Origin of the sequence: Amycolatopsis coloradensis (assembly GCF_001953865.1) — a bacterium.
GTDB lineage: Bacteria > Actinomycetota > Actinomycetes > Mycobacteriales > Pseudonocardiaceae > Amycolatopsis > Amycolatopsis coloradensis.
In genome coordinates this window covers 1-55,035 of record NZ_MQUQ01000008.1, presented here as the reverse complement: position 1 = coordinate 55,035, position 55,035 = coordinate 1, and the positions used below count along the sequence as shown (strand labels likewise).

57 protein-coding genes and 2 pseudogenes (1 of these 59 only partly in view) are annotated in these 55,035 nt (G+C 67.9%); 35 read left to right on the top strand and 24 right to left on the bottom strand.

Features of this window, described 5'->3' with window-relative positions; genetic code table 11:
* Positions 1-587 carry the 3' portion of a helix-turn-helix transcriptional regulator gene (locus BS329_RS16220; protein WP_076161595.1) on the top strand. The gene continues 145 nt to the left of window position 1, outside the view, so only the last 587 of its 732 coding nucleotides appear in the window; its start codon lies beyond the left edge, outside the window; its stop codon occupies positions 585-587.
* 4 nt (positions 588-591) lie between these two features.
* Here BS329_RS16220 and BS329_RS16215 read toward each other — a convergent pair whose 3' ends face one another.
* The 3 genes from BS329_RS16215 to BS329_RS16205 form a co-directional block, all read right to left on the bottom strand.
* Complete coding sequence (locus BS329_RS16215) at positions 592-1,044, bottom strand: carboxymuconolactone decarboxylase family protein (RefSeq protein WP_076161593.1); 453 nt, start codon at positions 1,042-1,044, stop codon at positions 592-594.
* Between the two features lie 73 nt (positions 1,045-1,117).
* On the bottom strand, positions 1,118-1,441 hold the full coding sequence (locus tag BS329_RS16210; RefSeq protein WP_244197192.1) for a Rossmann-fold NAD(P)-binding domain-containing protein: 324 nt from the start codon (positions 1,439-1,441) through the stop codon (positions 1,118-1,120).
* A gap of 136 nt (positions 1,442-1,577) precedes the next feature.
* A complete protein-coding gene (locus BS329_RS16205; protein WP_076161591.1) occupies positions 1,578-2,954 on the bottom strand; it encodes a cytochrome P450 in 1,377 nt (458 codons plus the stop codon).
* 90 nt (positions 2,955-3,044) lie between these two features.
* On the opposite strand from BS329_RS16205, the gene BS329_RS16200 reads away from it, so the two are divergent.
* Positions 3,045-3,641 (top strand): TetR/AcrR family transcriptional regulator, encoded by a 597-nt coding sequence (locus tag BS329_RS16200; protein ID WP_076161589.1) that lies wholly within the window; start codon positions 3,045-3,047, stop codon positions 3,639-3,641.
* Here the strand turns inward: BS329_RS16200 and BS329_RS16195 are convergent.
* Together BS329_RS16195 and BS329_RS16190 are read right to left on the bottom strand one after the other, a co-directional pair.
* Complete coding sequence (locus BS329_RS16195) at positions 3,559-4,353, bottom strand: glycosyltransferase family 2 protein (RefSeq protein WP_076161587.1); 795 nt, start codon at positions 4,351-4,353, stop codon at positions 3,559-3,561. The two genes, BS329_RS16200 and BS329_RS16195, sit on opposite strands and share 83 nt — an antisense overlap.
* Position 4,354: 1 nt before the next feature.
* A complete protein-coding gene (locus BS329_RS16190; RefSeq protein ID WP_076161585.1) occupies positions 4,355-4,984 on the bottom strand; it encodes a class I SAM-dependent DNA methyltransferase in 630 nt (209 codons plus the stop codon).
* 120 nt (positions 4,985-5,104) lie between these two features.
* On the opposite strand from BS329_RS16190, the gene BS329_RS16185 reads away from it, so the two are divergent.
* On the top strand, positions 5,105-5,449 hold the full coding sequence (locus tag BS329_RS16185) for an MmcQ/YjbR family DNA-binding protein (protein WP_076161583.1): 345 nt from the start codon (positions 5,105-5,107) through the stop codon (positions 5,447-5,449).
* 468 nt (positions 5,450-5,917) lie between these two features.
* On the opposite strand, the gene BS329_RS45520 is transcribed toward BS329_RS16185, so the two are convergent.
* The 3 genes and pseudogenes from BS329_RS45520 to BS329_RS44600 all read right to left on the bottom strand — a co-directional run.
* Entirely contained in the window at positions 5,918-6,067 is a 150-nt protein-coding gene (locus BS329_RS45520; protein WP_425266368.1) for a hypothetical protein, read from the bottom strand.
* Positions 6,068-6,502: 435 nt separating this feature from the next.
* Positions 6,503-8,122 (bottom strand): ribosomal protection-like ABC-F family protein, encoded by a 1,620-nt coding sequence (abc-f, locus tag BS329_RS16180; RefSeq protein ID WP_076161581.1) that lies wholly within the window; start codon positions 8,120-8,122, stop codon positions 6,503-6,505.
* Positions 8,123-8,341: 219 nt separating this feature from the next.
* Positions 8,342-8,654, bottom strand: a pseudogene (locus BS329_RS44600) (carbohydrate ABC transporter substrate-binding protein); the annotation flags it as partial.
* Positions 8,655-8,758: 104 nt separating this feature from the next.
* Between BS329_RS44600 and BS329_RS16170 the strand changes: the two are divergent.
* Both BS329_RS16170 and BS329_RS16165 read left to right on the top strand, forming a co-directional pair.
* Entirely contained in the window at positions 8,759-9,163 is a 405-nt protein-coding gene (locus tag BS329_RS16170; protein ID WP_076161579.1) for a hypothetical protein, read from the top strand.
* A 23-nt stretch (positions 9,164-9,186) separates the two neighbouring features.
* Positions 9,187-10,155, top strand: coding sequence for a VOC family protein (locus BS329_RS16165; protein ID WP_076161577.1), 969 nt, complete (start codon positions 9,187-9,189; stop codon positions 10,153-10,155).
* Here the strand turns inward: BS329_RS16165 and BS329_RS16160 are convergent.
* The gene (locus BS329_RS16160) at positions 10,133-10,684 is read right to left on the bottom strand and encodes a hypothetical protein (protein ID WP_076161575.1); all 552 of its coding nucleotides are present in this window, start codon (positions 10,682-10,684) and stop codon (positions 10,133-10,135) included. The two genes, BS329_RS16165 and BS329_RS16160, sit on opposite strands and share 23 nt — an antisense overlap.
* Positions 10,685-10,887: 203 nt before the next feature.
* Here BS329_RS16160 and BS329_RS16155 point away from each other — a divergent pair, with 203 nt between their 5' ends.
* A complete protein-coding gene (locus BS329_RS16155; RefSeq protein WP_244197176.1) occupies positions 10,888-12,243 on the top strand; it encodes an MFS transporter in 1,356 nt (451 codons plus the stop codon).
* Between the two features lie 265 nt (positions 12,244-12,508).
* On the opposite strand, the gene BS329_RS16150 is transcribed toward BS329_RS16155, so the two are convergent.
* From BS329_RS16150 to BS329_RS16125, 6 genes are read right to left on the bottom strand one after another with little or no spacing between them, the layout of a single operon-like run.
* A complete protein-coding gene (locus BS329_RS16150; RefSeq protein WP_076161571.1) occupies positions 12,509-13,282 on the bottom strand; it encodes an HpcH/HpaI aldolase family protein in 774 nt (257 codons plus the stop codon).
* The gene (gene hpaH, locus BS329_RS16145; RefSeq protein WP_076161569.1) at positions 13,267-14,052 is read right to left on the bottom strand and encodes a 2-oxo-hept-4-ene-1,7-dioate hydratase; all 786 of its coding nucleotides are present in this window, start codon (positions 14,050-14,052) and stop codon (positions 13,267-13,269) included. Before hpaH ends, BS329_RS16150 begins: the two co-directional genes overlap by 16 nt.
* 9 nt (positions 14,053-14,061) lie before the next feature.
* Positions 14,062-15,156 carry a 3,4-dihydroxyphenylacetate 2,3-dioxygenase gene (gene hpaD / locus BS329_RS16140; protein ID WP_076161567.1) on the bottom strand — a complete coding sequence of 365 codons (1,095 nt, stop codon included), beginning with the start codon at positions 15,154-15,156 and terminating at the stop codon, positions 14,062-14,064.
* A gap of 30 nt (positions 15,157-15,186) precedes the next feature.
* The gene (gene hpaE, locus BS329_RS16135) at positions 15,187-16,692 is read right to left on the bottom strand and encodes a 5-carboxymethyl-2-hydroxymuconate semialdehyde dehydrogenase (protein WP_076161565.1); all 1,506 of its coding nucleotides are present in this window, start codon (positions 16,690-16,692) and stop codon (positions 15,187-15,189) included.
* A 13-nt stretch (positions 16,693-16,705) separates the two neighbouring features.
* Positions 16,706-17,377, bottom strand: a complete 672-nt coding sequence (locus tag BS329_RS16130; protein WP_076161563.1) for a GntR family transcriptional regulator — start codon at positions 17,375-17,377, stop codon at positions 16,706-16,708.
* Positions 17,359-18,831 carry a fumarylacetoacetate hydrolase family protein gene (locus tag BS329_RS16125; protein ID WP_076161561.1) on the bottom strand — a complete coding sequence of 491 codons (1,473 nt, stop codon included), beginning with the start codon at positions 18,829-18,831 and terminating at the stop codon, positions 17,359-17,361. The genes BS329_RS16130 and BS329_RS16125 overlap by 19 nt, the downstream gene beginning before the upstream one ends.
* Before the next feature lie 93 nt (positions 18,832-18,924).
* Here BS329_RS16125 and BS329_RS16120 point away from each other — a divergent pair, with 93 nt between their 5' ends.
* The gene (locus BS329_RS16120) at positions 18,925-20,298 is read left to right on the top strand and encodes an MFS transporter (RefSeq protein ID WP_076161857.1); all 1,374 of its coding nucleotides are present in this window, start codon (positions 18,925-18,927) and stop codon (positions 20,296-20,298) included.
* 33 nt (positions 20,299-20,331) lie between these two features.
* Here BS329_RS16120 and BS329_RS16115 read toward each other — a convergent pair whose 3' ends face one another.
* Positions 20,332-21,021: an IclR family transcriptional regulator gene (locus BS329_RS16115; RefSeq protein ID WP_076161559.1), complete on the bottom strand. Its 690-nt coding sequence runs from the start codon at positions 21,019-21,021 to the stop codon at positions 20,332-20,334.
* A 63-nt stretch (positions 21,022-21,084) separates the two neighbouring features.
* Between BS329_RS16115 and BS329_RS16110 the strand changes: the two genes are divergently transcribed.
* The 4 genes and pseudogenes from BS329_RS16110 to BS329_RS16100 all read left to right on the top strand — a co-directional run bounded on the left by BS329_RS16110 (position 21,085) and on the right by BS329_RS16100 (position 23,770).
* On the top strand, positions 21,085-21,615 hold the full coding sequence (locus BS329_RS16110; protein WP_244197175.1) for a flavin reductase family protein: 531 nt from the start codon (positions 21,085-21,087) through the stop codon (positions 21,613-21,615).
* 29 nt (positions 21,616-21,644) lie between these two features.
* Positions 21,645-23,102 carry a 4-hydroxyphenylacetate 3-monooxygenase, oxygenase component gene (hpaB, locus tag BS329_RS16105; RefSeq protein ID WP_076161555.1) on the top strand — a complete coding sequence of 486 codons (1,458 nt, stop codon included), beginning with the start codon at positions 21,645-21,647 and terminating at the stop codon, positions 23,100-23,102.
* Positions 23,103-23,280: 178 nt separating this feature from the next.
* Positions 23,281-23,383: pseudogene (locus BS329_RS45515) on the top strand (peroxidase/catalase (catalase-peroxidase)); the annotation flags it as partial.
* A 195-nt stretch (positions 23,384-23,578) separates the two neighbouring features.
* On the top strand, positions 23,579-23,770 hold the full coding sequence (locus BS329_RS16100) for a hypothetical protein (protein WP_076161553.1): 192 nt from the start codon (positions 23,579-23,581) through the stop codon (positions 23,768-23,770).
* 74 nt (positions 23,771-23,844) lie between these two features.
* Here the strand turns inward: BS329_RS16100 and BS329_RS44595 are convergent, their stop codons facing one another.
* Together BS329_RS44595 and BS329_RS16090 are read right to left on the bottom strand one after the other, a co-directional pair.
* Entirely contained in the window at positions 23,845-23,988 is a 144-nt protein-coding gene (locus BS329_RS44595) for a hypothetical protein (RefSeq protein ID WP_244197174.1), read from the bottom strand.
* Positions 23,989-24,272: 284 nt separating this feature from the next.
* Positions 24,273-25,283, bottom strand: a complete 1,011-nt coding sequence (locus BS329_RS16090) for an SdiA-regulated/phytase-like domain-containing protein (RefSeq protein ID WP_076161549.1) — start codon at positions 25,281-25,283, stop codon at positions 24,273-24,275.
* A gap of 192 nt (positions 25,284-25,475) precedes the next feature.
* Between BS329_RS16090 and BS329_RS16085 the strand changes: the two genes are divergently transcribed.
* The 5 genes from BS329_RS16085 (at position 25,476) to BS329_RS44590 (ending at position 28,560) form a co-directional block, all read left to right on the top strand.
* Complete coding sequence (locus BS329_RS16085) at positions 25,476-26,876, top strand: fatty acid desaturase (RefSeq protein WP_076161855.1); 1,401 nt, start codon at positions 25,476-25,478, stop codon at positions 26,874-26,876.
* Complete coding sequence (locus BS329_RS16080; protein WP_076161547.1) at positions 26,873-27,046, top strand: ferredoxin; 174 nt, start codon at positions 26,873-26,875, stop codon at positions 27,044-27,046. Before BS329_RS16085 ends, BS329_RS16080 begins: the two co-directional genes overlap by 4 nt.
* A gap of 199 nt (positions 27,047-27,245) precedes the next feature.
* The gene (locus BS329_RS16070; protein ID WP_076161544.1) at positions 27,246-27,881 is read left to right on the top strand and encodes a TetR/AcrR family transcriptional regulator; all 636 of its coding nucleotides are present in this window, start codon (positions 27,246-27,248) and stop codon (positions 27,879-27,881) included.
* Positions 27,882-27,926: 45 nt separating this feature from the next.
* Complete coding sequence (locus BS329_RS42595; RefSeq protein ID WP_143253070.1) at positions 27,927-28,190, top strand: hypothetical protein; 264 nt, start codon at positions 27,927-27,929, stop codon at positions 28,188-28,190.
* Between the two features lie 124 nt (positions 28,191-28,314).
* Positions 28,315-28,560 (top strand): DUF1905 domain-containing protein, encoded by a 246-nt coding sequence (locus tag BS329_RS44590; RefSeq protein ID WP_341866335.1) that lies wholly within the window; start codon positions 28,315-28,317, stop codon positions 28,558-28,560.
* A gap of 157 nt (positions 28,561-28,717) precedes the next feature.
* Here BS329_RS44590 and BS329_RS16055 read toward each other — a convergent pair whose 3' ends face one another.
* Both BS329_RS16055 and BS329_RS16050 read right to left on the bottom strand, forming a co-directional pair.
* Positions 28,718-28,972 carry a hypothetical protein gene (locus BS329_RS16055; RefSeq protein ID WP_208619221.1) on the bottom strand — a complete coding sequence of 85 codons (255 nt, stop codon included), beginning with the start codon at positions 28,970-28,972 and terminating at the stop codon, positions 28,718-28,720.
* A gap of 5 nt (positions 28,973-28,977) precedes the next feature.
* Positions 28,978-31,020 (bottom strand): MMPL family transporter, encoded by a 2,043-nt coding sequence (locus tag BS329_RS16050; protein ID WP_076161538.1) that lies wholly within the window; start codon positions 31,018-31,020, stop codon positions 28,978-28,980.
* A 106-nt stretch (positions 31,021-31,126) separates the two neighbouring features.
* On the opposite strand from BS329_RS16050, the gene BS329_RS16045 reads away from it, so the two are divergent.
* The 5 genes from BS329_RS16045 (at position 31,127) to BS329_RS16025 (ending at position 36,503) form a co-directional block, all read left to right on the top strand.
* On the top strand, positions 31,127-31,600 hold the full coding sequence (locus BS329_RS16045; RefSeq protein ID WP_076161536.1) for a MarR family winged helix-turn-helix transcriptional regulator: 474 nt from the start codon (positions 31,127-31,129) through the stop codon (positions 31,598-31,600).
* Between the two features lie 11 nt (positions 31,601-31,611).
* Complete coding sequence (locus BS329_RS16040; RefSeq protein WP_076161534.1) at positions 31,612-33,078, top strand: SDR family oxidoreductase; 1,467 nt, start codon at positions 31,612-31,614, stop codon at positions 33,076-33,078.
* A 175-nt stretch (positions 33,079-33,253) separates the two neighbouring features.
* A complete protein-coding gene (locus tag BS329_RS16035; protein ID WP_076161532.1) occupies positions 33,254-33,931 on the top strand; it encodes a response regulator transcription factor in 678 nt (225 codons plus the stop codon).
* Positions 33,924-35,318, top strand: coding sequence for an ATP-binding protein (locus BS329_RS16030; protein WP_076161530.1), 1,395 nt, complete (start codon positions 33,924-33,926; stop codon positions 35,316-35,318). Before BS329_RS16035 ends, BS329_RS16030 begins: the two co-directional genes overlap by 8 nt.
* A 57-nt stretch (positions 35,319-35,375) precedes the next feature.
* A complete protein-coding gene (locus BS329_RS16025) occupies positions 35,376-36,503 on the top strand; it encodes an acyltransferase family protein (RefSeq protein WP_076161528.1) in 1,128 nt (375 codons plus the stop codon).
* Positions 36,504-36,508: 5 nt separating this feature from the next.
* On the opposite strand, the gene BS329_RS16020 is transcribed toward BS329_RS16025, so the two are convergent.
* Positions 36,509-37,957 (bottom strand): DHA2 family efflux MFS transporter permease subunit, encoded by a 1,449-nt coding sequence (locus BS329_RS16020; protein ID WP_076161526.1) that lies wholly within the window; start codon positions 37,955-37,957, stop codon positions 36,509-36,511.
* A 219-nt stretch (positions 37,958-38,176) separates the two neighbouring features.
* On the opposite strand from BS329_RS16020, the gene BS329_RS16015 reads away from it, so the two are divergent.
* Positions 38,177-39,028, top strand: coding sequence for a maleylpyruvate isomerase N-terminal domain-containing protein (locus BS329_RS16015; RefSeq protein WP_341866331.1), 852 nt, complete (start codon positions 38,177-38,179; stop codon positions 39,026-39,028).
* 36 nt (positions 39,029-39,064) lie between these two features.
* Here BS329_RS16015 and BS329_RS16010 read toward each other — a convergent pair whose 3' ends face one another.
* A complete protein-coding gene (locus BS329_RS16010; protein WP_076161524.1) occupies positions 39,065-39,460 on the bottom strand; it encodes a winged helix-turn-helix transcriptional regulator in 396 nt (131 codons plus the stop codon).
* A gap of 101 nt (positions 39,461-39,561) precedes the next feature.
* Here BS329_RS16010 and BS329_RS16005 point away from each other — a divergent pair, with 101 nt between their 5' ends.
* Positions 39,562-39,969 (top strand): RidA family protein, encoded by a 408-nt coding sequence (locus tag BS329_RS16005; RefSeq protein WP_076161522.1) that lies wholly within the window; start codon positions 39,562-39,564, stop codon positions 39,967-39,969.
* 3 nt (positions 39,970-39,972) lie between these two features.
* Here BS329_RS16005 and BS329_RS16000 read toward each other — a convergent pair whose 3' ends face one another.
* Entirely contained in the window at positions 39,973-40,452 is a 480-nt protein-coding gene (locus tag BS329_RS16000) for a cupin domain-containing protein (RefSeq protein ID WP_076161520.1), read from the bottom strand.
* A 139-nt stretch (positions 40,453-40,591) separates the two neighbouring features.
* The gene (locus BS329_RS15995) at positions 40,592-41,023 is read right to left on the bottom strand and encodes a VOC family protein (protein ID WP_076161518.1); all 432 of its coding nucleotides are present in this window, start codon (positions 41,021-41,023) and stop codon (positions 40,592-40,594) included.
* A 67-nt stretch (positions 41,024-41,090) separates the two neighbouring features.
* Here BS329_RS15995 and BS329_RS15990 point away from each other — a divergent pair, with 67 nt between their 5' ends.
* The 12 genes from BS329_RS15990 to BS329_RS15935 all read left to right on the top strand — a co-directional run bounded on the left by BS329_RS15990 (position 41,091) and on the right by BS329_RS15935 (position 54,962).
* Positions 41,091-41,747 (top strand): GntR family transcriptional regulator, encoded by a 657-nt coding sequence (locus BS329_RS15990; RefSeq protein WP_076161516.1) that lies wholly within the window; start codon positions 41,091-41,093, stop codon positions 41,745-41,747.
* 10 nt (positions 41,748-41,757) lie between these two features.
* Positions 41,758-42,279, top strand: a complete 522-nt coding sequence (locus BS329_RS15985; RefSeq protein WP_244197173.1) for a hypothetical protein — start codon at positions 41,758-41,760, stop codon at positions 42,277-42,279.
* Positions 42,280-42,469: 190 nt separating this feature from the next.
* Complete coding sequence (locus BS329_RS15980; RefSeq protein WP_076161514.1) at positions 42,470-43,783, top strand: ABC transporter substrate-binding protein; 1,314 nt, start codon at positions 42,470-42,472, stop codon at positions 43,781-43,783.
* Positions 43,783-44,736 carry a carbohydrate ABC transporter permease gene (locus BS329_RS15975; RefSeq protein WP_076161512.1) on the top strand — a complete coding sequence of 318 codons (954 nt, stop codon included), beginning with the start codon at positions 43,783-43,785 and terminating at the stop codon, positions 44,734-44,736. The genes BS329_RS15980 and BS329_RS15975 overlap by 1 nt, the downstream gene beginning before the upstream one ends.
* On the top strand, positions 44,729-45,568 hold the full coding sequence (locus tag BS329_RS15970) for a carbohydrate ABC transporter permease (RefSeq protein ID WP_076161510.1): 840 nt from the start codon (positions 44,729-44,731) through the stop codon (positions 45,566-45,568). The genes BS329_RS15975 and BS329_RS15970 overlap by 8 nt, the downstream gene beginning before the upstream one ends.
* Positions 45,569-45,594: 26 nt before the next feature.
* Positions 45,595-46,932 carry a GH1 family beta-glucosidase gene (locus BS329_RS15965; RefSeq protein WP_076161508.1) on the top strand — a complete coding sequence of 446 codons (1,338 nt, stop codon included), beginning with the start codon at positions 45,595-45,597 and terminating at the stop codon, positions 46,930-46,932.
* A 239-nt stretch (positions 46,933-47,171) separates the two neighbouring features.
* Positions 47,172-48,647: an amidohydrolase family protein gene (locus tag BS329_RS15960; RefSeq protein ID WP_076161506.1), complete on the top strand. Its 1,476-nt coding sequence runs from the start codon at positions 47,172-47,174 to the stop codon at positions 48,645-48,647.
* Positions 48,644-49,786, top strand: a complete 1,143-nt coding sequence (locus BS329_RS15955; protein ID WP_076161504.1) for a M20 family metallopeptidase — start codon at positions 48,644-48,646, stop codon at positions 49,784-49,786. The genes BS329_RS15960 and BS329_RS15955 overlap by 4 nt, the downstream gene beginning before the upstream one ends.
* Positions 49,787-49,817: 31 nt before the next feature.
* A complete protein-coding gene (locus BS329_RS15950; RefSeq protein WP_076161502.1) occupies positions 49,818-50,702 on the top strand; it encodes a GNAT family N-acetyltransferase in 885 nt (294 codons plus the stop codon).
* On the top strand, positions 50,699-51,805 hold the full coding sequence (menC, locus tag BS329_RS15945; protein ID WP_076161500.1) for an o-succinylbenzoate synthase: 1,107 nt from the start codon (positions 50,699-50,701) through the stop codon (positions 51,803-51,805). The genes BS329_RS15950 and menC overlap by 4 nt, the downstream gene beginning before the upstream one ends.
* Before the next feature lie 76 nt (positions 51,806-51,881).
* Positions 51,882-53,552, top strand: coding sequence for a PucR family transcriptional regulator (locus tag BS329_RS15940; protein ID WP_076161498.1), 1,671 nt, complete (start codon positions 51,882-51,884; stop codon positions 53,550-53,552).
* A 150-nt stretch (positions 53,553-53,702) separates the two neighbouring features.
* Positions 53,703-54,962, top strand: a complete 1,260-nt coding sequence (locus BS329_RS15935; RefSeq protein ID WP_076161496.1) for an MFS transporter — start codon at positions 53,703-53,705, stop codon at positions 54,960-54,962.
* Positions 54,963-55,035 lie beyond the last annotated feature (73 nt).

Sequence of the window (55,035 nt, the reverse complement as noted above, 5' to 3'; positions counted from 1 at the left end):
ACGAGGCGGCGGCCGCGGTGGGGATCTCCCGCAAACTCGCCGCCTTCCACCTCGACAAGCTCGTGGCGGCCGGGCTGCTCAGGTTCGGCTTCGCGGCGGGTCCGGTGGTGAAGGTAGGGCGTAAACCTAAGGTCTACGAACCCGTCGACGAAGCCATCCAGGTGCAGCTTCCGGCGCGGCGGCACGAGATCCTGGCCGGGATCCTCGCCGAGGCCGTGCTCGCCGAAGGGACCGGTGAAACGGCGCGGGACGCCGTGTCGCGGGTCGCGGGGGAGCGCGGCCTCGCGGTGGGGGCGGAGGAACGCGCCCGGACCCGGCCGGGCAGGCTCGGTGTGGAACGCGCGCTCACCATGGCCGAAGGAGTGCTTCGCCGCTACGGCTTCGAGCCGAGCCGCGACACCAGGACCTGCGTCCGGCTGCGCAACTGCCCGTTCCATCCGCTGGCCGCCGAGGCGCCGGAGCTGGTCTGCGGGATCAACCAGGCCTTCCTCGCCGGTTTCCTGACCGGCGTGCGCGCCGGGAACGTGGAAGCGATCCTCGCTCCCGGCACGGCCGGGTGTTGTGTGGAGCTACGGCAGGCCCGCTAGCCGATCAGGCCGCGCCGGCGATCTGCCGCGTGGCGACGTTGAGCCGGTTCCAGGTGTTGATGGCGGCGATGGAGAGCACCAAACTCGAGAGCTGCTTTTCGTCGTAGTGGCGAGCGGCCTCGTCCCAGACCTCGTCGTCGACAGGGTCGGCCCGGTCCGCGATCCGGGTCAGGGCCTCGGCCAGCGCGAGCGCCGCGCGTTCGGCGTCGGTGAAGTAGGCCGTGTCACGCCACGCCGCCACGGTGAAGATCCGCTCGTCGGACTCGCCGGCCTTGCGCAGTTCCTTGGTGTGCATCTCCAGGCAGCCGCTGCACCCGTTGATCTGGCTGGCGCGGACGTGCATGAGGTAGTGCGTGGTGTTGGGGACACCCGTGTCCCCGGTCGACTCCGCCAACGCGATCAAGGCCTTGAGGGTGGCCGGGTTCGCCAGGGCGGGGTTCGGGATCCGTGCTTCCATGATGTTCTCCTCCAGGGTTTCCGTCTTGCTTTCACCGCACTGACGGATGCCGGAGGGAAGATGTGACCGAGTGCTACCAAGGAACGACCTCGCCGTGGAGATCCAAGAACTGCAAGCCTTGCGCGCCGGTCTGTGCTTCGAGCACGTTGACGACGGCGGGCATGCTTTCTTCGGGGGAGAGCGGGGCGCCGGGGCCGCCGAGCGGCGTCTGGTTGTGGCCGGGGTGGATGAGGAGCTTGGTTTGCCCGTCGTCGGCGTACCGGGCGGAGTAGCTGCGCATCAGCTGGTTGAGCGCGGCCTTGCTGGCCTTGTAAGCCTCGAACCCCGGCCTCGTGTTCAGCGAGACGCTGCCCTGCCGGGAGGACAAGACCGCGACGGTGCCACCGGGTGCGACCAGGTCCCGGAGGGCTTCGAGGGCGCGCAGCGGGCCCAGCGCGCGGACAAGTCCACTGAGGACGGCATCCGTGGCTACTTCCGCGGCTTCGCGCGGTTCGTCACGCGCGACCCGGCAGGCTGCTCAAGCCTCGCGACGGCTAGACGGCCACCGTCGCGCGGTCGCGAAGCGAGACTTCGAGCGTGAAGCCCTCCGGTTTCAACGTCAGCAGTTCCTGCACCTTCAACCGGTACGACGAGTCGCCGCGCAGGTCGTATCGGCTCAGCAGCATGCCGAGGACCAGCGTCGCCTCGTGCAGGGCGAACTGCCGTCCGATGCAGGCCCGTTCGCCGGTGCCGAACGGCTTGTAGACGTGCGCCGGGCGGGCACGGTTGCGATCCGGGGCGAAGCGGTCGGGGTCGAACGCTTCGGGATCGTCGCCCCAGACGGGGTCACGGTGCAGCGCCGGGATGAGGACGAGGGCCCACTGTCCCTTCCGCATCGGGTACTTCCCGCCGACGACGGTGTCCACCTGTGCCTGGCGCGCGAACGCGGGCGCCGTCGGCCAGAGCCGCAGCGCCTCGTCGAGCACCCGCCGGACGTAGCGGAGCTTGGCGACCTCCTCGTAGGACGGATCCGGGTTCCCGTCCCAGACCTTGTCCACTTCGGACTGTGCACGGGCGAGGACGTCCGGATTCCTTGCCAGGTAGTACAAGGCGAACGACAGCGCGCCCGAGGTGGTCTCGTGCCCGGCCACGAGGAAGGTGATGATCTGGTTCCGGATGTTGACCTCGTCCAGCGCCTCGCCGGTGCTCGGCTGAGTGGTGTTGAGCATCAGGCCGAGCAGGTCGCCGGTGCTCGTGTCGCCCCGGCGCGCCTCGACGACCTCGTCGACGACGGAGTGAAGGAACGCGAGGTCGGCTTCGTTGCGCCGGTTCGCCTTCCGGTTGAGGAACGGGCCGATGACCGGCGGCTGGAGCACCATCCGCTGCGCGTGCCGCAGCGTCCGGACCATCGCGGCGACGAACGGATGCGGTTCGGCGCGCTCGAACGACGAGAAGCTGTAGCCGAAGCCCGTCCGTCCGATGGTCTCCAGCGTCAGCTTGGTCATGTCGTCCGCGACGTCGACCTCGCCACCCCGGTCCCACGCGTCCAGCAGCTCGCGGGTGATCGCCAGCATCGTCGGGTGGTAGGCCTGCATCGCGTTGCGGCTGAAGGCGGGCGCGAGGATCTCGTGCGCACGCCGCCAGTTCGGCTCTTCGTTGTGCGCGGTGAACAACCCGTCGCCGCCGAGCGGGCGCAGGTTCGCGATCGCGGGCGTGATGTGCTTGGCGAACCGCTTCTCGTCGGAAAGGTCGGCGACCATTTCGGCACCGTGGACGAAGACGATCTCGCGCCCGAACACCTTGCGCTCGAAGACGGGGCCCAATTCGGCGGCGTGCCGCATCGAGTCCTGGACGGGGGTCTTCGGCGAAACGCCGAGCACGTCGCCGATCAGCGGGATCCGGCGCGGGGGATGGGGGAGTGCGGTGGCCATCGAGCCCCTCCAGGTGAGCACTGTTGAACTGGCATCCAATAGCGAGCCTGGCGTGTTACTGAACCCGTGTCAAGTAAGTAGGATGCTCGAATGGCGCCGAGCACCTCAGGAAGGCCCCGCAGCAGGCTGAGCACCGCCGAGCGGCGGGAACAGTTACTGCGGATCGGTGCCCGCCTGTTCGCGGAGCGGCCGTACGACGACGTGTGGATCGAGCAGGTCGCGGACATCGCCGAGGTGTCGCGGGGGCTGCTCTACCACTACTTCCCGACGAAACGGGACTTCGTCACCGAGGTCATCAAGGCCGAGGGCGAACGGCTGCTCGACATGACGAGGACCGATCCCACGCTGCCGGTCGCGGAGCAGTTGATGGCGGGGCTCGACGCGTATCTCCGCTACGTCGAGGCCAACGAAGACGGCTACCGGGCACTGCACGCGGGCACGGCCATCGCTGTTGACGACGTCCGGGAGATCCTGGACCACAACTTCGCCGAACAGGGCCGCCGGATCCTGGCGGTGCTGTGCCCGGACGGCGAGCCGCCGGAGACCCTGCGAGTGACCGTCCGCGGCTGGCTCGCCTTCGTCGTCGCGGTCTGCCTCGACTGGCTCAAGTACCGCGGGCTGACCCGGGACCAGACCCGCGATCTGTGCGCGAAGGCGCTGCTCGACCTCGTCGACCTGCCAGCATGATCTCGGCACGTTCCTCGATCAGCCTCATCCGCGCGAGACGCTCGGCGTCGTCGTTGTGCGCGGCGGACGCGGTGACCTGTCCCGGCCATTTCCGGTAGAACATGCCGCACGTGGCGACGAAGTAGCCGTCGGAGGAGGCGTTCGCGGCGAGGATCAGTCCGGTGTCCTCGGACGCGGGCAGCGCCATCCAGCCGCCGAGGTCCAGCAGCAGTTCGCGGCGGATGCACAGCGTCCCGGCCACCACCGAGGACACGTAACCGTTGCGCTGCCAGTACCGGAGGATCGCGCCGCGTTCGATCGGCCCTTCCTCGGGGTCGCTGTCGACGCCGGCCGTGGTGCCGTCCGGGAAGAGGTCGAGGACCCGGCAGGTGGTCCAGCCGACGGAGGGATCCGCGAGTGCCGCGATATCCCGCGCGAGCGCGCCGGGCGCGAGGACGTCATCCGCGTCGAGCGCTTTGATCAGCTCGCCGGAAGCCCGGGTCAGTGCCATCATCCGCGCGACCCCGGGGCCGCCTCGGCGACCTGAACCGGGCAGCACACGCTCGTCGGCGGGGAGGACGCCGTCGAGTAGACCGGTCTCACCGTCCTCCTGCACCAGCCATTCCCAAGCCCAACCTGGCGGGAGTTCCTGCGTGGCGAGGGATTCGTACGCCTCGGCCAAGTACGGCAAACTCGGCGGATGGACGGGGGTGACCACACTGATGACCGGCATGTCAGCCCGGGCGGCGAGCGGTGATCAGGAGATGTTCTTCCGGCGGTGTCCCAGGCTCGTCCGCGGTGAAGATCTCGGAGTGCGTCCCGGTGACTTCGAGTCCGGCCGCTCGGACTCGCCCGACGAGGTCGTCCGGCGCGAAACTGGTCTCGTGGAAGGTGCGGCCGAAGAACTCCACCGGCAGGTCCTCGACGTCCCGCGGAACGGTGACCAGCGCGAGCAGACCGCCCGGCGCCAGCCAGCGCGCGATGTCGGCGAGTACGGCCTCGGTGTCCTCACGCGGCATCTGCAAGAACGGGAAGAACGCGCAGACCGCCTCCCAGGACTCCGGCGGCGAGGTCCACTCACGCACATCGACATGGACGAAGGTCGCGGCGGGGACCTGTTCACGCGCCAGGCCGATCATCACCGGTGACACGTCGAGCCCGGTCACCCGATGCCCCGCGGCAGCTAGTTCCTCGGCGACAGGCCTGCCGGTTCCGCTGCCGATGTCGAGCACCCTCGACGACGGCGGCAGCGTTTCCAGCAGGTGCCGCAGTGCCCTGTCGACCACCGGTGCCCGGCCGAAGACGTCCTCGTAGGCGGAACCGATGGCGTCGAACAACTCCGCAGCCGTGGCAGGTCGGTCCATTCGCAGCTCCCCAGGTCGAGTCGAGTCACCGAAAATCTACCGCCCCGGCCTTTCGTCTACTCAGGACAGGCTTTGCCGGACGGTTCGCTTACACTGTGGCCGCCGACTTTGGGGGTTCAGGTGAGTGTGCGGAGTGACGAGTTCCACCGGATGCTGGGGACGCTCGCGGACGTCGAGCGCTCCGACGCGAAGGAGTGGGAGTCGTACAGCGTCCGTGGCAAGCGGTTCGGGTACTACTGGCCGCGGACCCAGACCGTCGGCCTGAAGCAGACGCTGTCCGAGCAGGAGGCGCTCGTGGCCGAACGGCCCGACGTCTTCGAAGTGCAGTTCACCACCGGGGGCTTCGGCTGGGTGGTCGTTCACCTCGACGGCATCGAGTCCGACGAGCTGACCGAACTGGTCTACGAAGCGTGGCGGCTTTCCGCACCGGAGGAATTGGTCGCGCAGGTTCCGCCGCCCTGTTGAGCGTTACTGCGAACGTGTGTTGACGTGCGTCACTGGATGTCGGGGAACACGTGGCGGATATGTGCGTTGTAGAGAGTGTCGGTACGGATGGTGCCCCCGGGCCTCAACCTCCGCCTTCATGGAATACCGGTTCGGCCGGAGCCATGTCGTGCCACTCGCCGAGAGGCGGCCCACCGTACCGGCCATAAACTCCCGCTTCTGCTCGCAGGAACCCCCAGCCTTCGCTGAGCGGAAGCGGGACCTTTTCTTGGGGAGGATCTGCCGCAGGATTTCCAGGATCTGCTTGATCGCTCCCCGCCGATCACACCCTCCGCGGCCGCGGCCGCGAACGCCGGAATCTCGGTGCCATCCGCAGCACGCGTCGGATCAGTTCGACAGCATGAGTCACGTACGGCCGCGCTTCACCGTGGCTCAGCCCGGCGATGTCGGCGAACCATGCCACCGTCGTCGCATAGCCGTACAAGTCTTTCACGCCACGAAATTCGATCTCCGCCAGATATTGCCCCCGGCGGACGCCACCCGCATCAGCTGCAGGAACTGCTGCACGCTATGGGCAAGCTTCAGCTTGCCAGCGCGCCACAGCTCCTGCGGCAACTCGGGAAGGACCGTCTGGGACACACCCACAATACCGCAATACTGTCGAACAAGTGTTCGTAATTTTGTTACCTCGGAGCGGTGCCTAGTGTCGCGTGATCCTTCGGGTCTTACACGTGACTGGACGGCGATCATGCGTGATCAGACGGCGATCACTCGTGATTGGACGGCGATCACGCGCAACCGCCGTCACGGTCTGTGGAAAGAAGTCAAGGCCCCCTATCCGACCAGATCCCGGAACGCCGTGGAGCGAGTTGGTCGTGAGCGGCAATAAGACTTCTCTTGAGGGTGAAGGCAATGTGGCGGGTTCGGTCTGGTCGAGGGGAGCCTGCTCGGCTGTGCCGGGCTCCTTCGATCAAGATCCGAGACCGGCCTCCCCGGCGAAGTCATTCCCGCCGCCTAGCCCGCCACGCCGCATTAAGAACACGAGTCACCACTCACGACCCCGCACCGCCGGGCTCAAGACTCCACGAGAACCCCATCGGCCAACCGCACCCGCCGATCCACCTTGATCTCGGTCAGGAACCGCTCATCGTGGCTCACGACCACGAAAGCCCCCTGATACGCCGCGAGCGCGCTCTCCAACTGCCCGACGCTGACCAGGTCGAGATTGTTCGTCGGCTCGTCCAGCAGCAGCAATTGAGGCGCGGGTTCGGCGAACAGGACGCAGGCCAGGGTGGCCCGCAGTCGTTCGCCTCCGGAGAGAACGCCGACGGGGAGCTGGCTTCGCGCGCCGCGGAACAGGAACCGGGCGAGCAAGGTCATCCGTTGCGACTCGGGAAGGTTCGGGGCGAACGACGCGAAGTTCTCGGCGATGGTCCGGTCCAGGTCCAGCAGGTCCAGTCGCTGCGAGAGATACGCGATCCGGCCGTCGGCTCGTTTCAGCACGCCGCTGGAGGGTGACAGGTCTCCGTTGAGCACCCGCAGGAGCGTCGACTTGCCGGTGCCGTTGCCGCCGATCAGTGCGATCCGTTCGGGGCCTCGGATCGTCAGGTCGATCCCGTCGCTCGCGAAGACGTTCCGGTCGCCGTAGCGGACTTGGATGCGCTCGCCGTGGAACACCGTGCGCCCGGCGGGGACGTGGGTGCCCGGCAGGATCAGCGCGATCTTCTGGTCGTCGCGGAGGGTGCGTTCGGCGTCGTCGAGGCGGTTCTTCGCCTCGCTGACCCGCGCGGCGTGCGTCTCGTTCGCCTTGCCGGCGGATTCCTGGGCGTTGCGTTTCATGGTTCCGGCGAAGATCTTCGGCAGGCCGGCGCTGCCGAGGTTGCGGGCAGCGTTGCCCGCCCGCCGCGAGGCCCGCTCGCGCGCCTGCTGCATCTCCCGCTTCTCGCGTTTGACCTCCTGCTCGGCACTGCGGACGTTGCGCTCGGCGACCTCCTGCTCGGCCTTGACCGCCGCTTCGTACTGGGTGAAGTTCCCGCCGTGATACCGGAGATCGCCGCGGTCGAGTTCGGCGATCCGGTCCATCCGGTCGAGCAGCTCCCGGTCGTGACTCACCAGCAGCAGGCAGCCGGACCAGTCTTCCAGCACGCCGTAGAGCTTGCGGCGGGCGTCGAGGTCGAGGTTGTTGGTCGGTTCGTCCAGCAGCAGGATGTCGGGCCGCTTCACCAATTGCGCTGCCAGACCCAGGGAGATGATCTGCCCACCGCTCAACGTGCGCAGGCTCCGGTCCAGTGAGATGCCGTCGAGACCGAGCCTGTCGAGCTGGGCGCGCGTGCGTTCCTCGATGTCCCAGTCGGTGCCGATGGTGGTGAAGTGCTCGTCGCTCGCGTCGCCGGACTCGATGGCGCTCAGGGCGGCGAGCTGCGGCGCGATGCCCAGTACCTCGGCCACGTCCAGGTCGGCGGTGAGCGGCAGCGACTGCGGCAGATAGCCGAGGACTCCCTGGGTGGAGACGGTCCCGGAGAGCGGCCGCAGCTCGCCGGCGATCAGTTTGAGCAGCGTGCTCTTGCCCGCCCCGTTGGGTGCGACGAGGCCGGTGCGGCCACCGGGCACGGTGAAGGACAGGTCGTCGAAGACGGGGGTGTCGTCCGGCCAGGCGAAGGACAGGGCGGACACGACGACAAAGGCGTCTGGCATGAAAATGACCTCGTGAAAAGACAGCGGGCGCCTTGGGGCAGCACCGCGGTGGACGTGGCTTGAGGGAACGACGAAATGGCCACATCGGCGTTATCGCCGGTGGCCTGGCAACTCCGGCTCACCCGGAGATGTCGTCTTCACCTGCCACGTCTGGTCTCCACGCTCGTTGATCAGCTCCTCCGCCACCATAACAAGACCTGCCGAAGCTCGCCGGACTCACAGATGCCCTTTCTCGACCGCGGTGACGTCGGCGAGGCCGGAACCCGCCGCCAGTTTCGTGATCAGTCCTGGTGGTGCGGCCCGCCCTGGCCGGTCTTGCGGTGGGTGATCTTGATGTTCGGCTGCGGTCGCTCGTACTCGGGAATCAGGCCCTCGCAACCGACTTCGGGGAACGTCGCCAGTGATAGCTCGACCTTCGCGTTCGGTCCGACACCGTGGGCGTCCCGCCGTCGTCGCCTTCGCGCGCCGCTACGCCGAACGCCGTCATCGTGATGCCCAGTGCCGGAACCAGGCCGTTCCGGATGCTTTTCACGTCGGCACGGTGCCGCCGCTGTCCGAGTGATGTCGGGCTGACTCACGTTTCTCTGCTTTGGTAGTCGCTATTCTTGATCTTCGACTGCGAGGGAGACTGAATTCATGGCGGAATGGGCCGATCTGGTCGCGTTCGTACGACACGAATATCGGGTGATAAAGGACGAAACGGACGAAATCCGCATTCGGTTGTCCTACGGCGACGACGATTACGAGGAGCGGGCCCAGACCGTCGTCATCGCGCGGGAGATCTTCGACCGCCGCGAAGACTGGGTGCAGATCGCGACGCCGTTCGCGCGGATCGACGAGGTCGACCTGGCCACCGTGCTGACCGAGGTCGGCAACACGATCGTCGTCGGGGGACTGGTGGTGATGGGCGAACACCTGGTGCTGCGCCATTCCCTGCCGCTGGTGAACCTCGACATCAACGAGTTCACCGACCCGCTCGAACTCGTCGCGGGTTCGGCGGAGCTGCTGGAGCAGCAGTTCACCGGACGCGACGACTACTGAGCCGACGCCTTAGGCTGGCCGGCATGGGACGAGACATCGCACGTCTGCACCATGTCGGCCACGTCGTCGGCGATCTGTCGTCCGCGCTCGAGCGCTACCGGCGGCTGGGATTCTTGGTGGCGCCCCCGAGCTATCCGGCCATGGCCCGCGCGGAAGGCGGCGAACCGGAGCCGTTCGGCGCGGCGAACACGCACGCCGACTTCGCGGACGGGTTTCTCGAACTCGCCACGCCCGTACGCGAGGGCGACGCGGTGCCGCCCGACGCGAACGTCGTCCCGCTGACGGCGCCACCCGAAGTGCTGCCGGTCATCGTCGAGCGGATCGCCACGACGAGCGCGAACCTGGCGGCCTGCCTTGATCGCTTTGAGGGCCTGCACATCCTGATGTTCTCGTCGCCAGACATCGACGCTGTCGCGACGCGGCTGACGGCGTCGGAAGTCGGGCACGGCGGAGTGAACACGGTACGGCGCCCGGTCGAGACCGAGGCGGGCACCGTGGCCGAAACGGTCCGGTATCTGGAGATCGACGGCGCCGGGACCCGGCCGGGCTCGGTGGAAGAAGGCCGGGTCGGCGTGGTCGCGGACCTCGACGGCGAGATACAGGGCAGCCGGTCTTCGGAGCATCCCAACGGGGCGATCGCCCTGATGGAAGCCGTGCTGTGCGTCGCCGACGACGAACTCACAAAGGTCGTGGCGCGCTACGAGCGTTATCTCGGCGCGCCGGTCCGACCGGACGGACCAGCCTGGGCCTTCGACCTCGATGCCGGCCGGCTGATCCTGGTACCGGCTTCCCGGCTGGAAGAGCTGTTGCCGGGAGAGCGCGCGGCCGTAGTGCCGGCCATGGTCGCCTGCGCCGTCGGCGTCCGTGACGTCTTCGCCACTGAGGATTTTTTGCGCGGTAAGGGATTCTCGCTCGGTAGGACCACGGACGGCGCACCGTTCGTCCCATCGGCGGAGGCACTCGGCGCGGCTATCGTGTTCCGAAGCGTTTAGCGACGACCTCCTCGAAGGAGGTCACACGTTCGCACTCCTCTTCGGAGAGCTTGTTGATCGCCGCCCGGTACGCCTGCGCCTGTGCCGTGCTGGACAGTTTGCCTTCGAGCAGATCGGGAAGTCCGAGTTCGAAGCCGCAGCGGGCCCGCGCTCCGTAGCGGTGCCGGGTGCGGGCGACAGCGGCGGCGACCCGGAGCCCGTGCTCGGTGCCCGGCGGTGTCGCCTGCTTGTCGACCTCGATGGCCGCGAACCGGAAACCGTCGGCCTGGTCGCATTTCCCGCAGCCGGTGGGACCCGCGCCGAGTTCGTTGCCGCAGTCGGTGCACCGCAACCTGCACAGCGCGGCGTCGACCACCCGCCAGGCGAACGCGGACGTGTCCGCCACGACCATTTCGGCGAGGTCGATCTCCGCCTTTGTCCCGGCGGTGACACCGTATTCCGCGAGAAGCAGCCGCCAGCGATGCTCGATACTCGCTTCGACGGCCACCAAAGCCTCGGCGGGGCGGCCACCGCGCGGAAGAACGGTCATGAACCGAACCCTAAACCGCGTTCGTCCTGATCGCGATCGCTATTTCGCCCGGAGAAGGGTGTCGGCGTCGATACAGTCTTCAGATCGGTCGCGAAGTTGATCGCGGTGCCGAGGGCCGCGGTGCGGAAGCCATCGGCTTACAACTCGCGGGGTGGACGAGCCTTGTTGCGACGACCGGGGTCCGTGGCCTTATCGTGATGGGCGTGCTTCTTCCGTCGCGATGGGGCGGGCTCATGGCCCTGCTCGCCGGGTTCTTCGTAATCCTGCTCGATACGACGATCGTCGCCGTCGCGAGCCCCAGCATCCAAGCCGATCTCGGGGGAGGCGTCGCCGGACTGTTCTGGGTGACGGCTGGCTACCTGCTGGCGTTTTCGGTTCCTTTGCTGGTCGCCGGCCGACTCGGCGACCTCTTCGATCCGAAGCGCGTCTATCTCTTCGGCATGGGGGCCTTCGCCGTCACCTCCGCGCTGTGCGGGCTCGCGTCTTCGATCGGCTGGCTCATCGCCTTCAGGGTCCTGCAAGGCCTGGCGGCCGCCGCGATGTCCCCTCAGCCACTTACGTTGATCCGGCGGCTCTTCGCCGAGGACGAACGTGGCCGCGCCTTCGGCATCTGGGGTTCGGTCGCGGCCGCCGCCACGTTGCTCGGGCCCATCCTGGGCGGGCTGCTGACCGCGAGCCTGGATTGGCGATGGATCTTCTGGGTCAACGTTCCGCTCTGCCTGGTCGCCGTCGTGCTGGGGATTCGCCTGATCCCAGGCAGCCAGGGAGGCGTCGCGCGTTTCGACTTGCTCGGCGCCGCGTTGAGCACGGCGGGATTGAGCCTTCTGGTGTGGGCCTTGCTGTCCTGGAGTTCCTTGTCGCTACCGGCGACCGTCATCGCCGTCGTGCTGCTCGTTTGTTTCTACTTTCGAGAACGCGGCGAAGGAGCGAACGCACTCGCGCCACTGCATCTCTATCGCTCGTCCGGATACTCGGCGGCGAGCCTCGCGATGGCGTCCCTCGGCGCGACTGTCCTCGCGATGGCGCTACCCACCATGCTCTACATCCAAGAAGTGCGCGGTTTCGGACCGATCGAGGCGGCGATGGTCATGGCACCGGACGCCGTCTTGGCGATCCTGCTGTCGCCGCCGTGCGGCCGGTGGGTCGACAGGGTGGGTGGGCGCGGACCCGCGATTCTCGGGATGAGCCTGCTCGCGATGAGCTTGCTGCTCATCGGTCTTGTGGTCGTGCTGAAGCTGAATCCGTGGTGGATCACTGCCGGAGCGGCGCTACTGGGCGCGGCCAACGCGATGGCCTGGTCGCCGCTGTCCGCGATCGCGATGGCGTCCGTGGCTCCGGGCGCCGCTGGTGGTGCGTCGGGCTTGTTCAACACGGTGAGGCAGGTGGGCGCGGTGGCGGGGGTGGCGGTGACCGGCGCGGTTCTTGCTGGTCTCGGCTTCAATCCGACGTTGGCTTTCGGTGTGGTTTTCGGGTTCATCGGTCTTGTCGCCGTTGGCGGTCTTGTCGCCGCTCTTCGGCTTCCGGCGAGCTTGGAGATGAGTGAGTCGGTCGGGTCGTGAGTGCTTGGGGCGGTTCCAACCCGTCTTTACCGCTCGCGAGTTACTCAGGCGTCGAGCGCGGCCACCATCCAGGGTGTCGCGAAAGCCACTTTCGGGACTTCTGATGTCCCGAAAGTGGCTTTCGCGACACTGCCACCAGGTAGTTATGAGGCGGAATCCTGTAGGTACCTAGAACACTCTTGGCTTTGATCCGAAACGCCACTCACGAGACCCGCCCCAACGGCCACCGGCGCCCTGGTCGATCAGGGCTTCCCGCAAGCCAACCTCAACCAGAATGCCGCCGCGCCAGCGCTTCCGACCCCTGGGCCAGCAAGGTGACATCCGCGCCGACCAGGACGAACGCGGCACCGGCGTCGAGATAGCGCTGGGCCTGCGCAGGGTCGAAGGCGTTGACACCCACCGGTTTCCCTTGCGCCCGTACGGCCTCGAAAGTGCCGAGGACGGCCGCCGTGACGTCGGGATGCGTCTGCTGTCCGAGTAGCCCCATCGACGCGGCCAGGTCGGACGGTCCGACGAACACGCCGTCGACGCCGTCGACCGCGGCGATCTCGGCGGCGGCCGTGACACCCGCCGTCGACTCGATCTGGACGAACAGCGACGTGTGCTCGTCGACGTTCGTGAGGTAGCCCGCGACCCGATTCCAGCGCGCGGACCGGGAGAGAGCGCTGCCGACGCCGCGCACGCCTCGCGGCGGATAGCGCACAGCCCGCACGACGGCCTCCGCTTCCTCGGCGCTGTCGACCATGGGCACCAGCAGGTTCTGCGCGCCCAGGTCGAGCAACTGCTTCAGCGCGACCGCGTCACCAGACGGAGCACGCACCATCGGAGTGATGGGATACGCGGCGATCGTCTGGAGCAACGCTTGCACCGTTTCGAGCCCGGCGGGGGAGTGCTCGGTGTCGACGAGCAGCCAGTCGAGTCCGGAGCCCGCGCAGATCTCCGCGACCACCGGGCTGCCCGACGTGACCCACATGCCGATCCGCGGCCGCCCGGACTCGGCCAGCCGTGTCCGGAACGGCGGGTCTAGACGAAGCGGCATGTGATCGCCCCCAGGTCCCGGTAGTCGGCGGTCACGGTGTCGCCGGGGTGCACCCACATCGGCCGGGTGAACGATCCGGCCAGCACGATGTCACCAGGGTCGAGTTCGTCACCGTGTTGCGCGAGTTTGTTCGCGAGCCAGGCGACGCCGTTGGCGGGATGGTTCAGCACCGCGGCGGCGACGCCGGATTCCTCGATGGTTTCGTTGCGATACAACAGCGCCGAAACCCACCGCAGGTCGACGGCGTCCACGGCGACCGGGTTGCCTCCGTAGACCATCCCGCCCATGGCCGCGTTGTCGCTGATCGTGTCCACAATGGTCCGGCCCGCCATCTCGATGCGCGAGGACAGGATCTCCAGCGCGGGCACGACGTACTCGGTCGCACGCAGCACGTCGAACACCGTGGCGTCCGGGCCCGCGAGCGAATCGCGGAGCACGAAGGCCAGTTCGACCTCGATGCGCACGTTCGAGAACCGGCTGTGTTCGATCACGGCACCGTTCTCGAACACCATGTCCGCGAAGATGGCGCCGTAGTCGGGTTCGGTGATCCCGGTGGCGGCTTGCATGACTTTCGAGGTGAGCCCGATCTTGCGGCCGACAGGACGGCGCCCCGCCGCGATGCCCCGGCGCCGCCATTCGTTCTGCACGGCGTAGGAGTCCTCGACGGTCATGTCCGGATAGCGTGCCGTCAGCAGCGGGATCGTTTCCCGGGCCTCCTCCGCGGCCGCCAGTTCGTCGGCGATCGCGGTGATCGTTTCCTGTTCGAGCATGTCCCCGCCTCAGAGCTGGTTGCCGAGTTTGTACTCGCCCTGTTTCCAGGCCGGCAGTTCGCCTTCGTCGTCACCCTTGCGGGTGTAGGAGAAACCGTCGGCGCCGATGGTGACCTCCAGTTCGCTCTCCTCGGTCCTCGCGGCAACCGGCTGCGGTTTGCCGTCGAGGTCGAGCACGAGGGAGGCGTCGGTGTACCAGGAAGGGACCACCGGCGTCCCCCACCAGTCGCGACGCTGGTTGTCGTGCACGTCCCAGGTGACGACCGGGTTGTCCGGGTCGCCGGTGTAGTAGTCCTGCGTGTAGATCTCGACGCGGTGCCCGTCGGGGTCGCGCAGGTAGAGGTAGAACGCGTTCGACACGCCGTGCCTGCCGGGGCCGCGTTCGATGTGGTCCGACATCCGCAACGAGCCGAGTTTGTCGCAGATGGACAGGATGTTGTGCTTCTCGTGCGTGGCGAACGCGACGTGGTGCATACGCGGCCCGTCGCCGCCGGTCATCGCGGTGTCGTGCACGGTCGGCTTGCGGCGCATCCACGCCGCGTAGGTGATGCCCTGATCGTCCTGGATGTCTTCGGTGACACGGAAGTTGAGGTCTTCCATGTGCTTCACCGCGCGCGGCACGTCCGGGGTGACCTGGTTGAAGTGGTCGAGCCGGACCAGCGCGCCAGGGACGTGCAGGTCGTAGCGCCAGCTGAGCCTGTCGACGTGCTGGACGTCGTGGAAGAACTCGAGCGGGAAGCCGAGCGGGTCCTGCACGCGCACCGAGTCACCGATGCCCTTGGTGAAGCCGTTCTCGTTGCGTTCGACCCGGCAGCCCAATTCGGTGTAGAACGCGACAGCCTTGTCCAGGTCCTCCGGCGACCGCACCCGGTACGAGAACGCCGCGACCGCGGCGACCGGGCCCTGGCGCAGCACGAGGTTGTGGTGGATGAACTCGTCGATCGTGCGGAGGCTGACCGTGCTGTCGTCCTCTTCGGTCACCGTCAGTCCGAGGACGTCGGCGTAGAACGCGCGAGACCGCGCCAAATCGGTGACGACGAGTTCCATGTACGCGCAGCGCAGGACGTCCGGCGGTGGTGAGGACGGCGTGGGGATGGGGGTCATTGCGGAATCCTTTGTGGACGGGGGAACGGATCAGCCCTTGCCGAAGGCGGGGTTGTGCACCTCGCCGAGATTGATGTGCACTGCCTGCTGGTCGGTGTAGAAGTCGATCGAGCGGTAGCCGCCCTCGTGCCCCAGCCCGGAAGCCTTCACACCACCGAAGGGCGTGCGCAGGTCACGGACGTTGTTCGAGTTGAGCCACACCATCCCGGCCTCGACGGCCTGCGCGAAGTTGTGCGCCCGCTTGAGATCGTTGGTCCAGACGTACGCGGCGAGCCCGTACTTCGTGTTGTTCGCGAGTTCGAGCGCCTCTTCTTCGCTGTCGAACGGCGTGATCGCGACGACCGGGCCGAAGATCTCCTCCTGGAAGATCCGGGCGTCCGGTTCGACGTCGGCGAACACCGTCGGCGCCACGTAGTTCCCGGTCGGGAAGCCGTCCGGGCGGCCGCCGCCGGCGACGAGCCTGCCTTCGGTTTTCCCGATCTCGATGTACTTCATGACCTTGTCGTAGTGCTCGGGGTGCACCAGCGCGCCGACCTCGGTCGCCGGGTCGCTCGGGTCGCCGACGACGACGCGTTCGGCCTGCGCGGCGTAGCGCTCGACGAACTCGTCGTAGATCGCGCGCTCGACCAGAATCCGGCTGCCCGCGGTGCAGCGCTCGCCGTTGAGCGAGAACACACCGAAGATCGTCGCGTCGATTGCGGTTTCCAGGTCGGCGTCGGCGAAGACGATGGCTGGCGACTTGCCGCCCAGTTCCATCGACAGTCCTTTGAGGAACGGTGCCGCGTTCCCGAAGATCAGGCTGCCGGTGCCGCTCTCGCCGGTGAACGAGATCAGCGGGACGTCCGGGTGCTTCACCAGCGCGTCGCCGGCGTCCTCGCCGAAGCCGTTGACCAGGTTGAACACGCCCGGCGGCAGCCCGGCCTCTTCGAAGATCCCCGCCCACAGCGACGCCGAAAGCGGGGTGAACTCCGCGGGTTTGAGCACGACGGTGTTGCCGGTCGCCAGCGCGGGGGCGAGCTTCCACGACTCCAGCATGAACGGCGTGTTCCACGGCGTGATCAGCCCGGCGACGCCGATCGGCTTGCGGTTGACGTAGTTCACCTGGCGGCCGGGCACCTTGTAGGTGTCGTCGGCCTGCGCGACGATCAAATCGGCGAAGAACCGGAAGTTCTCCGCGGCCCGGCGGGCCTGGCCCAGCGCCTGCGAGATCGGCAGACCCGAGTCGAAACTCTCCAGCGCGGCCAGCCGCTTGTCCCGCGATTCGACGAGGTCGGCGATGCGGTTCAGCACACGCGAGCGCTCACGCGGCAGCAGCTTCGGCCACGGTCCCTCGGTGAACGCCTTCCGCGCGGCGGCGACGGCGCGGTCGATGTCGGCCTTCTTGCCCGCGGCGGCCTGTACGTAGGTCTCGTTGGTCACCGGGTCGAGCACGTCGAAAACGGCGCCGTCGGCCGAATCGACGAGTTCGCCGCCGATGTAGTGCCGGATCCGCTCCGGGACACCGTCCGGAATCGGCCGGGGAGTCGTGGTGGTCAAAATTCCTCCTCAGTCAACGGTTCGCGCGCTCTCGAGCGTCCAAAAAGGCCTGCATGGTGGCCCAGCGGTGATTGCGCGCGGTGAATTCGATGTCGAGCGGGTCGGCTTTCTCGGAGATCAGCCGGAGGATCTGTTCGTGCTCCTCGACCGACCGGTGCGCGCGGTCGGGGACGAACGCGAACGTGGAGTCACGCAGTCCGGACAGCCGTGTCCAGCCCTGGTGCACGAGGTCGAGGATCTGCGGATTGGGGCAGCACTCGAAGAGCAGCGAGTGGAACTGCTGGTTCAGCGCGGTGAACTCGTGCGCGTCGAAATGGTCGAGCAGGGTGATCATCCGCTCGTTCACCCGGCGCGCCTTCGCGATGTCCCCTTCGGACAATCCCGGCGCGGACAGCGCGGTGGCGACACCTTCGACCACGCCGAGGGTCTGCATGGCGTGGACGTATTCGTTCTGGTCCACCATCGCCACCCGGGCGCCGACGTTGCGCTCGAAGGTCACCAGCCGTTCGGCCTCCAGCCGCCGGATCGCCTCACGCACCGGGACGACGCTCATGTCGAGCGCGCCGGCGATCTCGGCGAGGACGAGCCGGTAGCCGGGTCCGTACTCGTGCCGGGCGATCCGCTCACGCAGCCACTCGTAGGCGAGTTCGGACTTGCTGGTCGTCTTCACTGCTTCTTCTGCCATGCCTCATACCTTTCCCGCCACAACGGGTTGAGCGGGAAGAGCCCCTCGATCGCGCGACCCTGGCCGACCTGCTCGGCGATCCAGGCGTCCTCGTCCTCCTGGACGAGAGTCGCGTCGGCGATCTCTTCGGCGATGTCCGGCGGGATGACGACCACGCCGTCGTCGTCGCCGACGATGATGTCGCCGGGCAGCACCGTCGCCCCGCCGCAGGCGACGGCGACGTCGGTGTCCCACGGCACGTGTTTGCGGCCGAGGACCGCCGGATGCGCGCCCTGCGAGAACACCGGGAGGCCGGTCGCGGCGACGGCGTCGAAGTCGCGGACCCCGCCGTCGGTGACCACCCCGGCCGCGCCGAGATACCGTGCCCGCAACGCGAGGATGTCCCCGAGCGTTCCGGAACCCTTGTCGCCCCTGGCCTCGATGACGATCACCTCGCCGGTGCCGACCGAGTCGAACAGGCGCTTCTGGGCGTTGTAGCCGCCGCCGTGGGACTTGAAGAGGTCTTCGCGGTTGGGGACGAAGCGCAGGGTCCTTGCCGTGCCGACGATCTTCGAGCCGGGCAGGTTGGGGCGCACGCCGTCGATCGCGACGTTGTTCAGCCCGCGCTTGCGAAGCTGGGCGGACAGACCCGCCACCGGCGCGCGCAGCAGTTTGGCGCGAAGTGCCTCGTTGAGCGCGGGCGCGCTTTCTTCGAGCGGAGTGCCCCAGGCTTCGGCGCGCTGTTTGGCGTCGACCTCGGGGAGGCTGCCGATGTCGGAGAACGACCGGCTTCCCTGGGTGACGGTGGTGTGGAGGCGTCCACTGCTGGCGGAGGTGCCGGGAACGTCCACTTCGACCACCACGACGTCGCCGGGGGAGACCACCGTGGACCCGGCGGGGGTGCCGGTGAGGATGATGTCGCCGGGTTCGAGGGTGAAGTGCTGGGAGAGGTCGGAGACGAACTGCCGCAGCGGGAAGATCAGCCCGGCCGTGGTGTCCTCCTGCACCAGATCGCCGTTCACCCAGGTTCGGATGCGCAGGGCGGAGGGGTCGACGTCGCGCGCGTCGATAAGGCCGGGACCGAGCGGGGTGTAGCCGTCACCGCCCTTGGACCGGACGTTGGAGCCCTTGTCCGCGGCGCGCAGGTCGTAGAGGCCGAAGTCGTTCGCGGCGGTGACCGCGGCGACGTGCTCCCAAGCTTTGTCCGGTTCGACCCACCGGGCCGCGGTGCCGATGACCAGCGCGATCTCGCCTTCGAAGGCCAGCAGTTCGGTCCCTGCCGGGCGTTCGACCGTGCCCCCGGAAGCGCCGATCGAACTCGACGGCTTGAAGAAGTACGACGGGTTCGCCGGACGCCGCCCGCGCTGCTCGGCCCGTGACGCGTAGCTGAGATGGACCGCGATGATCTTGCCCGGCCGGGTGCCCAGCGGACCGGACTCACGTCCTGAGGACGCCGTTGCCTCGTAAGTGTCCATGTTTCCCTGAACTCCTCACCCCTTGCTTCGTATCTAATAACGTATATGATTCCGTGCCACAGTGGCAAGGCGGCCGACGACGAAGGAGTCCACGTGTCGAACCCAGCGCAGGACGAGCGCACGCCCGGGCGCACCGCGCCCCCGTCCGCGGACCGGCGCAGGGTCGCGTTCGCGACCGTCGTCGGCACCACAGTCGAGTGGTACGACTTCTTCGTCTACGCGTCCGCGGCCGGTCTTGTCTTCGGCAAGTTGTTCTTCTCCGGCCTCGGGGCGAACAGCACCTTGGTCTCCTTCGCCACCGTGGGCGTGAGCTTCCTGTTCCGCCCGCTCGGCGCCTTCCTCGCCGGCCACTTCGGCGACAAGTACGGCCGCCGCGTGGTCCTGGTGCTCACGCTGATCCTGATGGGTGCGGCGACCACGCTCATCGGCGTGCTCCCGACGTTCGACCAGATCGGTGTCCTGGCACCGGTGCTGCTGATCCTGCTGCGTGTCCTGCAAGGTGTCTCGGCGGGTGGCGAATGGGGCGGCGCCGTCCTGATGGCCGTCGAACACGCGCCTCCGCAGCGCCGAGGACTTTTCGGCGCCTCGCCGCAGATCGGCGTCCCGCTCGGCCTGCTGCTGGCTTCCGGGGTCCTGGCGCTGACCAGCCTGCTCGTCCCCGGCCAGGCGTTCCTCGACTGGGGCTGGCGGATCCCGTTCCTGCTCAGTGTCGGGCTGATCCTGGTCGGTCACTACGTCCGGCGCCGCGTCGAGGAGAGCCCGGTCTTCCGGGAGATCGCCGAACGGCGTGAGCGCACCCGGACCCCGATCATCCAGCTGTTCCGCAAGCACGCCGTGCTCGTCCTGGTGGCCGCGCTGGTGTTCGCGGGCAACAACGCGGTCGGCTACATGACCACCGGCGGCTACATCCAGAACTACGCGACCAACCCGAAGGGCCCCATCGGCCTCGACCGCGGTCCGGTGCTGTGGGCGGTGACCGCGTCCGCGGCGACCTGGCTGGTCTCGACGTGGGCGGCGGGTGCGGTGTCCGACCGGATCGGCAGACGACGCACGTACGTGGTGGGCTGGATCGCCCAGCTCGCCGGCGTCGCGGTCCTCTTTCCGTTGGTGGACACCGGGAACATCGTGCTGCTGGCGCTGGGCCTGATCATCCTCAGTGTGGGGCTCGGCTTCACCTACGGTCAGCAGGCGGCGTTCTACGCCGAACTGTTCCCCGCGTCGATCCGGTTCTCCGGCGTCTCGATCTCCTACGCGCTCGGCGCGATCCTCGGTGGCGCGTTCGCGCCGACGATCGCCACCGCGCTGGTCGGCGCGACCGGCACGTCGCTGTCCGTCGCCGTCTACCTGGCGGGCATGACGGTCGTCGGCCTCATCGCCACCTTGCTCCTGCGGGACAGGTCGGGGATCCCGCTCGGCCCGGACCACGAAGCCGAGCAGGCGGTGAGCCCGCTGCGGTTCTCGAAGTGATCGGGTTCTCGAAGTAGACCCCGTCCGTGACGCCTATCCGCCGAGGGCGTCACGGACGGCCTTCGCCGCCGCCTTGAGCCGCTCCGCGAGCTCGGCGGCGGTTCGCGTGCTGGAGAGATAGACGACCGCGAGCGCCGCGGGGTTGTGGCCGCGCAGGGGAAGCGGCACCGCGACCGCGCTGAGGTTCTCGATCACTTCGCCATGGCTGTCCGCGTAGCCACGGGCGGCCACTTCCCGTACATCGTCCGTCCAGTCCTCCGACGGCAGCTGGGAAAGGATCGCGCGGCCGGGGGCGCCCGCGGTGAACGGATGCCGGGACCCCGGGCGCTGCGCGACCGACGCGACGGCGTGCCGGGGTTCCACGCTGACCAGGGTCACGCACTCTTCGCGGTCCATCACCGCCACGAAACACGTCATGCCGAGTTCGTTCGCGACCGCGGTCAATTCGGGCAGTGCGGCGGCTTGCAGGTCGTGTTTGATCCCCGCGGCGAGGGCGGCCAGTCGCGTGCCGAGTTCGAACTTGCCGGCGGGTTCCCGGGTGAGGAGCCCGTGGTCTTCGAGCGTGCGGACGAGCCGGTACGCGATCGAGCGATGCACGCCGAGCCGTTCGGCGATCTGGTCGACGCTGAGCGCTTCCTGTGCGTCGGCAAGGACTTCGAGCACGCGGATGCCGCGGCTGAGGGTCTGGGACGCGCTTGAAGCCTTGCGGGACTCCGAAACCATCGTATACGATCCATTTCGATAGTTGAACTAGCTGTTCGATTATAGAACAGGAATCCGACGATGATGTCACGCGAAAGTGGTTTTTCGCCTGGTTCGAAGCTGTATCGCCCGGCCGCGCAGTTCTTCCGGGGCTGTCTTGGTCGGTTCGCGACCGGCGTCGCGGTGGTGACCTTCGACGCCGCGACGAAACGGCACGGCCTGACGGTGAACTCCTTCACCGCGGTCTCGATGGATCCGCCGCTCGTGCTCGTTTCGATCCAGCGCACCGTGAAGAGTCACGACCTGCTCGAAGGCCGCCCGTTCGCGGTCAACGTCCTCGGCGCGGAACAAGAGGCGCTCGCGATGAACTTCGCCGGCCGTCCGTCTCCCGAAGGAGCGCCGGTGTGGGTCGAGGGCGGGCACGCACCGCGACTCGGCGGCGTTCTCAGCTGGTTCGACTGCACGCCGTGGGCCGCCTACGACGGCGGCGACCACACCCTGTTCCTCGGCGAGGTGCTGGAGTTCGACTACCGCTCAGGCGACGCGCTCGGCTTCGTCGACGGACGGTTCTCGACCATCCACGAATCCGCGCAAGGCCACGAATCCCTGTTCTGACAACGACGTCCCCCGAGAAGGAGCACGACATGGGAGCCCGTACCGGACAGCAGTACCTCGACAAGCTCAACGCGATGACGCCGGAGCTGTACGTCGACGGCGAGAAGGTGACCTCGAAGGTCGCCGAGCACGCGGCCTTCCGGAACAACGCGCTGACCTACGCGAAGCTGTTCGACCTCCAGCACGACCCGGCGCACCGCGACGTCCTCACCTACGAGTCGCCGACCACGGGGGAGCGGGTCGGCACCTCGTTCCTGGTGCCGCGCAACGAGGAGGACCTCAAACGCCGTCGCGCCGCGTTTTCCGTGTGGGCCCAGTACGCAGGCGGTTTTCTCGGCCGCACCGGCGACTACATGAACTCGTCGCTCACCGCGCTTTCGACCGCGAAGAAGTTCTTCTCCCAGGCCGATCCCGTCTTCGGCGAGCGCATTGAGAAGTACTACGAGATGGCACGCGAAAACGACCTTCTCGCGACGCACACGCTGATCCCGCCGCAGGTCAACCGTTCGGTGTCCGGAAGTCAACAGGGCGGCGGAAACCTTTCGGCGAAGGTGGTCGAGGAGCGGGAGGACGGCATCGTCGTCCGCGGTGCCCGGATGCTCGCCACGATCGCGCCGATCGCCGACGAACTGCTGGTGTTCCCGTCGACAGTCCTGCGCGGCACCCCTGAGGACGCCCCGTACTCCTATGCCTTCGCCGTCCCGAACGACGCGCCAGGGCTCAAGTACTTCTGCCGTGCCGGGCTCGACCACGGCCGCTCGCGGTTCGACGAGCCGCTCGCGTCGCGCTTCGAGGAGATGGACGCGGTTGTGGTGTTCGACGACGTGTTCGTCCCGAACGAGCGGGTCTTCCTGCTGGGGCATCCGGAGCTGTGCAACGCCTGGTATTCCGAGACCGGCGCGGGTGCGCTCATGACCCACCAGGTCGTCACGCGCACACTGGCCAAGACCGAGTTCTACCTCGGGCTCGCCAGCGAAATCGCCGCCGCGATCGGGATCGGCGGGTTCCAGCACATCCAGCAGGACCTGTCGGAGCTGATCTCCTACGTCGAGATCGAGAAGGCCGTGCTGCGCGCGGCGGAGGCCGACGGCGCGGTGAGCGAGGACGGCGTCTTCCTGCCCAAGTGGGAGGTCCTCAACGCCGCCAGGAACTGGTACCCCACCAAGGTTTCGCCGCGGCTGACCGAGATCATCCGCAAGTTCTCGGCGTCCGGCCTCATGGCACTACCGGGTGAAGCGGACTTCGACGCGGAGGGCCGTCCCGACATCGACACCTACCTCCAGTCGGCCACCCTGCCCGCCAAGGACCGCGCGCGGTTGTTCAAGCTCGCGTTCGACGCGTCGGTCTCGAGCTTCGCCGGGCGGGAGTCGCTGTACGAGTACTTCTTCTTCGGCGACCCGGTGCGGATGGCGGGCGCGCAGGTGAACGCGTACCCGCGGGAGGCGTTGCAGGAGCGGGTGCGGGAGCTGCTGGCGCGCGACGAGTAGAGGACTGGTTGCGGTGATTGCACGCGCATCCACCGCAACTGGAGGACTACTTGCGGCAGGAGGCGGGGCAGGCGTGAGCGGCAAGGTGCCGGCTGTCCTGAAGGCCACCTTTGAGACGGTGAGTCTCCTGAAGGTGGCCTTCAGGACACCGTCGCACCCGGGCCGTTCGCGCCCGCAGGGCGAGGTCAAGTGGACCGGGACCCGTGCCGACCTCGTTCGCCCGCGACTTCGTGGCGGCGTGGGACAAGGTCATGAACCTCGACCGGTACTACGTGGCGTGATCCGAGCCTGAACTCGGCTTGCACCGGGCGGCCGCACTCGGCGGCCGGCCCGGCCTGCTTTCGGGGTAACCGTGCCGCGCATCCGGCGTAGTCGAAAAGCATGAAGCCGGAATGATGGATAGCACTGGATGCGAAGGCCCTCGTGACGGACGATTTCGCTGCCGACGAAACACCGAACGCCTGGGAGCGAGTCGCATGAAGAACGAAACCTCCGAAAACCTCCGTTTGCTCTTCTCCGGCCTCGGAATCGACACCGCCCTGCCGAGTGGCGAGGTCGACCTGGTGATCGACCGCTTCGACAACTGGACCAACAAGGCACGGGTGGACGCCTTCAGATGCTTCACCGGGGCTTGCTGCGTCGTCCCACCCTTGGCCGAAGCCAGGTGATCGGCTGAGCAACGGCAAGGCGGTGGCGGGATCGGCGCTCCGGCGCGGGACCCGTCGCCGGCCTCGCCGGTCGTTCACACCTCGCCCGCCGCGAGTATCGTCAGCAGTTCGGCGTGCCCGGCCTGGGTGATGAGGCCGGCGGCGTCGAAGTAGAGCTCCGCGGAGTACAGCGTGGCCGGGAGGACTGCCTGGCCGCGGCCCGCCCGAATCGCGAACAAGCGGCTGTTCACCTTTTCAGCGCGAAACTTTCGATCGAGCCGGACCCGTAGCGCCCGGCTCCCACCTGGATTCTTGTTGTCCCACAAGATAAGCGTGTCCACGCTGCCGTCATCGCGGCTCAGGACGGCGACGCCGCCACCCGCGAGTGCCGTGGACAGCAGAAGCAACGGAATGGCCGAAGCGGGAAAAATCACGAGCGAGGCGGATTTCATTCCGGCGAAGGCGGAAATCGGTGCACTGATTCCGGCGCGGACCGAGGATTCGCGCCGGAATCAGTGCCGGTTCAGCCGCAGGACACGGTGCCCGCCCGGAGCGCGTGGCCGCCCTCGTTCCCGTCGTCGGCCCAGACCGCCTGCTTGCTCCCCGAGGCGCAGGTGGGCGCGATCGCGAAGCCCTCGTTGTTGTAGTCCGGCATCCCGCTCGGCCGGTCGTGAGTGGCCGTCACGGCGAACTTGCCCTGTGCGGAGACGGCGAGCATCGTCGAGTCACCGCCACAGTTGTCGTCGCAGACCGCCCACAGCCGTCCGGTCGAAGCCTCGAACTCGAGATCCATGATCGAGTCGAGTCCGCTGGCGAAACTCGCCACGCGGGTGTATTTCCCGCCTGCCTGGTCGAGCGCGTAGGCGTAGATCTTCCCGTTGCTCTCCAGGCCGACGAAGTAGAGGCCGGTGCCGTGGCCGGGGTAGGTGCCCGGGTTGTACGGCGCCTTGGTGCGCTCGTCCACGAAACCCTTCGCGGTGAGGGCGCTGTCCGGGACCCACGAGACGGCTTCGAGGCCGTCGTTGGCCGAAACCTTCGGCAAGTCCGCCGTCAGATCCCATTCGGCCTTGGCGGTGAGGCTCTTGGCCGAGCCGGAGACGTCGTACCGGAGCACCTTGAGCGCGCTCGTCTTGTCCTTGTCGCCGTCGCGTTCGGTGGCCGCGACCACGCCGTCCGGGGTGGCGACGACGGCTTCGGCGTCGGGGTCTCCCTTGCCGTTGCGGTAGCGCAGCTGCTTGCCCGACGACCAGCCGTTGGTGGTGTCCGGCTGCCATTTCGAGCCGTTGCGCACGAGGCGATACAGCGTGCCGGGTCCGTTCTTCACCGCCCACAGGACGTTCTGGCCTTCGAACGACAAGCCACTCAGGTTGCCGCCGAAGACGTTCGAGCCGTCCGCGTTCGTGACGGTGGAACCGCCTGGCCAAGGGCTGTTCGCCGTGGTGCTCGCGGTGGCCGTCGTGCCGGGCAGGACCAGCAGGGCCGCGGCGACGGTGGCCACGGCGGCGGCTCGGATCCGGCGGGATGATCGGGGCATTCGCGCTCCTTCGAGGCGGACGAAGTGAATCGCGGCGGTTCATCACAAGTTAAGTAAGTTTCCTAACGAAGGCAAGATATCGCCGACTTTTCACCAAGAAAAGCAACGGTGGGTTTACAAAATATGACAACTTGTCGAACAGGGTGTACATCACCTACAGTTTTGTAAACCCAGCCAATGGAGGAGGGTGCGATGAGCGAGATGACGGGCACGATCCCGGCGGGCTCGACCGACCGATGGACCGACCGCAAGCGATACCTGTGGATGATCGGGCTGGTGGTCCCCTCGCTCGCGTTCCTCGCCATCGGGCTGCACGCGGCCACCGGCTGGGGGGTGTGGTTCTGGATCGGGCCGATCGTGATCCTGGTGGTCGTGCCGCTGATCGACCTGATCGCCGGGCTGGACCGCGACAACCCGCCGGATGATGTCATCGAACGGCTGGACAAGGACCGCTACTACCGGTGGATCACCTTCGCGTTCCTGCCCATCCAGTACGCGGGTTTCGTGGCCGCGTTCTGGCTGATCTCCCGAGGCGACCTGTCCGTTGTGCACAAGATCGGCCTCGCCATCTCGATCGGCTGCATCGGCGGCATCGGCATCAACACCGCGCACGAACTGGGGCACAAGAAGGAAAGTCACGAGCGCTGGTTGTCGAAGATCGCGTTGGCACAGAGCTTCTACGGCCATTTCTACATCGAGCACAATCGCGGCCACCACGTCCGGGTGGCGACCCCGGAGGATCCGGCGAGCAGCCGGGTGGGGGAGAGCTTCTACCGGTTCTGGCCGCGCACGGTGTTCGGCTCGCTGAAATCCGCGTGGGGCCTGGAACGCAAGCGGTACGCGCGGCGTGACCGGCACCCGTTCCGGATCGGCAACGACGTGCTCAACGCCTGGCTGATGTCGGCGGTGCTGTGGGCGGCGATGATCGCCTGGCTGGGTGTCGGGATCCTGCCGTACCTGGTGATCCAGGCGGTGATCGGATTCTCGCTGCTGGAAGTCGTGAACTACACGGAGCACTACGGTATGCGGCGGCAGAAGATCGGCTCGCCGAACCGGCGGCGCTACGAACGAGTGGATCCCAGTCACAGCTGGAATTCCAACAACATCGCCACCAACGTCCTGCTCTACCACCTGCAGCGGCACAGCGACCACCACGCCAACCCGACTCGCCGTTACCAGACGCTGCGCGATTTCGCGGAATCGCCGGTCCTGCCGACGGGCTACGCCGGGATGATCGTGCTGGCCCTGTTCCCGCCGGTCTGGCGCCGGGTGATGGACCCGCGCGTGCTCGCCCATTTCGACGGCGACATCTCGCGCGCCAACATCCAGCCGTCGAAACGCGGCAAGATCCTGGCGCGGTACGGGACCCGCGTGACAGCGCCGTCGCGAGTCGTCGCCGACACGCACGGCGACGCGACCGAAGGCGGGATGTGCCCTGGCTGTGGCTACGTCTACGACGAGAAGCTCGGCGACCCGCGTGAGGGTTTCCTCGCCGGTACACCGTGGTCGGCGATCCCGGACGCATGGTGCTGTCCGGACTGCGGGGTGCGGGAGAAGGTCGACTTCGTGGCGCCGGGAAGGGTCGGAGCATGATGAAGATCGAGGCGGACCGCGCGAGATGCGACGGACTGGGCATGTGCGAGGCGATGGCGCCCGGCTTCTTCGAGGTCGGCGACGACGGCACGGTCGTGGTGTTGGACGAGCGGCCCGGTGAGGAGCACCGCCAGGATCTGCCGGCGGCCGTCGATTCCTGGGCGCGCTGACCGTCGACCGGCCGCGCGAGATCATGAAGTACCGCCGCCACATCGCCGGGCGGGCGCCGTGGCCCGAGGCGCTGGCGACGCGCGCGTTTCTTTTCGGCCGGAGACCTCGGGTTTGCGGTGGCGGGCCGTTGAGTGACCAGTCGGCGCCGCGGCCCGGCTGTGAAAATCCGAAAGCGCGCTTTGAGAGGCACAGCCTAGAATGACGATCATGAACGAGGCACCGTCAGTCACGGTCACGGGTGGTCCGTACCGTCTGCCGATCGTCGCGTCGGCGATCGAACTGACCGTGCGCTCCGGCTGGTCCTCGGTGACGATGAGCAAACTCGCGGAGATCGTCGGCGTCAGCCGTCAGACCGTCTACAACGAACTCGGCTCGAAGAGTCAGCTGGCCGAAGCGATGATCTCGCATGAACTCGCCCGGTTCCTCTCGGTCGTCCAGGACGCTTTCGAGCGGCACCCCGACGACCTCATCGAGGCGATCCACGACGCCGTCCGCGGCGTCCTCGAACTCGCCGACGACAACCTCCTGCTGCGTGCCATCGTTTCGGCAACGCACGGCGCCGACACCGAATTGCTGCCGCTGCTGACGGTCCGCGCCGGCAGTCTGCTGAGCGAAGCGACGATCATGCTGCGCGGCCGCGTGCGCGCCTACGATCCGCCGCTGGACCCCGCGCAGCTCGACGTCGCCATCGACGTCGTGGTCCGGACGGTGCTCAGCCACATCATGCAGCCGTCGGACACTCCGGCACGCACGGCCGACGCACTGGCGTGGATGGCCTCGCGCGTGCTCGGCGCGAAGACGAGCCGCTCACTGCGGCATCCAACGCTGGATTAGGGCAGCGGTCTCGGTCGCGGCCAAACGGGTGTTGCCGATCCGCAGGTGACCTTGCTGCTCGATCAAGTCCTGGGCGCGGACCCGGGTCGTTTCGTCGGTGTTCATGACGTGGTCGCGGTCGGCTTCGCGAAGGTTGAAGTCGAGGTCACGTTTGCCGCACTTGCGGTCGAGGCGCAGTTCGGTGCTGTTGCGGCTACCCGCTGGTTGCGGCCGGGACCGGTGCGGGTAGGCAAATACCGGTCCGCTCCGACCCGAAACACCACTCACGACCGCACCGATCCTCTCGATACCGGTGCCCTGGTCGCCTGAAGTACGTGAAGGACCCCTTGCTTGCGCCTAGGTACAGGAAGGGGTCCTTCACGTACTTGGGGAGGAGCCATTCACGGCTCGCGGGTCCCGACCGTCCGGAACTGGACGCCCGCCGTGAGGAGACCTGGACCTTCGTCAGCCGCCCCAAGACGTCTCCGAGGAGATCCGCGAAATTACCGACGGCCCGCGTCGCGGGTTTGGCGCGGTGCGCGTCGGTGTCGGTATCGGTGGCAGCGAGTGGAAGACGTCGATCTTCCCGGACTCCCAACGCGGTAGTTACGTGCTGCCGGTCAAGAAAGCGGTCCGAAAGGCCGAAGGACTCGAGGAGGGTGACGTAGCGAAGGTGACCATCGAGCTGATCAATCTCTGACCGTCAAAACAGACGCTCGCCGAGCGGTATCGTCAGGGAGAGAACGCTGCGCCCGGAGCGTTCGCGTGCCACCAGGCCGCTGTCTCGGTCGCGGGCGTCATGCGCGGCATCGCGCTCGTGGCCGCGCTTTCCCTGCTGATCCCGGCGATACGAGCCGCTACTCCTCGGTGAGTTCGGCCAACTGCTCCGCCGCCGTCCGGTTCCCTTGTCCGGCCAGCCGCCGCAGCTCGTCCAGCGCACCCAGCTCGGTCGCCGTTTCGATCAGCTGGTCCGCCGCGTCACCGCTGCCGTCGTCGGCCAGCCGCCGGAGTTCGCCCAGGTCGCCGCGTTCACCGGCGAGTTCGATCAGTTCGTCGACGGCGTCGCGGTCGCCGGCCGCGGCGCGCTCTCGCAAGTCGTCCAGCTCGCTCATGGTCATCAGGCTACGGGCTGTTCGGCTTTCGCCAGTTTCGACGGCCACCAGATCTTCCGGCCGACGTCCACTGCCAGCGCCGGTACCAGCAGCGACCGCACCAGGAGCGTATCCAGCAGCACGCCGAACGCGACGATGAACGCCAGCTGAGCCAGGAAAAGGATGGGCAGGACGGCCAACGCGGCGAAGGTCGCGGCCAGTACGACACCCGCGGACGTGATCACGCCGCCGGTGACGCGCAGGCCGCGCAGGGTTCCGTCTCCGGTTCCGATCCTGCCCGCCTCTTCGCGGACTCGCGTCATCAGGAAGATGTTGTAGTCGATCCCCAGTGCGACAAGGAAGACGAAGCCGAACAGCGGGACGACAGGGTCTGCGCCGGGAAAGTCGAAGACGTGGTTGAACATCAGCGCCGAGACACCCATGGTCGCGGCGAAGGACAGCACCACCGTGCCGATGAGCAACAGTGGCGCGAGCAGCGACCGCAGCAGCAGGGCAAGCACGAGGAAGATCACGACCAGGACGATCGGGATGATCAGCAGGCGATCGTGCTCGGACGTCTTCCTGGTGTCGAGCAGGGTCGCCGTCGGCCCGCCGACCTTGGTGCCGTCGACGGTGTGCACAGCCTCGCGGATCCGTTCCACGGTGGCGACCGCCGCGTCGGAATCCGGGGGATCCGCCAGCACCACGTCGATCTTCGCGAGTCCTCCGGCTTCCGGGACGGGGCTCTGGCGGACGTCGGAGACGCCGGGCACACGCGCCAGCGCGGTCACGGCCTGAGCCTGGCCGGCTGGCGCGATGATCACCGTGGGGGAGCCGGAACCGCCAGGGAAGTAGCGTGACAGAACTTCCTGTCCCGCCACGGAGTCGACCGGGGTGAGGAAGACGTCGGACTGCGCGGTGCCGGAGGCCTTGAGCTGGGGGAGGAACGCGCCGCCGGCGAGCAGGACGACGGTCGTGACGATCCAGATCGTGCGTGGCGCGCGGGCGATCCAGCCCGCGACGCGGCCCCACAACCCGTCGGTCTTTTCACTGAGCTGAGCCACCTCCGGCCGGAAGGGCCAGAAGGCGTTGCGCCCGCACAGGGCCAGGACCGCGGGAAGGAACGTGATGGTCGTCAGGAAGGCGGCGCCGATACCGATGGCCGCGACCGGGCCGAGGCCCTTGTTGGAGTTCAGGTCGCTGAACAGCAGGCAGAGGACACCGAGGATCACCGTTCCGGCGGACGCCGCGATCGGTTCGATGGTCGAGCGCCAGGCCGTGCGGAAGGCGGCGCGGGCGTCCTCGGTCGTCCGGAGTTCTTCGCGATAGCGCGAGATCATCAGGAGCGCGTAGTCGGTGGCGGCGCCGAAGACGAGGATGAACAGGATTCCCTGGCTCTGCCCGTTCAACGCCAGCACGTCGTGGTCCGCGAGCAGGTACACCGCGAGACTTGCCGTTCCCAGCGCGAACACGGCCGACAGCAGGACGAGCAGGGGGAGCAGCGGGCTCCGGTAGACGATGATCAGGATGAGCGCGACCACCGCGCCCGCGACCAGGAGCAGCAGCCCGTCGATCCCGCCGAACGCCTCCTTGAGGTCGGCGACCTGCGCGGCGGGGCCGGTCACGAGCACCTTCAACCCGTCGGGTGTGTCGCGGGCGAGCGCGTCTCGCAAGGCCTCGACACTGTCACCGGGATCGCTCGCGGCGTCGAACAGGACGACGACCTGCGCTCCGGCGGCGCTGCCCGGTGCGGGAACGAGGCGCGCGTTCGACGTCCGGTCGGCGAGGAACCGCTTGTCGCCGTCGGTCAGTCCCGAGGGGCGCTCGGCGACGACGATCGCCGGGATGACGGCGGCGCTGGAGAACTGCTTCTGGAGTTCGCTGACCTCGGTCGCCTCGGCGGAAGCGGGCAGGAAGCTGCTGCTGTCGTTCTCCGTGACCTGGCTCAGTTTCCCGGCGTACGGGCCGCTGAACCCGCCGAAGATCAGCCACGCGACCGCGACGAGTGCGGGGAGCAGCCACCGCAGACGTGACCGCGTGCGGGCGGGGCGTTCGACTTCCGAGATCATGGACGGATGGCTCCCGTGACAGTGCTACTTCGACGAGTGAATAGTTCGACCATCGAAATAGTAGAGTCGTCACCCGGACGGGGCAACATTCGGGGAGGTTCGGGGCATGCCTGAGGACGTCGAACAGGTCACGGACGACGTGCTCGTCCTCCTGCTGCGGAAGCTGACCGTCGAGTCGGACCGGTTCGCCGAGATGTTCGGCGAGGCGCACGGTCTGCACCGGACCGACCTCAACGCGCTCGCGGTGATCATGGACGCGGCCAGGATGGGGGACCCGATGAGCCCGAGCAGGCTCGCGGCCGCCTTGCACCTGAGCGCGTCGGCGACGACGGCGGTGCTGGACCGGCTGGAACGGGCCGGGCACCTCTACCGCGACCGGAGCGCGACCGACCGGCGCAAGGTCGAGTTGCGGATGCACGACCAGGCCCGCCGGATCGGCGCCGAGTTCTTCCTGCCGCTCGGCGAGCGCTTCTCCGCCGCGTGGGAGGACCTGGGGGAGGACGAACGGCGGACGGTCGCGCGCTTCCTCCGGAGCAGCATCGCCGCGACCGTGGAGGTGCGCGGACGACTGGCACCGTGAACACTCGGGGAATGCGATGTGTGGTGCTCGGTGCGACGGGATATGTCGGTGGGCGGCTGGTGCCGCAACTGCTGGAGGCGGGCCATGAGGTCCGAGTGGTGGCGCGCTCCCCGGAGAAGGTCGCCGAAGAGCCCTGGCGCGACCGTGTCGAGGTCGAACGCGGCGACGTCACCGACCCGGCCTCGATCGAGGCCGCGCTGGCCGACGGCGAGGTCGTCTACTACCTGGTGCATTCCTTGTCACGCAAGGATTTCGTGGAGGTCGACAGGGAAGCGGCGCGGACGGTGGCCGAGGCCGCGAAGACGGCGGGCGTGCGGCGGCTGGTCTACCTCGGCGGCATCGTGCCGGACGACGAGGAGTTGTCGCCGCATCTGGCGTCGCGGGCCGAGGTGGGCCAGGTCCTGCTGGATTCCGGGGTTCCCGCCATCGTCCTGCAGGCCGCGGTGATCATCGGTTCGGGCTCGGCGAGCTTCGAGATGCTGCGCTACCTGACCGAGCGGCTCCCGGCGATGATCACCCCGCGGTGGGTGCACAACCGCATCCAGCCGATCGCGATCCGGGACGTGCTGCACTACCTCGTGCACGCCGCCGGGCTGCCGTCGGAGGTGAATGGCGCCTTCGACATCGGTGGCCCCGACGTCCTGACCTATTTGGACATGATGCGCCGCTACGCCGTCGTCGCCGGTCTCCCGAGGCGAGCCGTCGTCCCCGTGTCGGTGCTGACGCCGTGGTTGTCCGCGCAGTGGGTCAACCTGGTCACGCCGGTGCCGAAGTCGATCGCGGTGCCACTGATCGAGTCGCTGGTACACGAAGTGGTCTGCCACGACCAGGCGATCGCCGAGCACATCCCCGACCCGGAAGCGGGCCTGACCCACTACGAACACGCCGTCGAACTGGCGCTCACCCGGATCCGTAACGCCGACGTGCCGACCCGCTGGTCCGACGCCTCGACCGGGTCCGCGCCGTCGGATCCGCTGCCGAGCGATCCGGACTGGGCGGGCGGGACCGTCTACGAGGACAAACGCGAACAGAGGACGGACGCCACGCCGGAGGCGCTGTGGGACGTCATCGAGTCCATCGGCGGGGAACACGGCTGGTACTCGTTCCCGCTGGCGTGGTCGATCCGCGGCTGGGCGGACCGGCTCGCCGGCGGCGTGGGACTGCGGCGCGGCCGCAGGGATCCTCGACGGCTGCATCTCGGCGAAGCGCTGGACTGGTGGCGCGTCGAATACCTGGACCGGCCGCGTCTGCTGCGATTGCGGGCGGAGATGAAACTGCCGGGGCGTGCCTGGCTCGAACTCGGCGTCGAGTCCGATGAGGACGGTGGGACGATCTACCGGCAGCGGGCGGTGTTCGAGCCGCACGGACTGGCCGGGCACGCCTACTGGAAGGGCGTCGCGCCGTTCCACGGCGTCGTCTTCGGCGGCATGGCCCGCAACATCACCGGTGCGGCACAAGGAGAAGCCGGCGGCTCGTAGCTCGGTCAGTGAAGGCGTGGAGAGTGCCCGGTGACCGTGTCGCGAAAGCCACTTTCGGGACATCAGACGTCGTGAAAGTGGCTTTCGCGACACCCCGGGCGGCGGCGAACGCCACGCAGCGGGGTTCACCGTGCCATGAGGGCGTCCGTACCCGGGCGTATGGGATCGTGAGCGGATGAGGATCTTGCTCGTGGAGGACGAGCGGCGGCTGGCCGAATCACTGCGGGCGGGGCTGAGCGCCGAGGGCTACGCCGTGGACGTCGCGCACAACGGCCGTGACGCGCTCTGGTACGCCGAAGAGAATCCGTACTCCGTGATGATCCTCGACATCATGCTGCCGGGTCTCAACGGTTATCGCGTCTGCCGGAGGCTGCGCGAGCGCGGCGACGCCACCCCGATCCTGATGCTGACCGCGAAAGACGGCGAGGACGACGAAATCGAAGCGCTGGACACCGGCGCCGACGATTTCCTGCCGAAACCGTTCTCCTACGGCGTGCTGCTTTCCCGGCTCCGGGCCCTGATCCGGCGCGGGGGAGCGATCCGGCCGGGCATCCTGCGGCTCGGGGACCTCGAACTCGACCAGGCGAGTCACAGTTGCCGCCGTGGTCCCGCCGAGATCTCGTTGACCACCAAGGAGTTCGCGTTGCTCGCGTACCTGATGCGGCGGCCGGGCGAGGTGGTCACCAAGGCCGAACTGCTGGAAAGCCTGTGGGACTTCGCGGCGTCGGCGACCGCGAACCTGGTGGAGGTCCACATGAGCGCGTTGCGGCGCAAGATCGACCTGCCGTTCGGGGTGGAGACGATCCGGACGGTGCGCGGCGCCGGCTATCACGTGGTGGGTTCCGGTGCGTAGGTTCTGGCGGTCGACCCGCTTCCGGGTCGCGCTGACCTCCTTCGTGACCTCGATACTGGCGCTCGGCGTCGTGTCGGCCTGGCTCGTGCTCGACGCCCAGAACCGGCTGGAGAACGGCGCCGCGCAGGTGGCGAGGGAACGCGCGGCCGCGATCGTCCAGGTACTGAACACCGGCGCCGCCCCGGCCGAGCTGCGGCTCCTCGTGCGGGACTCGGCCTACGAGGTGGTCGATCAGACCGGGAAGCGGCTCATCACCTGTCCCGGGCTGAGACACGGCGCGCTCGTCCCGGCGGACGGCTTCCAGCACGGCGATTCCGTGGCGATCCTCCGGCCCGGCGACGTCGACCTCGCGATGCCGGGGTCGGTCGGATGCCGGCGGACCCTTGGCCGTGACGTCGAAATCACCGAGACCCGCGTGCACGTCGCGGGCGAGACGAGCGGCGACAGCAAGTACCGGATCTTCGCCGCCGCCGTGGTCGACGAGTCCGGACAGGCGGCGCTCGACGTGGTGCGCATGACACTGCTGGTGGGCGTCCCGGTGATCGCCCTGCTGATCGGCGTGATCGCGTGGCTCGCGGTCCGCCGGTCGCTGCGCCCGGTCGAGGCGATCCGTTCCGAGGTCGCGGAAATCGGCGCGCACGACCTCTCCCGCCGGGTCCCGGCCCCGGACAGCGGGGACGAGATCGCGAAGCTCGCGGAAACCATGAACACGATGCTCACCCGCCTCGACACGGCCGTCACCAGGCAGAGCCGGTTCACCTCGGACGCGTCGCACGAACTGCGCACACCGCTCGCCTCGCTGCGGACACAACTGGAAGTGCTGCTCGCGCATCCGGACCGGCTGGACTGGCGCGACGCCTGCGAGAACGCGCTGCTCGACATCACCCGGCTACAGGACCTCGTCGCCGATCTCGTACTCCTCGGAAAGCTGGACAACTCCGGCCCGGAACGGCTCACCCCGGTCCGGCTGTCCGAAGTGGTCGAGTCCTGTCTCTCCGGACGGCAGGGTGTGCGGGCGGACATCGAGGGGGAGCCGGTCGTACTCGGGAATCGGGGACGGCTTGAGCGACTGCTCCGCAATCTCGTGGACAACGCGCAACGGCACACCACTACCGGCGTCGTGGTCTCGCTGTCCACAGTGGACGGAACCTGCGTGCTGACCGTCACCGACGACGGGCCCGGAATCCCCGCCGCGGACCGCGAGCGGGTGTTCGACCGGTTCGTGCGGCTGGACGACGGACGCGCGCGCGACGAAGGTGGCGCCGGTCTCGGGCTGGCGATCGTCGCCGACATCGCCCACTCGCACGGCGGCACCGCGGCGGTCACCGACCACGAGGGTGGTGCCCGCCTCGTGGTCCGGCTGCCGTCGGCGGAAACACGAAACTGAAGACGTCTTCAGCTTCCTTAAGCTTCGGTTCAGCGTCCGGGCCCGAACCTACGGGCCATGTCCGACCTCTCGCGCCGCTCCTGGTGGCGGCCGCTCAGCCACACCGGCTACCTGGCCTCGTCCTGGTTCCCCGGTCTTACCGGCGTGCGCGCGCTCGCCGCCGTCGCCGTCGTGTTCTTCCACTACGGCGGTCCCATCATGGACCCTTTGCAGGGCTGGATCGCCGTGCAGCTGTTCTTCGTGCTGTCCGGATTCCTGATCACCACGCTGTCCCTGCGCGAAGAGGGCAGGACCGGCCGGATCTCGCTGCGGGCGTTCTACCTCCGCCGGGTCTTCCGGATCATGCCGGTGTACTTCCTGCTCCTGGCGCTGACGACGCTCGCGGTGACCCTCGGCGGGACGTACCAGAGCAGCAGGCTCGCCGATGCCATGCCGTACTACCTCGTCTTCGGCAACGAACTCGTCGACTTCAACACGCCCTATCCGACGTCGTGGTCGCTCGGGGTGGAGGAGAAGTTCTACCTGGTGTGGCCCGCGCTGCTGGTGCTCACGTCGTTCGCGCGAAGCGGGAAGACCGCGTTGCGCCTGCTGTTCGGCGCGTCGGCCGTCCTCGGTGTGGTGCTGTTCGCGCTGCCGCTGGCACCGTCACACACCTGGGCGAGCCTTTCGGTGCACTACTGCTCGCTGGTCATCGGCTGCCTGCTGGCGATGGCGCTCCACCATCCGCGCGGGTTCGCCGTGGTCCGGCCGCTGACCAGTCCCGCCGTCGCCACGGTGATCGGGTGCGGGTTCGTCGTGTTGCAGTTCTCCGTCGGACCGCTGGTGAAGGCACTCGGCGGGCACTGGCAGTTCGTGGTCCCGGTCTACGCTTCGGGTTCGGCACTGCTGCTCGTGGCCGTCGTCTCGCCGGGCCCGATCCGGACGCTGCTCTCGAGCAGGCCGATAACCTTCGTCGGTGATCGGTCCTACGCGCTTTACCTCGTCCAGACCGGCGCCGCCGGGGTGACGGGCTGGCTGCTGCCCAGCGGTTTCGCCAAGGCCGCCGCGACCACCGGGGTCGCCCTGCTGTTCGCCTGCGCGCTGCGCCGATGGGTCGAGCAGCCCGCCATCGCCTACGGCCGGAAAGTCCTCGAACGCCGCGCGCCCGCCGTCCCTCCGGTGGAGGTCACGGCGGGCGCGCGATGAGTGGGTCAGTGGTGGGCGGTCACCGCGGAGGCACCGCTGTTCTTCTTGACGAACAGGGAACCGACGAACGCGGCCAGGCCGACACAGCCGGCGACCATGAAGGTGGTGCGGATACCCGCCGCGTCGGGGCTGGCGGCCCCGGCCGTCACCGTGCTCGCCGTGGCCACCGCGATGAACATGGCGGTGCCGAGCGCGCCGGCGAGTTGCTGCAGGGTGGCGAGGATCGCGCTGCCGTGTGAGTAGAGGTGCTCGGGCAGCGAACCGAGGGACTCGGTCATCAGCGGCGTCATCATCAGGCCCAGTCCACCCATCAGGAGGACGTGGATGGCGATGACCGCGATCAGCGGTGACTCCGGGCCGAGCAGGGCGAACAGCCACAGCGAGACCGCCATCGCGGCCGCGCCGGGAATGACCAAGGGCCGGGGGCCGAAACGGTCGTACAGCGCGCCGACCGGGCGGCCGAGCAGCCCGAGGACCAGGCCGCCGGGAAGCACCGCGAGCCCGCTGACGAACGTGCTGGTGTGCAGGACGGTCTGCAAGTACAGCGGAAGCAGGATCGCCGCGGCGCCGAGCAGGCACATGAACAGCAGCGCCGTCAGCACCAGCGAGACGACGAAGCTGCGGTGGGTGAACGGACGCAGGTCCAGGAGCGCGCGATCTTCCTTCTGCAGGCGCAATTGGCGCCAGGTGAACACCACGAGTGCCACGGCGCCCACGACGATCGGCAGCCACGGTGGCACCGGCTGGTGCCCGCCCGCCGACTCGCCGGACACCGACAGGCCGTACAGCACGCCGCCGAAACCGAGAGCGGACAGGACCACCGACAGCACGTCCAGCGGTACCTTGCGGGTGTCGCTGTGCAGCCGCAGTTGCAGGATGCCGACCACCAGCGCCGCGAGCGAGAGCGGCAGCACGATCCAGAACATCCAGCGCCAGCCCAGCGACGACAGCACCGCGCCGCCGATGGTCGGGCCAATGGCGGGGGCGACCGCGATGACGATGGTGATCGTGCCCATCGTGGCGCCGCGCTTCTCCACCGGGACGAGGCGCATCACCGTCGTCATCAGCAGCGGGAGCATGACGGCCGTACCGCACGCCTGGATGACCCGGCCGGTCAGCAGGAGCGCGAAACCCGGGGCGAGAGCGCTGACCAGGGTGCCGGTGCTGAACAGGGTCAGCGAGGCGAGGAAGACCTGTCGCGGGGTGAACCGTTCGAGCAGGAACCCGGTGATCGGGATGACGACCGCCATGGTGAGCAGGAAGCCACTGGTCAGCCACTGCACGGTGGTGGTCGGGACCTGGAGGTCGACGGTCAGGTCACGCAGCGCGACGCTCAGGATGGTCTCGTTGAGGATCATCACGAACGCGGAAAGAACCAGGACCCCGATCAGGAGCCCGGCGCGCGCCGGAGCCCTTTCCTGGTCATGGGTGGTTTCGGGCAAGGTCTCGGTCATCTTTGGGGGGCTCCTGGAAGGGCGCTGTCCGCGTGGGCGCATCCGACCACCGTCAACGGTGGCAGCGAAGGCGAGGCTTATCTGTAGTTCAGTCTGCCTGGGCCGGTCGGTGCGTGTCACGTCGATTTCCGTAGTGAGTACGGTCACTTCGCTGTGAGCGGATTTCGAAACCGCACGCGAGCGAACGGATTTCCGGCCGTGACACGGTAAAATCGCGCTGTGACGAGAGAGATCACGGCGGATCAATGGCGATCGGTACGACGAGCCTATCGGGTGACGGGCGCGCGATTCGCGGAAATGGTCGCCCGCGTTCCGGATCCCGGCGCGATGGTCACCGCGGAGTGGACGGTGGCCGACACCGTCGCCCATGTCGCGTTGATCGCGAAGATGTACCGGTCCCTGGCGCGGCCGGACACGGCCCCGCTGCTGGACGACCGCGCGCAGGGCCAAGTTCGAAGGACCACTGTGGACACGGTTTCCGTACTGAACACCTTGGTGCTGAAGGACTTTCCCGAACGCGACATCGGCGTGCTGGTGCCGGAATTGCTCGCTGCCATCGATGAAGTACTGCGAGTGACCGAGGATGCCGATCCGGCCACCCCGCTGGACTGGCTCGGTGACTCGAAGGTGCCATTGGCCGGCGTCCTCGCGCACCTGGTCAACGAACTACAGATCCACGGCTGGGACATCGCCAAGGCGGTGAAACTGCCGTGGACGATCCCGCCGGGTGACGCGGCGCTGTTCTTCGAACTCTTCCTCGTCGGCGTCCTGACCCATGGCGTCGGGCACCTTATAGACACCGACGAGCCGCCGCGGGAAAGGCGGATCGCCGTGGCCTTCCGGTCGGCGTACACGTCTCCGGTCGTGCTGGTGCTGCATCGGGGCCGGGTCACGGTCGAGGAGCCCGGCGGCCCTGTCGACGCACGGATCTCGTTCGATCCGGCGTCGCTGAACCTGATGCTGTTCCACCGGATCGGCAAGGTGCGTTCCGCGCTGACGCGCAAGATCGTCATCGGCGGTCCGCGGCCGTGGTTGCTGCCCGCTTTCCTGCGGGTCGTCCGGCTTCCCTAGCGGAAGGGGGACTTTCCCCGCATGCGAAAGTCTCCTTCAGTTCCCGTCGGCGGGCGCGTCGAACCGGCGACGTGAGTGTTCGATGTGGCCGAGGAAGCGGTGGGTCCAGTCGCACATCCCGTCGACCGTCGCCCGCAGACCATGCCCCGCCTCGGTGAGGGTGTAGTCGACGCGAGGCGGCACTGTCGGATGCACGGTCCGTTCGAGCAGGCCGTTGCGTTCCAGCATGCGCAGGTTCTGGGTGAGCATCTTGTGGCTGATGCCCTCGATGTCGTTCCGCAGTTCGGTGAACCGTCGCGTGCGGTCGCCGATCATCTCGATGATCAGGAGCGCCCACTTGTTGGCTACGTCGGAGAAGATCTCCCGCGCCAGCGAGTCCGCCCGCGTCAGATCCGCGTCGTCCGCAGTACTGCTGAGCTGCTTGGTCACCATCGGGTTCCCCAGTCACGAAAAAGTGCGTTCTTCCAGGTCGCTCCACACTCTCCTACAGTTTCTGGGTAACCATAAGTGACCTAAGCAAGGAGTGCGACAGCATGGCCATCACCCTGGTGAATCCCGCGGGGCTGCCGGAGATCCCCGCCTACCGGCAGGTTTCGATCGCGACCGGGTCGAAGCTGGTCTTCATCGCCGGGCAGGTCGCCTGGGACGCCGCCGGTGTCACTGTCGGCGAAGGCGATCTCGCCGCCCAAGTCGAACAGTGCTACCTGAACATCGGTGTCGCGCTCGCGGAGGCCGGCGCCACCTTCGACGACGTCGCGAAGATGACCGTCTACGTCGTCGACTGGACCCCGGACAAACTCGCGCTGTTCCTCGAAGGTGTGGACCGGGCCGCCACCAAGCTGGGCGTCACCCCGGTCCCGCCGGGCACGCTGATCGGTGTCGCGGCGCTCGACGTGCCTGAGCATCTGGTCGAGGTCGAAGCGACCGCGGTCATCGACTGACGCTCACTGGCCGCGGGCGGCACGCCAGAGCGGGCTGTCGACGTAGTGGTTGTCGTACTGCTTCGAAGACGCGGCGATCTCCGAAGGATCGGCTTCGCCGCGGGCGACCCGGTCGAGAAGCCGGTAGTAGTCGAAGCGGGCCATGCCCGGCGTGAAGGTCACCAGGACGTCGGCGTCCGACCCGGCGGCGGGCCCGAACGCGTGCGGCACCTGGGGTGGCACGGCGAGGAAGTCGCCTTTCTCGAGGATGTGCAGGGTTTCGTCGACGAGCACCTGGAGCTTTCCTTCGAGTACGAAGAAGAACTCGGTCGCGCGGGTGTGGAAGTGGGCTGGGGTACCGAAGACACCGTCCTTCAGAGTCGCGCGGTTCGCGGTGAAGCCCCCGTCGGTGGTGTCCGAGTCGGCCAGCAGCGTGATGTCGCTTCCCGGCGCGTCGCTGACGATCTCGGCGTCGGCGGCCCTGAGGAGGATGGGGTCGAACATGGTGGTGTCTCCTTGGTTTCCGTGTTCAGCGGGCTCGCTGACAGGAACAAGCTTTCCCCGGCGGCAGGCCTTGATCAATGCGGGAAACCGTACTGATCGATAATGTGTAGGTTATCGATCAGTACGGCGAGACGGCCGGTCAGGAAGCGAAGACCTGTGAGTCGTCGGCGAAGGCTTTGAACTCCAGCGCGTTGCCTGCCGGATCCAGCAGGAACATCGTCCACTGTTCGCCGGTCTGCCCTTCGAACCGGACGTAGGGCTCGATGACGAACTCGGTGCCCGCGGCGCGGAGCCGGTCCGCCAGCTTCCGGAACTCCGGCACGGCGAGGATCAGCCCGAAGTGGGGGACGGGCACGTCATGGCCGTCGACGGGGTTGTGGATCCGCTGTGGCCGTTCCGGCGCGAGGTGCGTGACGAACTGGTGGCCGTGGAGGTTCCAGTCGATCCAGGAGTCCGAGCTGCGGCCCTGTTCGAGGCCGAGGACTTCGCCGTAGAAGGTGCGCGCGGCGGCCAGGTCGTCGACGGGCATGGCGAGGTGGAAACGCGGGATGGGAGAGTCGAGGATACTCATGTCTCAATGTTAACATTAGGACAAAGTGAAGGTCGCTACGATCGAGTCTTCCCGAGGGAGGATGACGATGAGCGAACCCGGCCGGGTGGTGCCCGCCCGCCGCCGAGGGCTGGCCGACGAGGTCGCCGACCGGGTCAGGGACGCCATTTTCGGTGGCGCCTACCCGCCCGGCGCGCAGCTGCGCGAGGTGGAACTTTCGGAGGCGCTGGGTGTCAGCCGTGGCCCGGTGCGCGAGGCGTTGCTCAAACTGGAGCGCGAGGGCCTGGTGCGCAGTGAATGGCATCGCGGCGCGATCGTCACGACACTGTCCGATGTGGACGTCGCCGAACTCGACAGCCTCCGCTCGGCGTTGGAACAGCTCGCTGTCCGCCTGGTGGTCGCATCCGCCTCGGACGCGGATCTGGCGGCGCTCGACGAGGTCGTCGAGCGGATGGGCCGGGCGCGCGACGAGCACGAGATGGTGCGCTGCGACATCGACTTCCACGACGCGGTCTACGCGGCTTCCGGGCATCGGCGGCTCATCGAGGCGTGGCAGGCCATCCGGTCGCAGGTGCACTTGTTCCTGCTGACCCGGATCGGCGTGAACTCCGAGGGCTATCTCGCGAGCATCCCGGCGGAGCACCGGCGGCTCGCGTCGGCTCTTCGTGCCCGAGACGGGGAGAAGGCGCTCGAACTGTTCGCTGTCCATCGCGGGCAAGCCCTCGATGTACTGACCGGGAAATGAAGGGCTCGAGGTGCTCAACGTCCGTCTGAACGACCTCGCCGCGGAGGCGCTGGGTTCTCAGGCCGCCGCGATGCCGCCTGACCGGCTGGCGCCGGAGTTGCGGGAGATGCTCGCCGAAGAGATCGTGGTGACCGATGGAGTCATCACCCTCGGCGGGATTCCCGATTGGGCCGGACGGCCGCCGGGAACGCATGCCGACCTGACCGGTTGGGAGTGCTTCGTCAGCAGCTTCCATCTTGAAGACCATCTGCCGATCGAGGTGGGTAGCCTGCCCGACGGCGAGCCGGTGATCTCCGAAGCGGACCAGGTCCTGATGCTGCGTCACGGCCTCGGGTTCGCGCTCGAGATCGCCCGGACGGCACCGGTTCCCGTCCGGTGCGTCGTCGGTGCCAACAGTACGAACGGGACGTTCCGGTTCCACCGAGCCCGGCCAGGGGAGTCATGGCTCCACATGGACCTCGACTCCTATCGTCACGAGAAGGTGATCACCGTCGATCGCGGCCCTGCGACCCTGGGCGGAACCCCCTGGTGACCGGTACGGTGCTGATCCACCGGCAACCCGGCTGACGTGGCAATCGCCAGCCCTCGGCGCGAGCGGGACGAAATGGCGTCCAGGGGCTTGACGGCAAGGTGGCCCAGGGCTTAACTCAAGCCCTGAAATAAGGCGTGTCCCGGATCACAGGTTCCGGACGCGGCTTGGCCACTCACCCCGAGGACCATCGATGCGAATCGGAAAGATCGCTCCAGCGCTCGTCCTGGCGCTGGCGGCCGCCACCACGACGGCGTGCGGTGGCGGCGGCACGTCGTCCAGCGCTCCCCAGGAGCTCGTGTACTGGGCGTCCAACCAGGGCACCAGTCTCGACAACGACAAGGCGGCCCTCCAGCCGGAACTCGACAAGTTCGAGAAGTCCTCCGGGATCAAGGTCAAGCTCGAGGTCGTCCCGTGGACGGATCTGCTCAACCGGATCCTCGCGGCCACCACGTCGGGCAAGGGGCCGGACGTGCTCAACATCGGCAACACCTGGTCGGCTTCGCTTCAGGCGACCGGGGCGTTCTTGCCGTTCGACGACGCCGCGCTGGAGAAGATCGGGGGCAAGTCCCGGTTCCTCGGCCCGTCACTGGCGGCCACCGGGGCGAGCGGCCAGCCGCCGGTCGGCGTACCGCTCTACGGCCAGGCGTACGGCCTGTACTACAACAAGAAACTCTTCGCCGAGGCCGGTATCACCAAGCCGCCAGCCACCTGGGAAGAACTCGTCGGTGACGGCAAGAAGCTCACCAAACCCGACAAGGGTCAGTGGGGTATGTCGCTCCAGGCGGGCCAGGTCACCGAGAACAGCCACCACGCGGCGATCCTCGGAGCCCAGCAGGGCGCGCAGTTCTTCACTCCCGATGGCAAGCCGCAGCTGGCTTCGGATCCGTCGGTCGCGGCCGTGCGGCGGTTCGTCGACCTGATGCAGAAGGACAAGATCGTCAATCCGTCCAACGCCGAGTACGCCGACACCGCGAAGTCTCTCAAGGATCTGTCGGACGGCAAGGCCGCGATGTTCATGAACCAGGCTTCCGCGGGCTCGTTCAAGAACATCGGGATGGACATGGCGAACCTCGGCGTCGCGCCGATCCCGCTGCCCGCCGCCGCGCCGCCGAACGGCCGGAAAGTGACGAGCTTCGTCGCGGGGATCAACATGTCGGTCTTCAAGAACACGAAGAACCCCGACGCCGCACTGGACTTCGTGAAGTTCATGGTCTCGGCTCCGGAGCAGGCACTGCTCAACAAGACCTACGGCTCGCTGCCGACCGTCCAGGACGCCTACAGCGACGCGGCGTTCCAGACCGACGACGTCAAGGTCTTCCAGAGTGTCCTCGCGAATTCGGCGGAGCCGATGCCGCAGGTCCCGCAGGAGTCGCAGTTCGAGACCCTGATCGGCACCGCGATGAAGGCGATGTTCGCCGACGTCGCGGCCGGCGAACCGGTCGACGACGCCAAGATCCGGGACCAGCTGAACCAAGCGGATCAGCAGATCGCGGCCGGTAGTTGATGCCGACCGCTCTCGACAACGCCCCGGCCGTGAAAGTGGCCGGGGCGCCAGGGCCCCAGCGCGTCCGGCGCAAGCGGCGCCGGGTCGCGCTGCCGTATCTGCTCCTGCTCCCCGCGATCCTGCTCGAACTGCTCGTCCACGTGATCCCGATGATCGCCGGGCTCGTGATGAGCTTCTTCAAGCTGACGCAGTTCTCCATCCGGGACTTCTCGTCCGCACCGGCGGCGGGACTGGACAACTACGAGTTCGTCCTGGACTTCAATTCCGCGGCGGGGAAGGCGCTGCTGGGCTCGTTCTGGATCAGCGTCCTCTACACGGTCCTCTCGGTCGGGTTCTGCTGGCTCTTCGGGACCTCGGCCGCCGTGCTGATGCAGAAGAACTTCCGCGGCCGCGGCGTGCTCCGCACCTTGTTCCTGGTGCCGTACGCGCTGCCGATGTACGCCGCGGTGATCACCTGGTCGTTCATGTTCCAGCGCGACACCGGCCTGGTGAACAGCCTGCTGGGCACCGATTCCTTCTGGCTCATCGGGGACAACAGCTTCTGGTCGCTGGTGGTCGTCTCGGTCTGGCGCAACTGGCCGTTCGCGTTCCTGATCGTGATGGCCGGGCTGCAGAACATCCCCGGCGAACTGTACGAGGCGGCGTCGATCGACGGCGCGGGCTGGTGGCGGCAGTTCCAGGCGATCACCCAGCCGATGCTGCGCCCGGTCAACCAGGTCCTGCTGCTGGTGCTGTTCCTCTGGACCTTCAACGACTTCAACACGCCGTATGTCCTTTTCGGAGCGTCCGCGCCGAAGGAGGCGTCGCTGATCTCGATCCACATCTACCAGAGTTCCTTCGTGACCTGGAACTTCGGTCTCGGTTCGGCGATGTCGGTGCTGTTGCTGGTGTTCCTTCTCATCGTCAGCACCGTCTACTTGGGACTGACGATGAGAAGGAACACCGTTGTCTGATCCTCGCTGGGTCCCGTGGGCCCGTCGCTTCGTCCTCGGTTTCCTCGCCCTGTTCACCTTGGTGCCGCTTTACGCGATGGTCTCCTCGTCGCTGAAGCCGCTCGGGGACGTGCAAGGCAAGTGGGAGTGGTTCCCGACGACGCTGACCATCCAGCCGTTCTTCGACATCTGGGAGACCATCCCGCTCGCCGAATACTTCGTGAACAGTCTGGTCATCTCCGGTTCGGCGGCGATCCTCTCGGTGGTGATCGCGATCTTCGCGGCCTACGCGCTGAGCCGTTTCCGGTTCCGGGGCAAGAACTTCTTCAAGCTGACCGTGCTGTCCACGCAGATGTTCCCCGGCATCCTGTTCCTGCTGCCGCTGTTCCTCATCTTCGTCAACATCGGCAACACCACGGGCATCGTCCTGTACGGCTCCCGGCTCGGGCTGATCATCACCTACCTGACCTTCTCACTGCCGTTCGCCATCTGGATGCTCGCCGGCTACATCGACTCGATCCCCAAGGAACTGGACGAGGCGGCGATGGTCGACGGCACCGGGCCGCTCGGCGCGCTGATCCGCGTGGTCGTCCCCGCGGCGATGCCGGGCATCGTGGCGGTGGGGATCTACTCGTTCATGACGGCCTGGGGCGAGGTCCTGTTCGCGTCGGTGATGACCGACTCGGGCACGCGGACCCTCGCCGTCGGCCTCCAGGAGTACTCCACCCAGGTCCAGGTCTACTGGAACCAGGTCATGGCCGCCTCGCTGATCGTGTCCGTCCCGGTCGTCGCCGGTTTCCTCCTGCTCCAGCGCTACCTCGTCGCCGGGCTCACCGCCGGCGCCGTCAAATGACTCGCATCGTCGAAGAGAGGTCTGTCTTGAATCTGCACCTGCCCGCCGATTTCCTGTGGGGTGCGGCCACCGCCTCGTACCAGGTCGAAGGCGCCGTCGACGTCGACGGCCGCCTCCCGTCCATTTGGGACGACTTCGTCCGGGTCCCGGGTGCCGTCCTGAACGGCGACACCGCCGACGTCGCGTGCGATCACTACCGGCGCTGGCCGGAGGATCTCGGGATCATGAGGCAACTGGGTCTCGACGCCTACCGCTTCTCGGTCGCTTGGCCGCGGGTGATCCCCACCGGGCGCGGCGAGGTCAACGCGCTCGGCCTCGACCACTACGATCGACTGGTCGACGCGTTGCTCGAAGCCGGGATCCGGCCGTTCGTCACGTTGTTCCACTGGGACCTGCCCTCGGTACTCCAGGCCAAGGGCGGCTGGCCCGAGCGCGACACGGTCTACGCCTTCGCCGACTACGCGGCCGTCGTCGCGGCGAAACTCGGTGACCGCGTCAAGGACTGGAACACCGTCAACGAACCGTTGTGTTCGGCGTGGCTCGGCTACCTCGAAGGGCGTTTCGCGCCCGGGATCAAGGACCTGAAACAGGCCATCCATGCTTCCCACCACCTTCTGCTGGCGCACGGCCTCGGCGTGCAAGCGATCACCGCGAACGCCGCCGAGCCCGCGAACGTCGGGTTGGTGGTCAACCTCAGCGGGATCGAGCCCGCGTCGGACTCCGTCGAGGACGTCGAGGCGGCGGCCAGGATGGACGGACACGTCAACCGCTGGTGGCTCGATCCGTCGAACGGCCGCGGCTACCCGGCGGACATGATCGAGGTCTACGGTGTCGAGCCGCCCGTGCTCGGGGACGATCTCGAGGTGATCTCGGCTCCGGTCGGCTACCACGGGCTGAACTACTACTTCCGGCAGATCGTCGAGGACGACCCGAACGGTTCCGCGCCGCGCGCCAGGCAGGTGCCCGTCGAGGGAGCCGCCACCACCGCGATGGGCTGGGAGATCCACGGCCAGGGGCTGGCGGACCTGATCCACCGGCTCGCCGATGAATACGGCGCCCGGGCCATCTACGTCACCGAGAGCGGCGCCGCCTTCGACGACAAGGTCGCCGAGGACGGCTCGATCGACGACGCCGACCGCATCGCCTACCTCGAAGAACATCTGAGCGCGGTGGCCGGGGCGGCCGAAGCCGGGGCTCCGGTGAAGGGGTACTTCGCCTGGTCTCTGCTCGACAACTTCGAGTGGGACAGTGGGCTGAGCAAACGGTTCGGGCTCGTGCGGGTCGACTACGACACCCAGATCCGCACGGTCAAGGCGAGTGGGCACCGGTACGCCGAGATCATTTCGGAGCACCACGGCCGCTAGCGGCCTCGTGAGTGGTAGGGGCGGATAGAGCCAACTGTGGTCGCCGGTGCGCGGATGGCGATTTCGTGTGACTGGACGGACGACACGCGTGATGGAACGGACGACACGCGGCGAAGCCCGGCTTGAACGTTCGTCCGGGCGGATGGATCCGGTGGCGCGGATTCGTCGCCGGCTACGAACGGACGTCTCGCGAAACCTCCTAGTGTCGCCATGAACGAGGCGATCTAGGAGGCTAAGCAATGCGGACACTCTTGCGTGGCGGTCGTGTCATCGATCCGGCGACGGGGTTCGACGGCACGGCCGACGTGCTGGTATCCGGCGGGGTGGTCACCGCCGTGGGGGAGGGTCTGGCCGCGCAGCCCGGCGACAGGGAGATCGACGTCTCCGGGCTCGTCGTCGGACCAGGTTTCATCGATCTGCACAGTCACGTGCACACCATCGCGGGCCAGCGGCTACAGGCGATGGACGGCGTCACCACCGCGCTCGATCTCGAAGCCGGGCTGATGCCGATCGAGCGCGCGTACGCCGAAGCCGCCGCGGCAGGACGTCCGCTGCACTACGGGTTTTCCGCGTCGTGGGGCTCCGCCAGGGCACAGGTGCTCGCCGGGATCGAGCCCGACGCGAACATCGACAGCGGCCTCGCGGTGCTCGGGAACCCCGCCTGGCAACGGTCTTCGTCGCCCGCCGAACTGAAGGGCTGGCTGTCCCTCGTGGAGGGTGAGCTGGCCGCGGGTGCGCTCGGCGTCGGCGTGCTGCTCGGTTATGCGCCTCTGACGGACCCTGCTGAGTTCGTGGCTCTCGCGCGGCTCGCCAAGGAGGCCGAGGCGCCGACCTACACGCACGTCCGGGAACTGGTCGAGGTGGATCCCGCGACCCCTGTCGACGGGTCGGAGGAAATCGCGATCGTCGCGGCCGAGACCGGCGCCGCGATGCACCACTGCCATGTGAACAGCACGTCCGGCCACCAGATCGACCGGGTGCTCGCCGCGCTGGAGGCGAGCCGTTCGGCCGGGTCGAGGGTGACCGTGGAGGCCTATCCGTACGGCGCGGGAAGCACGGGGATCGGCGCCGCCTTCCTCTCGCCCGAGCGGCTGAAGATGAAGGGGCTCTCACCGTCCAGTGTGATCATGCTGGAGACGGGGGAGCGGATCGCGGACGAGAAACGCCTGCTCCAGGTGCGTGCCGAGGATTCGGGTGCGCCGTGCATCCTGGAGTTCCTCGACGAGGGCAACCCCCGCGACCTCGAACTGCTGCGTCAGGCGCTCGTGTTCCCCGACGCCATCGTCGCCAGCGACGCCCTGCCCGTGTACTGGAAGGACGGCACCAGCGAGAGCACCGAATGGCCGCTGCCGCCCGGCGGGGCGACGCATCCGCGCACGGCCGGCACGTACGCCAAGACGTTGCGCCTCATGGTGCGGGAAAGCAAGGCGTGGACCTGGCTGGAGGCGTTCCGGCGCTGCTCCTACCTGCCGGCGCGTGTCCTCGACGAGGTCGCCCCGGCAGCGCGGGCAAAGGGCAGGCTCGACGTCGGGGCCGACGCGGACATCGTCGTGATCGACCCGGACGTCATCACCGACGCGGCGACCTACGTCGACCCGATCCGGCCGTCCGTCGGCGTCCGGCACCTGTTCGTTTCGGGCGTTCCGGTGGTCACCGACGGGAACCTGCGCGCCGACGCCTTCCCCGGCGAGCCACTGCGGGGTGAGCCGCGGTGAGCGAACTGCTCGCAGACATCGAGACCCTGATCCGTTGCGAGTCCCCGTCTTCGGATCACGACGCCGTCGCCCGCAGCGCCGAGGTGGTCGCGGGTGTCGGCCGGAGACTGCTCGGCGTGGAGCCGGAGCGGATCGTCGTCGACGGCGTCACCCATCTGCGCTGGCGGTTCGGCGACGGACCGGCGCGCGTGCTGCTCCTGGGGCACCATGACACGGTGTGGCCCCACGGTTCTCTGGAGACTCACCCGTTCTCCGTGCGGGACGGCGTCTTGCGCGGCCCTGGCTGCTTCGACATGAAGGCCGGGGTCGTGATGGCGTTGCACGCCGCCGCGACGGTACCCGACCGCACCGGACTGTCCATTTTGGTCACCGGCGACGAGGAAATCGGCTCGCCGTCTTCCCGTGCTCTCATCGAAGAGACGGCGGCCGGTTGCGACGCGGCGTTCGTACTGGAGGCCTCGGCCGACGGCGGCGCGCTGAAATGCCGCCGCAAAGGTGTTTCCCAGTATCGGATCGAGGTCGTCGGCCGGGCCTCGCACGCCGGGCTCGAACCGGAGAAGGGGATCAACGCGGGGATCGAGATCGCCCACCAGGTCCTCGCGGCGGCCGCGATCGCCGACCCGGAAGCCGGGACCAGTGTGACCCCCACGGTCGTCTCGGCGGGAACGACGGTGAACACCGTTCCGGCGGCCGCGAGCGTGGCGGTCGACGTCCGGGTGTGGAACGAGGCCGAGCAACTCCGGGTCGACCGGGCGATGCGGGAACTCCGGCCGGTTTTGGAGGGCGCGGAGGTCCGCGTCACCGGCGGGATCAACCGGCCGCCCTTGGAAGAGGGTTCGTCGGCGGGATTGTTCGCGCTGGCCCAGGAATTGGCGGGCGAACTCGGCCTCGGCGAGCTGACTTCGGCGTCGGTCGGCGGCGCCTCGGACGGCAATTACACCGCTGGGATGGGGATTCCCACTCTCGACGGTCTCGGTGCCGTCGGCGGCGGGGCACACGCGGATGACGAACACGTCGTCGTCGCGGAATTGCCGCGGCGCACCGCTTTGCTCGGCGCGCTGGTGGAAAACGTCCTCGCGAAGCGAGGTCCGTCCGGCGCGACGAATCCCGCGGGCGAATCTGGTACGGCACGACAGTGACTCGGCCGCCGGGCCGGGAAAGGATTGTCCCGTGACGAATCTTGCGACGAATACGGAAAGCCTGGTTGCCCGGGAGGTGCGCGACGAAGCCGCCGCCACCGCACGGGCCGCGGCCGTGGCTTCGGGCGTCGAAATCCGCGAACTCACCGAAATCGCCGATCTGGCGGCGGTGGTCGGCCTGTTCGAGTCGATCTGGAAGTTCGCGCCCGGCGCCCGGCCGGTGAGCACGGAACTGCTCCGTGCGATGTCCACGGCCGGGAATTACGTCGCGGGGGCGTTCGAGCACGGCGAACTCCTGGGGGCCTGCTTCGGTTTCTTCGGCAACCCGGGGAAAGCGAGCCTGCACAGTCATATCGCCGGGGTCGCCGACGCCGGCGCGGGCCGGGGAATCGGGGCCGCGCTCAAACTGCACCAGCGTGGCTGGGCGCTGCACCAGGACGTCTCGTTGATCACCTGGACCTTTGACCCGCTGGTGCGGCGCAACGCTTACTTCAACCTGACGAAGCTCAGTGCGCGGCCGATCGGTTACCTGCCCGACTTCTACGGTCCGATGGAGGACGGCATCAACGGCTCGGGCGACACCGACCGGCTGATGGTCGGCTGGGACCTGACGAGCCCGGACGTCCGCGCCGCCGCCTCCGGTGAACCTGTCCTGATCGACGCGGAAGCGCTGGGCGCGGCGAAGGCACTCTCGGTCGACTCCGACGGCGGCCCGGTCATCGGGTCCGCCGACACACCGACCGTGCTCGTGGGCGTTCCCCCGGATGTCGAACGGTTACGCCGCACCGATCCCGGTCGCGGCAACGCGTGGCGTGTCGCCCTGCGCGAAGTCCTCGGCGGACTGATGGCGGACAACGCCAAGGTCGCCGGTTTCGATCGTGCCGGCTGGTACGTGATCTCGAAGGAGCAGTCGTGAAACTCAGCGGTGTGGAACTGCGCCGGGTCCGGATGCCGCTCGTGGCCCCGTTCCGGACGTCGTTCGGGACACAGGCGGAACGGGAGCTGCTGCTCGTACGCGCGGTGACGCCGACGGGCGAGGGCTGGGGCGAATGCGTCGCGATGGAGGCTCCGCTCTACTCGTCGGAGTACAACGACGCCGCCGAGCACGTGCTGCGGAACCATTTGATCCCGGCCCTGCTGGCGGCCGAGGACGTGACCGCGTACAAGGTGACGCCGCTGCTGGCGAAGTTCAAGGGCCACCGGATGGCGAAGGCCGCGCTGGAGATGGCTGTCCTCGACGCCGAACTCCGTGCGCACGACAGGTCCTTCGCGGCGGAACTCGGGTCGACCCGCGACTCGGTGGCTTGCGGGGTCTCGGTCGGGATCATGGACTCGATCCCGCAGTTGCTCGACGTCGTCGGCGGGTACCTGGACGAGGGCTATGTCCGCATCAAGCTGAAGATCGAACCGGGCTGGGACGTCGAGCCGGTGCGTCAGGTGCGGGAGCGCTTCGGCGAAGACGTGTTGCTCCAGGTCGACGCGAACACCGCGTACACCCTCGGTGACGCGCCGCTGCTGGGCAGGTTGGACCCGTTCGACCTCCTGCTGATCGAGCAGCCACTGGAGGAGGAGGACGTCCTCGGCCACGCCGAACTGGCCAAGCGGATCCGGACACCGATCTGCCTCGACGAGTCGATCGTGTCCGCGAGGTCCGCCGCCGACGCGATCAAGCTCGGCGCTTGCCAGATCGTCAACATCAAACCGGGCCGTGTCGGCGGCTACCTCGAAGCCCGCCGGGTGCATGACGTCTGCGCGGCACACGGGGTCGCGGTGTGGTGCGGCGGGATGATCGAGACCGGTCTCGGCCGGGCGGCGAACGTCGCGCTCGCCTCGCTGCCGGGCTTCACCCTTCCTGGTGACACGTCGGCGTCCGGCCGGTTCTACCGCACGGACATCACCGAGCCGTTCGTACTGGAGTCCGGACATCTCCCGGTCCCGACCGGGCCAGGCCTCGGCGTGACCCCGATCCCGGATCTGCTGGACGAGGTCACGAAGGCGAAGGCGTGGATCAGTTCGTAGCGTGCTACGAATCCCGGGGTTAGATTTGGTTGAGACGGACCGATCGGTTCGGCGAAACCGAGTTTAACTTCGGGGGGTGCTGACACCGGTGCCCAGCAAGCCACATACGAGTTTGGGGCGCGTCCTCGAAGACCTCGGGGACGTGCTCCTGGAGCCGATCGCGGTCGGCCGGACCACCCGCAAGCAGCTCGGCGGGGTGGTCATCCACGATCCGCACGACGAGTCCGAATTTCCCGCCAAGGCCGTCGTGCTCGGCGTCGGGGTGCGGGATCCCGACGAGATCGTCCGCCTCTTGCACGACGTGGGTGCGAGCGGCGCGGCGGCGCTCGTCGTCCGGTCTCCCGTCACCCCGACGCCGGAACTCCGGCGCGCCGCGGACTCGTCCGGGGTCGCCCTGCTCGGGCTCGCGCGCGGCGCCTCCTGGGCCCAGCTCGCCGCCATGCTCAGGACGTTGCTCGCCGAGGGAGACGTCGGTGAGGTCTCGCCGCAGACCCTCGGCGGGATGCCGTCCGGTGATCTTTTCGCACTGGCCAACGCGGTCGCGGCGCTGCTGGACGCGCCGGTGACCATCGAGGACCGCAACTCGCGGGTCCTCTCGTTTTCCGGGCGCCAAGACGAAGCGGACCCGTCCCGGGTCGAGACCATCCTCGGCAGGCAGGTGCCGGAGCGGTTCACCCGCGGTCTGGAACGGGACGGTGTCTTCGAGAGGCTGTACCGCGACCACACACCTGTCTACGTCGATCCGCAGCGTTACGACGACAACGAGATCACCATCCCGCGTGTGGCGCTCGCCGTCCGCGCTGGCGACGAAGTGCTCGGGTCGATCTGGGCAGCGGTCCGGGAACCGCTCAGCGAGGAGCGGACCCAGGCGTTCATCGACGCCGCCAAGCTGGTCGCGCTGCACATGCTCCGGCTGCGCGCGGGTGCCGACGTCGAACGGCGGCTGCGTGCGGATCTGGTGAGCACGGCGCTCGAAGGCGGGGCCGGGGCTCCGGAGGCCATCGCCCGGCTGGGCCTGCTCGGCCAGCCGTCGATCGTGCTCGCCATGGGGCTGCTCGGCGCGTCCGCCCCGGACGACGATCTCCGACTGGTCGCCGACCGCCAGCGGGTCGCCGACGCGCTGGCCATGCACCTCAGTGCCGTCCAGCCGCGTTCGGCCGTCGCCCTCGTCGGCGACGTCGCTTACGGAATCGTCCCGATGCCTGGCAGTCACGCCGACTGCCAGGAGCGTTCGGTTCGGGTCGCGTCGACCTTCCTGGAGCGCACCGGACGCCGGGCGGCGGCCGCGATCGGCATCGGACCGCTCGCGCTCGACGGCTCCGGCCTGCGTGCCTCGCGTGACGGCGCCGACCGGGCATTGCGCGTGCTGCTCACCAACGCCCGCGCGAAACGCGTCGCGACCGTGGAAGACGTCCACGTCGACGCGCTCATGCTGGAGCTGGCCGATCTCGCCGTGGCGAGGGGAGACGTCGCGACAGGGCCTGTCGCGCGGCTTCTCGCCTACGACGCTCAGCATCAGTCACAACTGGTGCACACCCTGCGGTGCTGGCTGGACGCCTTCGGTGACATCGGTGCCGCGTCCGCCGCGGCTTACGTCCACCCGAACACCTTCCGGTACCGGCTGCGGCGCCTCGCCGAGGTCGGCGAGATCGACCTCGACGACGCGGGGGAGCGGTTCGCGGCCATGCTGCAACTCCGGCTACTGCCCCGTGACACCCAGACCGGGGCGCCGGCCGAGGAGTCCTGACCACCGGCGGAGTTGGTCCACCGCGCCCGAAAGACCTCCGGATGTTCGTGGGAACGCACGAACTCTGCTCGCCACCCGCTGTTCAGAATGAGTGATCGGCGCCACGGCGGCGCCGTTCTCCTTCTCTCCCAACGTTTCCGCGGAGGCGCCATGACGACAGTGGTCAAAGAGGACACCTGGACAGCGCGGCGGATCAACCGGACGGCGCTCATCACCATGGTGGTGATGGTCTTCGCCTGGGCGGTCGACTACATCGACCGGTTCTCGATCGGGATGGCGCTGCCGATGATCGGCGCCGAATTCGACCTCAGCAAGACCCAGCAAGGCTGGCTCGTGACCGTGTTCGCGCTGGTCTACATGGTCTGCCAGATCCCGGCGGGTTTCCTCGCCGACCGGTACGGCTCTCGCGGGCCGATGCTGGTGACCTTGCTGCTCTGGTCGGCGTTCACCGCGATGACCGGGTTGGCGGGCACCTTCGGCATGCTGCTGGTCGTCCGCGGCCTTTTCGGGGTGTGCCAAGGGCTTTTCCCGGCGGCCTCGTTCAAGGCGATCGCGGAACGGACCACCCCCGGCAACCGTGCGACGGTGACCGGCGTGATGCTGTCCGCCGGCGGGATCGGCGCGGGGCTGGCGCCGCTGATCGTCGGGCCGCTGCTGATGGCGATCGGCTGGCGGCACACGTTCTTCTGGATGGCGGGGATCGGTGCGATCATCGGCGTGATCGTCTGGACGCTGTTGCCGAAAGCGCTTCCCAAGGAGCTGAGCAGTCTACCCCGTGACGAGACGGCGCCGCCCGCGGTCTCGCGCAAACAGGTACTGAAGTCCTTCGTGGTCTGGAAGTTCACCCTGCTGTTCTGCGTCACCAACATGCTGAACTACGGCCTGATCACCTGGGTCCCCAGTTATCTGCTGGAGACGCGGGGCCTGACACTGAGCCAGACCGGTGTCCTCGCCGCGATCCCGATGCTGGTCAGCATCGGCACCACCATCCTCGGCGGCTGGCTGTTCGACCGCTACTTCCACGACCACGGCCGCTGGTACCTGAGCTCGATCGCGATGGCGACCGTGGTGCTGCTGATCCTGATGGTCAACGCGGACAGCACGGCGGAGTTCACCCTCTACGAAACGCTCGCCCTCGCGGTGTTCGGCATGGCGACGATGGCCGTCTTCGGCCTGCCGTTACGCGTGCTGCCCACGGAGGTCACCGGGATCGGCATGGGCGTGATGAACTTCGGCGGCCAGGTGGCGGGCGCGGTCGCCCCGGTGGCGATGGGCTGGCTCGCCGACGCTTTCTCTTACACCGCCGCGTTCGGGTTCCTCATCGGCACCACCTTCCTCGCCGCCGTGATGGCGTTCTGGGTGCCGCAGAACCCCGCGCAGTTCACGTTCCCCGCCGCGAGTCCTCAGTAGACAGTGCCACGCCACCCGCACCGGGGCAGGTCGCGAAAGCCACTTTCGGGACATCAGATGTCCCGAAAGTGGC

Coding starts and splice junctions, on each gene's coding strand:
- BS329_RS16165 (WP_076161577.1), top strand. CDS start 9,187: ATGGGACGAGACATCGCACGTCTGCACCATGTCGGCCACGTCGTCGGC.
- hpaH (WP_076161569.1), bottom strand. CDS start 14,052: ATGCTCGAACAGGAAACGATCACCGCGATCGCCGACGAACTGGCGGCC.
- BS329_RS15960 (WP_076161506.1), top strand. CDS start 47,172: ATGCGGACACTCTTGCGTGGCGGTCGTGTCATCGATCCGGCGACGGGG.
- BS329_RS16025 (WP_076161528.1), top strand. CDS start 35,376: ATGTCCGACCTCTCGCGCCGCTCCTGGTGGCGGCCGCTCAGCCACACC.
- BS329_RS16115 (WP_076161559.1), bottom strand. CDS start 21,021: ATGGTTTCGGAGTCCCGCAAGGCTTCAAGCGCGTCCCAGACCCTCAGC.
- BS329_RS16110 (WP_244197175.1), top strand. CDS start 21,085: ATGTCACGCGAAAGTGGTTTTTCGCCTGGTTCGAAGCTGTATCGCCCG.
- BS329_RS16050 (WP_076161538.1), bottom strand. CDS start 31,020: ATGATCTCGGAAGTCGAACGCCCCGCCCGCACGCGGTCACGTCTGCGG.
- hpaB (WP_076161555.1), top strand. CDS start 21,645: ATGGGAGCCCGTACCGGACAGCAGTACCTCGACAAGCTCAACGCGATG.
- BS329_RS16205 (WP_076161591.1), bottom strand. CDS start 2,954: ATGGCCACCGCACTCCCCCATCCCCCGCGCCGGATCCCGCTGATCGGC.
- BS329_RS16090 (WP_076161549.1), bottom strand. CDS start 25,283: ATGCCCCGATCATCCCGCCGGATCCGAGCCGCCGCCGTGGCCACCGTC.
- BS329_RS16085 (WP_076161855.1), top strand. CDS start 25,476: ATGAGCGAGATGACGGGCACGATCCCGGCGGGCTCGACCGACCGATGG.
- BS329_RS16020 (WP_076161526.1), bottom strand. CDS start 37,957: ATGACCGAGACCTTGCCCGAAACCACCCATGACCAGGAAAGGGCTCCG.
- BS329_RS15935 (WP_076161496.1), top strand. CDS start 53,703: ATGACGACAGTGGTCAAAGAGGACACCTGGACAGCGCGGCGGATCAAC.
- BS329_RS16005 (WP_076161522.1), top strand. CDS start 39,562: ATGGCCATCACCCTGGTGAATCCCGCGGGGCTGCCGGAGATCCCCGCC.
- BS329_RS16190 (WP_076161585.1), bottom strand. CDS start 4,984: ATGGACCGACCTGCCACGGCTGCGGAGTTGTTCGACGCCATCGGTTCC.
- BS329_RS16055 (WP_208619221.1), bottom strand. CDS start 28,972: ATGAGCGAGCTGGACGACTTGCGAGAGCGCGCCGCGGCCGGCGACCGC.
- abc-f (WP_076161581.1), bottom strand. CDS start 8,122: ATGCCAGACGCCTTTGTCGTCGTGTCCGCCCTGTCCTTCGCCTGGCCG.
- BS329_RS16130 (WP_076161563.1), bottom strand. CDS start 17,377: ATGGCAGAAGAAGCAGTGAAGACGACCAGCAAGTCCGAACTCGCCTAC.
- BS329_RS15975 (WP_076161512.1), top strand. CDS start 43,783: ATGCCGACCGCTCTCGACAACGCCCCGGCCGTGAAAGTGGCCGGGGCG.
- BS329_RS16125 (WP_076161561.1), bottom strand. CDS start 18,831: ATGGACACTTACGAGGCAACGGCGTCCTCAGGACGTGAGTCCGGTCCG.
- BS329_RS15980 (WP_076161514.1), top strand. CDS start 42,470: ATGCGAATCGGAAAGATCGCTCCAGCGCTCGTCCTGGCGCTGGCGGCC.
- BS329_RS16080 (WP_076161547.1), top strand. CDS start 26,873: ATGATGAAGATCGAGGCGGACCGCGCGAGATGCGACGGACTGGGCATG.
- BS329_RS15990 (WP_076161516.1), top strand. CDS start 41,091: ATGAGCGAACCCGGCCGGGTGGTGCCCGCCCGCCGCCGAGGGCTGGCC.
- BS329_RS16100 (WP_076161553.1), top strand. CDS start 23,579: ATGAAGAACGAAACCTCCGAAAACCTCCGTTTGCTCTTCTCCGGCCTC.
- BS329_RS15995 (WP_076161518.1), bottom strand. CDS start 41,023: ATGAGTATCCTCGACTCTCCCATCCCGCGTTTCCACCTCGCCATGCCC.
- BS329_RS16150 (WP_076161571.1), bottom strand. CDS start 13,282: ATGCCGCTTCGTCTAGACCCGCCGTTCCGGACACGGCTGGCCGAGTCC.
- BS329_RS16195 (WP_076161587.1), bottom strand. CDS start 4,353: ATGCCGGTCATCAGTGTGGTCACCCCCGTCCATCCGCCGAGTTTGCCG.
- BS329_RS16045 (WP_076161536.1), top strand. CDS start 31,127: ATGCCTGAGGACGTCGAACAGGTCACGGACGACGTGCTCGTCCTCCTG.
- hpaD (WP_076161567.1), bottom strand. CDS start 15,156: ATGACCCCCATCCCCACGCCGTCCTCACCACCGCCGGACGTCCTGCGC.
- BS329_RS16035 (WP_076161532.1), top strand. CDS start 33,254: ATGAGGATCTTGCTCGTGGAGGACGAGCGGCGGCTGGCCGAATCACTG.
- BS329_RS16010 (WP_076161524.1), bottom strand. CDS start 39,460: ATGGTGACCAAGCAGCTCAGCAGTACTGCGGACGACGCGGATCTGACG.
- BS329_RS16160 (WP_076161575.1), bottom strand. CDS start 10,684: ATGACCGTTCTTCCGCGCGGTGGCCGCCCCGCCGAGGCTTTGGTGGCC.
- BS329_RS16170 (WP_076161579.1), top strand. CDS start 8,759: ATGGCGGAATGGGCCGATCTGGTCGCGTTCGTACGACACGAATATCGG.
- BS329_RS16070 (WP_076161544.1), top strand. CDS start 27,246: ATGACGATCATGAACGAGGCACCGTCAGTCACGGTCACGGGTGGTCCG.
- BS329_RS16000 (WP_076161520.1), bottom strand. CDS start 40,452: ATGTTCGACCCCATCCTCCTCAGGGCCGCCGACGCCGAGATCGTCAGC.
- BS329_RS16040 (WP_076161534.1), top strand. CDS start 31,612: ATGCGATGTGTGGTGCTCGGTGCGACGGGATATGTCGGTGGGCGGCTG.
- BS329_RS16200 (WP_076161589.1), top strand. CDS start 3,045: ATGGCGCCGAGCACCTCAGGAAGGCCCCGCAGCAGGCTGAGCACCGCC.
- BS329_RS16215 (WP_076161593.1), bottom strand. CDS start 1,044: ATGGAAGCACGGATCCCGAACCCCGCCCTGGCGAACCCGGCCACCCTC.